The sequence below is a fragment of the Photobacterium alginatilyticum genome (genome assembly GCF_009910675.1).
Taxonomy (GTDB): Bacteria; Pseudomonadota; Gammaproteobacteria; order Enterobacterales; family Vibrionaceae; genus Photobacterium; species Photobacterium alginatilyticum.
Genome location: NZ_RSEJ01000027.1, coordinates 1 through 57,671 on the forward strand (window position 1 = coordinate 1; position 57,671 = coordinate 57,671).

General features: G+C 53.1%; 53 protein-coding genes (1 of these 53 running past the window's edge). 28 read left to right on the forward strand and 25 right to left on the reverse strand.

Features of this window, described 5'->3' with window-relative positions; genetic code table 11:
* The 9 genes from EIZ48_RS21505 to rpoC all read left to right on the forward strand — a co-directional run.
* Positions 1-747, forward strand: a 747-nt coding sequence (locus EIZ48_RS21505; protein ID WP_160656140.1) for an elongation factor Tu, incomplete at its 5' end; no start/stop codon positions are given.
* 216 nt (positions 748-963) lie between these two features.
* Entirely contained in the window at positions 964-1,341 is a 378-nt protein-coding gene (secE, locus tag EIZ48_RS21510) for a preprotein translocase subunit SecE (RefSeq protein WP_075763486.1), read from the forward strand.
* A gap of 11 nt (positions 1,342-1,352) precedes the next feature.
* Positions 1,353-1,898, forward strand: a complete 546-nt coding sequence (gene nusG, locus EIZ48_RS21515; protein ID WP_075763487.1) for a transcription termination/antitermination protein NusG — start codon at positions 1,353-1,355, stop codon at positions 1,896-1,898.
* Between the two features lie 125 nt (positions 1,899-2,023).
* Positions 2,024-2,452: a 50S ribosomal protein L11 gene (gene rplK / locus EIZ48_RS21520; protein WP_075763488.1), complete on the forward strand. Its 429-nt coding sequence runs from the start codon at positions 2,024-2,026 to the stop codon at positions 2,450-2,452.
* A gap of 4 nt (positions 2,453-2,456) precedes the next feature.
* Complete coding sequence (gene rplA, locus EIZ48_RS21525) at positions 2,457-3,161, forward strand: 50S ribosomal protein L1 (protein WP_160656143.1); 705 nt, start codon at positions 2,457-2,459, stop codon at positions 3,159-3,161.
* A 249-nt stretch (positions 3,162-3,410) separates the two neighbouring features.
* Complete coding sequence (rplJ, locus tag EIZ48_RS21530; protein WP_075763490.1) at positions 3,411-3,905, forward strand: 50S ribosomal protein L10; 495 nt, start codon at positions 3,411-3,413, stop codon at positions 3,903-3,905.
* A 60-nt stretch (positions 3,906-3,965) separates the two neighbouring features.
* Positions 3,966-4,334 (forward strand): 50S ribosomal protein L7/L12, encoded by a 369-nt coding sequence (rplL, locus tag EIZ48_RS21535; RefSeq protein ID WP_075763491.1) that lies wholly within the window; start codon positions 3,966-3,968, stop codon positions 4,332-4,334.
* A gap of 221 nt (positions 4,335-4,555) precedes the next feature.
* Positions 4,556-8,581, forward strand: a complete 4,026-nt coding sequence (gene rpoB, locus EIZ48_RS21540) for a DNA-directed RNA polymerase subunit beta (RefSeq protein WP_160656145.1) — start codon at positions 4,556-4,558, stop codon at positions 8,579-8,581.
* A gap of 101 nt (positions 8,582-8,682) precedes the next feature.
* Positions 8,683-12,900: a DNA-directed RNA polymerase subunit beta' gene (gene rpoC, locus EIZ48_RS21545; protein WP_160656148.1), complete on the forward strand. Its 4,218-nt coding sequence runs from the start codon at positions 8,683-8,685 to the stop codon at positions 12,898-12,900.
* A 306-nt stretch (positions 12,901-13,206) separates the two neighbouring features.
* On the opposite strand, the gene rsd is transcribed toward rpoC, so the two are convergent.
* Entirely contained in the window at positions 13,207-13,689 is a 483-nt protein-coding gene (rsd, locus tag EIZ48_RS21550) for a sigma D regulator (RefSeq protein ID WP_160656151.1), read from the reverse strand.
* Between the two features lie 159 nt (positions 13,690-13,848).
* On the opposite strand from rsd, the gene nudC reads away from it, so the two are divergent.
* A complete protein-coding gene (gene nudC / locus EIZ48_RS21555) occupies positions 13,849-14,616 on the forward strand; it encodes an NAD(+) diphosphatase (protein ID WP_160656154.1) in 768 nt (255 codons plus the stop codon).
* 229 nt (positions 14,617-14,845) lie between these two features.
* A complete protein-coding gene (hemE, locus tag EIZ48_RS21560) occupies positions 14,846-15,913 on the forward strand; it encodes a uroporphyrinogen decarboxylase (protein ID WP_160656156.1) in 1,068 nt (355 codons plus the stop codon).
* A gap of 236 nt (positions 15,914-16,149) precedes the next feature.
* On the opposite strand, the gene EIZ48_RS21565 is transcribed toward hemE, so the two are convergent.
* Positions 16,150-16,746: a uracil-DNA glycosylase family protein gene (locus EIZ48_RS21565; protein ID WP_160656158.1), complete on the reverse strand. Its 597-nt coding sequence runs from the start codon at positions 16,744-16,746 to the stop codon at positions 16,150-16,152.
* Between the two features lie 18 nt (positions 16,747-16,764).
* Positions 16,765-17,676 (reverse strand): D-2-hydroxyacid dehydrogenase, encoded by a 912-nt coding sequence (locus tag EIZ48_RS21570; protein ID WP_160656160.1) that lies wholly within the window; start codon positions 17,674-17,676, stop codon positions 16,765-16,767.
* Between the two features lie 137 nt (positions 17,677-17,813).
* On the opposite strand from EIZ48_RS21570, the gene EIZ48_RS21575 reads away from it, so the two are divergent.
* Positions 17,814-18,401: a YjaG family protein gene (locus EIZ48_RS21575; protein WP_160656162.1), complete on the forward strand. Its 588-nt coding sequence runs from the start codon at positions 17,814-17,816 to the stop codon at positions 18,399-18,401.
* 151 nt (positions 18,402-18,552) lie between these two features.
* Here EIZ48_RS21575 and EIZ48_RS21580 read toward each other — a convergent pair whose 3' ends face one another.
* Positions 18,553-19,608, reverse strand: coding sequence for a CNNM domain-containing protein (locus EIZ48_RS21580; RefSeq protein WP_160656165.1), 1,056 nt, complete (start codon positions 19,606-19,608; stop codon positions 18,553-18,555).
* A gap of 227 nt (positions 19,609-19,835) precedes the next feature.
* Between EIZ48_RS21580 and hupA the strand changes: the two genes are divergently transcribed.
* Both hupA and EIZ48_RS21590 read left to right on the forward strand, forming a co-directional pair.
* Positions 19,836-20,108, forward strand: coding sequence for a nucleoid-associated protein HU-alpha (gene hupA, locus EIZ48_RS21585; RefSeq protein ID WP_039458747.1), 273 nt, complete (start codon positions 19,836-19,838; stop codon positions 20,106-20,108).
* Positions 20,109-20,149: 41 nt separating this feature from the next.
* Positions 20,150-20,848, forward strand: coding sequence for a DUF1481 domain-containing protein (locus EIZ48_RS21590; protein ID WP_160656168.1), 699 nt, complete (start codon positions 20,150-20,152; stop codon positions 20,846-20,848).
* Positions 20,849-20,938: 90 nt separating this feature from the next.
* On the opposite strand, the gene purD is transcribed toward EIZ48_RS21590, so the two are convergent.
* Both purD and purH read right to left on the reverse strand, forming a co-directional pair.
* On the reverse strand, positions 20,939-22,228 hold the full coding sequence (purD, locus tag EIZ48_RS21595) for a phosphoribosylamine--glycine ligase (RefSeq protein ID WP_160656171.1): 1,290 nt from the start codon (positions 22,226-22,228) through the stop codon (positions 20,939-20,941).
* Between the two features lie 212 nt (positions 22,229-22,440).
* Complete coding sequence (purH, locus tag EIZ48_RS21600) at positions 22,441-24,048, reverse strand: bifunctional phosphoribosylaminoimidazolecarboxamide formyltransferase/IMP cyclohydrolase (protein ID WP_160656174.1); 1,608 nt, start codon at positions 24,046-24,048, stop codon at positions 22,441-22,443.
* 234 nt (positions 24,049-24,282) lie between these two features.
* On the opposite strand from purH, the gene zntR reads away from it, so the two are divergent.
* Complete coding sequence (zntR, locus tag EIZ48_RS21605) at positions 24,283-24,750, forward strand: Zn(2+)-responsive transcriptional regulator (RefSeq protein ID WP_160656177.1); 468 nt, start codon at positions 24,283-24,285, stop codon at positions 24,748-24,750.
* A gap of 80 nt (positions 24,751-24,830) precedes the next feature.
* Positions 24,831-25,112 carry a pyrimidine/purine nucleoside phosphorylase gene (gene ppnP / locus EIZ48_RS21610; protein ID WP_160656180.1) on the forward strand — a complete coding sequence of 94 codons (282 nt, stop codon included), beginning with the start codon at positions 24,831-24,833 and terminating at the stop codon, positions 25,110-25,112.
* A 60-nt stretch (positions 25,113-25,172) separates the two neighbouring features.
* Here ppnP and EIZ48_RS21615 read toward each other — a convergent pair whose 3' ends face one another.
* The 6 genes from EIZ48_RS21615 to EIZ48_RS21640 all read right to left on the reverse strand — a co-directional run bounded on the left by EIZ48_RS21615 (position 25,173) and on the right by EIZ48_RS21640 (position 30,066).
* Positions 25,173-25,682 (reverse strand): fasciclin domain-containing protein, encoded by a 510-nt coding sequence (locus EIZ48_RS21615; protein WP_160656183.1) that lies wholly within the window; start codon positions 25,680-25,682, stop codon positions 25,173-25,175.
* A gap of 151 nt (positions 25,683-25,833) precedes the next feature.
* A complete protein-coding gene (fis, locus tag EIZ48_RS21620; protein ID WP_005372656.1) occupies positions 25,834-26,130 on the reverse strand; it encodes a DNA-binding transcriptional regulator Fis in 297 nt (98 codons plus the stop codon).
* A 22-nt stretch (positions 26,131-26,152) separates the two neighbouring features.
* A complete protein-coding gene (gene dusB / locus EIZ48_RS21625; RefSeq protein ID WP_075768221.1) occupies positions 26,153-27,118 on the reverse strand; it encodes a tRNA dihydrouridine synthase DusB in 966 nt (321 codons plus the stop codon).
* Between the two features lie 163 nt (positions 27,119-27,281).
* Positions 27,282-28,166, reverse strand: coding sequence for a 50S ribosomal protein L11 methyltransferase (gene prmA / locus EIZ48_RS21630; RefSeq protein WP_160656186.1), 885 nt, complete (start codon positions 28,164-28,166; stop codon positions 27,282-27,284).
* A 165-nt stretch (positions 28,167-28,331) separates the two neighbouring features.
* Entirely contained in the window at positions 28,332-29,792 is a 1,461-nt protein-coding gene (gene panF, locus EIZ48_RS21635; RefSeq protein ID WP_160656189.1) for a sodium/pantothenate symporter, read from the reverse strand.
* Complete coding sequence (locus EIZ48_RS21640; protein ID WP_075768218.1) at positions 29,785-30,066, reverse strand: YhdT family protein; 282 nt, start codon at positions 30,064-30,066, stop codon at positions 29,785-29,787. The genes panF and EIZ48_RS21640 overlap by 8 nt, the downstream gene beginning before the upstream one ends.
* Before the next feature lie 93 nt (positions 30,067-30,159).
* Here EIZ48_RS21640 and EIZ48_RS29785 point away from each other — a divergent pair, with 93 nt between their 5' ends.
* Positions 30,160-30,282, forward strand: a complete 123-nt coding sequence (locus EIZ48_RS29785; protein ID WP_275690387.1) for a hypothetical protein — start codon at positions 30,160-30,162, stop codon at positions 30,280-30,282.
* Here the strand turns inward: EIZ48_RS29785 and accC are convergent.
* Genes accC through aroQ form a run of 3 tightly spaced genes read right to left on the reverse strand, consistent with a single transcriptional unit; the run spans position 30,274 to position 32,569 of the window.
* Positions 30,274-31,617 carry an acetyl-CoA carboxylase biotin carboxylase subunit gene (accC, locus tag EIZ48_RS21645; RefSeq protein WP_160656192.1) on the reverse strand — a complete coding sequence of 448 codons (1,344 nt, stop codon included), beginning with the start codon at positions 31,615-31,617 and terminating at the stop codon, positions 30,274-30,276. The genes EIZ48_RS29785 and accC overlap by 9 nt on opposite strands.
* 12 nt (positions 31,618-31,629) lie before the next feature.
* Positions 31,630-32,091, reverse strand: a complete 462-nt coding sequence (gene accB / locus EIZ48_RS21650) for an acetyl-CoA carboxylase biotin carboxyl carrier protein (RefSeq protein WP_160656195.1) — start codon at positions 32,089-32,091, stop codon at positions 31,630-31,632.
* A gap of 25 nt (positions 32,092-32,116) precedes the next feature.
* The gene (gene aroQ, locus EIZ48_RS21655) at positions 32,117-32,569 is read right to left on the reverse strand and encodes a type II 3-dehydroquinate dehydratase (RefSeq protein WP_160656198.1); all 453 of its coding nucleotides are present in this window, start codon (positions 32,567-32,569) and stop codon (positions 32,117-32,119) included.
* Positions 32,570-32,686: 117 nt separating this feature from the next.
* On the opposite strand from aroQ, the gene EIZ48_RS21660 reads away from it, so the two are divergent.
* Complete coding sequence (locus tag EIZ48_RS21660) at positions 32,687-32,938, forward strand: hypothetical protein (protein ID WP_160656201.1); 252 nt, start codon at positions 32,687-32,689, stop codon at positions 32,936-32,938.
* An 80-nt stretch (positions 32,939-33,018) separates the two neighbouring features.
* Here the strand turns inward: EIZ48_RS21660 and acs are convergent, their stop codons facing one another.
* The 3 genes from acs to EIZ48_RS21675 form a co-directional block, all read right to left on the reverse strand.
* Entirely contained in the window at positions 33,019-34,968 is a 1,950-nt protein-coding gene (acs, locus tag EIZ48_RS21665) for an acetate--CoA ligase (protein ID WP_160656204.1), read from the reverse strand.
* 203 nt (positions 34,969-35,171) lie between these two features.
* A complete protein-coding gene (locus EIZ48_RS21670; protein ID WP_160656207.1) occupies positions 35,172-35,795 on the reverse strand; it encodes a 3'-5' exonuclease in 624 nt (207 codons plus the stop codon).
* Positions 35,796-35,860: 65 nt separating this feature from the next.
* Complete coding sequence (locus EIZ48_RS21675; protein ID WP_160656209.1) at positions 35,861-37,663, reverse strand: DUF294 nucleotidyltransferase-like domain-containing protein; 1,803 nt, start codon at positions 37,661-37,663, stop codon at positions 35,861-35,863.
* Between the two features lie 214 nt (positions 37,664-37,877).
* On the opposite strand from EIZ48_RS21675, the gene EIZ48_RS21680 reads away from it, so the two are divergent.
* Together EIZ48_RS21680 and EIZ48_RS21685 are read left to right on the forward strand one after the other, a co-directional pair.
* A complete protein-coding gene (locus EIZ48_RS21680; protein WP_160656212.1) occupies positions 37,878-39,041 on the forward strand; it encodes a 3-phenylpropionate MFS transporter in 1,164 nt (387 codons plus the stop codon).
* 124 nt (positions 39,042-39,165) lie between these two features.
* Positions 39,166-42,615 carry a hybrid sensor histidine kinase/response regulator gene (locus EIZ48_RS21685; RefSeq protein WP_160656215.1) on the forward strand — a complete coding sequence of 1,150 codons (3,450 nt, stop codon included), beginning with the start codon at positions 39,166-39,168 and terminating at the stop codon, positions 42,613-42,615.
* Positions 42,616-42,697: 82 nt separating this feature from the next.
* On the opposite strand, the gene flhA is transcribed toward EIZ48_RS21685, so the two are convergent.
* From flhA to EIZ48_RS21720, 7 genes are read right to left on the reverse strand one after another with little or no spacing between them, the layout of a single operon-like run.
* Positions 42,698-44,800, reverse strand: a complete 2,103-nt coding sequence (flhA, locus tag EIZ48_RS21690; RefSeq protein WP_160656218.1) for a flagellar biosynthesis protein FlhA — start codon at positions 44,798-44,800, stop codon at positions 42,698-42,700.
* A 16-nt stretch (positions 44,801-44,816) separates the two neighbouring features.
* Complete coding sequence (flhB, locus tag EIZ48_RS21695; protein ID WP_160656221.1) at positions 44,817-45,944, reverse strand: flagellar biosynthesis protein FlhB; 1,128 nt, start codon at positions 45,942-45,944, stop codon at positions 44,817-44,819.
* Positions 45,944-46,720, reverse strand: a complete 777-nt coding sequence (gene fliR / locus EIZ48_RS21700) for a flagellar biosynthetic protein FliR (RefSeq protein WP_160656224.1) — start codon at positions 46,718-46,720, stop codon at positions 45,944-45,946. Before fliR ends, flhB begins: the two co-directional genes overlap by 1 nt.
* A 3-nt stretch (positions 46,721-46,723) precedes the next feature.
* The gene (locus EIZ48_RS21705) at positions 46,724-46,993 is read right to left on the reverse strand and encodes a flagellar biosynthetic protein FliQ (protein WP_160656228.1); all 270 of its coding nucleotides are present in this window, start codon (positions 46,991-46,993) and stop codon (positions 46,724-46,726) included.
* Positions 46,994-46,995: 2 nt separating this feature from the next.
* Complete coding sequence (gene fliP, locus EIZ48_RS21710) at positions 46,996-47,724, reverse strand: flagellar type III secretion system pore protein FliP (RefSeq protein ID WP_160656231.1); 729 nt, start codon at positions 47,722-47,724, stop codon at positions 46,996-46,998.
* Positions 47,724-48,080, reverse strand: coding sequence for a flagellar motor switch protein FliN (fliN, locus tag EIZ48_RS21715; RefSeq protein WP_160656234.1), 357 nt, complete (start codon positions 48,078-48,080; stop codon positions 47,724-47,726). The genes fliP and fliN overlap by 1 nt, the downstream gene beginning before the upstream one ends.
* A gap of 11 nt (positions 48,081-48,091) precedes the next feature.
* A complete protein-coding gene (locus EIZ48_RS21720) occupies positions 48,092-48,985 on the reverse strand; it encodes a flagellar motor switch protein FliM (protein ID WP_160656237.1) in 894 nt (297 codons plus the stop codon).
* 737 nt (positions 48,986-49,722) lie between these two features.
* On the opposite strand from EIZ48_RS21720, the gene EIZ48_RS21725 reads away from it, so the two are divergent.
* The 8 genes in view from EIZ48_RS21725 to EIZ48_RS21760 are tightly spaced (at most 23 nt apart) and all read left to right on the forward strand, a layout consistent with a single transcriptional unit that may run on beyond the window.
* Positions 49,723-50,730 (forward strand): OmpA family protein, encoded by a 1,008-nt coding sequence (locus EIZ48_RS21725; protein ID WP_338046939.1) that lies wholly within the window; start codon positions 49,723-49,725, stop codon positions 50,728-50,730.
* Positions 50,727-52,160 carry a sigma-54-dependent transcriptional regulator gene (locus tag EIZ48_RS21730; protein WP_240153055.1) on the forward strand — a complete coding sequence of 478 codons (1,434 nt, stop codon included), beginning with the start codon at positions 50,727-50,729 and terminating at the stop codon, positions 52,158-52,160. The genes EIZ48_RS21725 and EIZ48_RS21730 overlap by 4 nt, the downstream gene beginning before the upstream one ends.
* A 23-nt stretch (positions 52,161-52,183) precedes the next feature.
* Positions 52,184-52,528, forward strand: coding sequence for a flagellar hook-basal body complex protein FliE (fliE, locus tag EIZ48_RS21735; RefSeq protein WP_160656240.1), 345 nt, complete (start codon positions 52,184-52,186; stop codon positions 52,526-52,528).
* A gap of 13 nt (positions 52,529-52,541) precedes the next feature.
* A complete protein-coding gene (fliF, locus tag EIZ48_RS21740) occupies positions 52,542-54,239 on the forward strand; it encodes a flagellar basal-body MS-ring/collar protein FliF (RefSeq protein WP_160656243.1) in 1,698 nt (565 codons plus the stop codon).
* On the forward strand, positions 54,229-55,233 hold the full coding sequence (gene fliG / locus EIZ48_RS21745) for a flagellar motor switch protein FliG (protein ID WP_160656246.1): 1,005 nt from the start codon (positions 54,229-54,231) through the stop codon (positions 55,231-55,233). Before fliF ends, fliG begins: the two co-directional genes overlap by 11 nt.
* Positions 55,234-55,235: 2 nt before the next feature.
* A complete protein-coding gene (gene fliH / locus EIZ48_RS21750) occupies positions 55,236-55,937 on the forward strand; it encodes a flagellar assembly protein FliH (protein WP_160656248.1) in 702 nt (233 codons plus the stop codon).
* A complete protein-coding gene (gene fliI, locus EIZ48_RS21755; protein WP_160656251.1) occupies positions 55,930-57,270 on the forward strand; it encodes a flagellar protein export ATPase FliI in 1,341 nt (446 codons plus the stop codon). The genes fliH and fliI overlap by 8 nt, the downstream gene beginning before the upstream one ends.
* Before the next feature lie 3 nt (positions 57,271-57,273).
* Positions 57,274-57,671: the 5' portion of a flagellar FliJ family protein gene (locus tag EIZ48_RS21760; protein ID WP_160656253.1), read on the forward strand. It continues 34 nt past the right edge of the window; 398 of the gene's 432 nt are visible here — the first part of the coding sequence; the start codon lies at positions 57,274-57,276; the stop codon falls past the right edge of the window.

Here is a 57,671-nt window from a genome sequence, read left to right on the forward strand (position 1 = left end):
CTAGAGCTAGTAGAAATGGAAGTTCGTGAACTTCTATCTGAGTACGAATTCCCAGGTGACGACTGCCCAGTAATCATGGGTTCTGCTCTTGGCGCGCTAAACGGCGAGAAAGAGTGGGAAGACAAGATTGTTGAGCTAGCTGAAGCACTGGACAACTACATCCCAGAGCCAGAGCGTGCGATCGACCGTCCGTTCATCCTACCTATCGAAGATGTATTCTCAATCCAGGGCCGTGGTACTGTTGTAACTGGCCGTGTTGAGCAGGGTATCATCACTGTAGGTGACGAAGTAGAAATCATCGGTATCAAAGAGACCACTACAACGACTTGTACTGGTGTTGAGATGTTCCGTAAGCTTCTTGACGAAGGCCGTGCTGGTGAGAACGTTGGTGTTCTACTACGTGGTACTAAGCGTGACGAAGTTGAGCGTGGTCAGGTTCTTGCTAAGCCAGGTTCTATYACTCCGCACACTACTTTCGAGTCAGAAGTATACGTTCTGTCTAAAGACGAAGGYGGCCGWCACACGCCATTCTTCAAAGGCTACCGTCCACAGTTCTACTTCCGTACAACTGACGTAACTGGTACTATCGAGCTACCAGAAGGCGTTGAAATGGTAATGCCTGGTGACAACATTAAAATGGTTGTTACTCTAATCGCTCCTATCGCGATGGACGAAGGTCTACGCTTTGCGATCCGTGAAGGCGGTCGTACAGTAGGTGCTGGTGTTGTTGCTAAGATCGTTGAATAATATTTGACGACAAGGCACCAAAAAGGGCATCATTTGATGCCCTTTTTCTGCGTTCGATTTTTGGTCAGGTTGTTTTTTGGTCAGGAACGTAGAGTAAAAGTTTATTGAGATGAAGTTTTTTCTATGTAATTAAGGCGTTAGCGCTTTCCTTCATTTATGGCCTCGCACTTGCGGGGTTATTTTCGTCTATATTGAGACTAGTTACAGGTTGGTTGTATGAAAGCGAATGCCGAAAACCAAAGCAGCTCTAGCAGTATGGATGGCCTAAAATGGGTCGCTGTATTTGCTTTGCTAGCTGCCGCTGTGGTTGGTAATTACCTGTACAGTGATGTTTCTGTAGTGTTGCGCGCCTCGGCCGTTGTAGTTCTTGTAGCTGCAGCTGGTGGTCTTGCCGCACTTACAGCAAAAGGTAAAACCGCGATTACGTTTGCCCGCGAATCGCGCATGGAAGTCCGCAAGGTAGTATGGCCTACTCGTCAGGAAGCTACGCAGACAACCTTTATCGTTTTAGCTGTCACTGTCATTATGGCGTTAGCCTTGTGGGGTATCGACGGCATCATGGTCCGTCTAGTCCGCCTAGTTACCGGTGTGTGAGGTAAGAGTTCATGAGCGAAGCTCCAAAAAAACGATGGTATGTAGTACAGGCCTTTTCAGGTTTTGAAGGTCGTGTAGCGCAATCACTACGTGAGCATATCAAGATGCATAGCATGGAAGACTACTTTGATGAGGTACTTGTACCGACCGAGGAAGTAGTTGAGATGCGTGCAGGTCAGCGCCGTAAGAGTGAACGTAAGTTCTTTCCAGGCTATGTGCTTGTACAGATGGTGATGAACGATGAGACATGGCATCTGGTACGTAGTATCCCTCGTGTAATGGGGTTCATCGGCGGCACTTCAGACCGTCCAGCTCCTATCTCTGATAAAGAGGCGGATGCCATTCTTAACCGTCTTCAGCAGGCAAGTGAATCACCAGTTCACAAAACTGTCTTTGAGCCGGGTGAAGTTGTACGTGTTACCGACGGGCCTTTTGCAGACTTTAACGGCGTTGTAGAAGAAGTTGACTACGACAAGAGCCGCGTGAAGGTTTCTGTATCGATCTTCGGCCGTGCAACACCGGTTGAGCTTGAGTTCGGTCAGGTTGAAAAAAGCTGATCAATAATTAATCAGCTGTTATTGTCAGGGGCGTGAAATTGGACTATAATTTCGCGCCCTTTCGTTAGACGGGGAGTCTGTTCTTTTACGAATAGACGTTCGAACCCAAATTTAGGTATATAGCAATGGCTAAAAAAGTAGAAGCATACATCAAGCTGCAGGTTGCAGCTGGTGCAGCAAACCCTAGTCCACCGGTTGGTCCAGCTCTTGGTCAGCACGGTGTGAACATCATGGAATTCTGTAAAGCGTTCAACGCTAAGACTGACTCAATCGAGAAAGGTCTTCCAATTCCTGTTGTTATCACAGTATACAACGACCGTTCTTTCACGTTCGTTACTAAGACTCCACCTGCAGCAGTTCTTCTGAAGAAAGCAGCAGGCGTTAAGTCTGGTTCTGGCCGTCCTAACACTGAGAAAGTTGGTACTGTTACTGACGCTCAGGTTCAGGAAATCGCTGAAACTAAAGCGGCTGATATGACTGGTGCTGACATCGAAGCTATGAAGCGTTCGATTGCTGGTACTGCTCGTTCAATGGGCCTAGTGGTAGAGGGTTAAGACAATGGCAAAACTGACTAAACGCATGCGCGTTATCCGTGACAAAGTTGACGTAACTAAAGAGTACGAAATCAACGAAGCTGTTGCTCTTCTTAAAGAACTAGCTACTGCTAAATTTACTGAAAGTGTTGACGTTGCTGTTAACCTTGGCATCGATGCACGTAAATCTGACCAGAACGTTCGTGGCGCAACTGTGCTACCACACGGTACTGGTCGTGATATCCGTGTTGCTGTGTTCACTCAAGGTGCAAACGCAGAAGCTGCTAAAGAAGCAGGCGCTGACCTAGTAGGTATGGAAGAGCTTGCTGACCAGGTTAAGAAAGGCGTGATGGACTTTGACGTTGTTATCGCATCTCCAGATGCAATGCGCGTTGTAGGCCAGCTTGGTACTATTCTTGGTCCACGCGGTCTGATGCCAAACCCTAAAGTTGGTACTGTAACTCCTAACGTTGCTGAAGCAGTTAAGAATGCTAAAGCGGGTCAGGTTCGTTACCGTAACGACAAGAACGGCATCATCCACACTACTATCGGTAAAGTGGATTTTGACGCAGCAAACCTTAAAGAGAACCTAGAAGCACTTCTAGTTGCTCTGAAGAAAGCTAAGCCTTCTTCTGCTAAAGGTACTTTCATCAAGAAAGTTAGCATCTCCACCACTATGGGTGCAGGTGTAGCGCTAGACCAGAACTCTCTGGAAACTAACGCACAATAATTTGCAGAACTGCCAGGTTAGTGTATAATCTGGCGTTCACAAATTCATGGCTGAGGCTAATTGCTTGTAAATTAGCCTTCGTCCAAGACCGTAGGCGTTCTTAGGAACTTAATACTACCTACGTAGACGGTGCCAGAACATGATTGATGTAAATCTGTCTTGGATCTGCGCCGTAAAGACTCTCCTGTCATACTGGCAGTGAGTGGTGTAATGACTGGGGTAACCCAGCTAAATCCAGGAGCTAATCCAATGGCATTAAATCTTCAAGACAAAAAAGCAATTGTTGCTGAAGTCAACGAAGCTGCCAATGGTGCCCTGTCTGCAGTTGTTGCTGACTCTCGTGGCGTTGCAGTTGATGCGATGACTTCTCTACGTAAACAAGCTCGTGAAAACGGCGTTTACCTGAAAGTTGTTCGTAACACACTAGCACGCCGTGCAGTTGAAGGTACTGACTTCGAGTGTCTACAAGATACTTTTGTTGGTCCTACACTGATCGGTTTCTCTAATGAGCACCCAGGTGCTGCAGCGCGTCTTTTCAAAGACTTCGCTAAAGAGAACAAAGATTTCGAGATCAAAGCAGCCGCATTCGAAGGCGCTGTTGCTGACGCAGAAATTCTTGCGACACTACCAACTTACGACGAAGCGATTGCACGCCTAATGATGTGCATGAAAGAAGCTTCAGCTGGCAAGCTGGTACGTACTATCGCAGCTCTACGCGATCAGAAAGAAGAAGCAGCGGCTTAATTGCCCTGGTTTCTCACTGGTTGCTATTTAAACTAATTGTTGATTTCAAAGAGAATTGTTATGTCTATCACTAACGAGCAAATCCTAGACGCAGTTGCAGAAATGTCTGTAATGCAAGTTGTTGAGCTTATCGAAGCTATGGAAGAAAAATTCGGTGTTTCTGCTGCAGCTGCAGTAGTAGCAGGCGGCGCAGCAGGCGGTGAAGCTGCTGAAGAGCAAACTGAATTTGACGTAATCCTAACTTCTGCTGGTTCTCAGAAAGTTCAGGTTATCAAAGCAGTACGCGGCGCAACTGGCCTAGGTCTGAAAGAAGCTAAAGGTCTTGTAGACGGCGCTCCAGCACCTCTGAAAGAAGGTGTTGACAAAGCTGAAGCTGAAGCTCTTAAAGCTCAGCTAGAAGAAGCTGGTGCTTCTGTTGAAATTAAGTAATTATTACTTAATTTCTTAGCCTGAAAAGGCTAATGGCTGGTGGCTAATTGCCACCGGCCTTTTTGCGCTGTAGGGTAGTGGTGTTTTTCACATTGTTTTGCAACCACTAACTGTGCAAAAAACAGCTCTTTTTTGAAGCTGTTCCTACAATAAACAGTGTTATTAGTCACTGCTCCTCGTTTTGAGCAGTTTGGATCACTTATCAGCGATCTGAGGAACCTATGGTTTACTCTTATACCGAGAAAAAGCGTATCCGTAAGGATTTTGGTAAGCGTCCACAAGTGTTGGACATACCATACTTGCTGTCGATCCAGCTTGAGTCTTTTAAAAAGTTCATCGAGCAGGATCCGGAAGGGCACTACGGATTAGAAGCTGCCTTTCGTTCTGTTTTTCCGATTCAGAGCTATAACGGCAATTCCGAGCTGCAATACGTTAGCTATCGTCTCGGTGAGCCGGTCTTCGATGTTAAAGAATGTCAGATTCGTGGCGTAACATACTCTGCACCGTTGCGTGTAAAGCTACGTCTTGTCATGTATGACAAAGATGCGCCAGCTGGCACCGTAAAAGACATCAAAGAACAAGAAGTTTACATGGGCGAGATTCCGCTCATGACTGATAACGGTACATTCGTTATTAACGGTACCGAGAGGGTTATCGTATCCCAGCTGCACCGTAGCCCGGGTGTCTTCTTCGACAGCGATAAGGGTAAAACCCACTCCTCAGGTAAAGTGCTTTATAATGCACGCGTAATCCCATACCGTGGTTCATGGTTGGATTTCGAATTTGATCCTAAGGATAACGTATTCGTACGTATCGACCGTCGTCGTAAGCTTCCAGCTTCAATTATTCTTCGTGCGCTAGGTTACACAACTGAGCAAATCCTTGACATGTTCTTCGAAAAAGTAAACTTCGAAGTTCAAGGAAAGTCTCTGGTTATGGAACTTGTGCCTGACCGTCTGCGTGGCGAAACTGCAAGCTTCAACATCGAAGCGAACGGTAAGCTATATGTAGAGCAGGGCCGCCGAATCACAGCCCGTCACATTCGCCAGCTTGGCAAAGACGGTGTTGACCATATTGAAGTGCCTGTTGAATACATCGTGGGTAAAATCGCATCACGTGATTACGTGAACGAGGAAACCGGCGAGCTAATCGCAGCAGCTAACCAAGAACTAAGCCTAGAGACTCTGGCTCTGCTTTCACAAGCAGGTCACAAGTCACTGGAAGTTCTGTTCACCAATGATCTGGATTACGGTCCGTACATGTCTGACACTATCCGTGTCGACAGCACGACTGACCGCCTGAGTGCGCTAGTAGAAATCTACCGCATGATGCGTCCTGGTGAGCCGCCAACACGTGAAGCAGCAGAGCAGCTATTCGAAAGCCTGTTCTTCTCAGAAGATCGTTACGATCTATCTGCTGTTGGTCGTATGAAGTTCAACAGCTCTCTTCTACGTGACGAGACAACGGGTGCGGGTACCCTTGATCACTCTGACATCATTGACGTGATGCGCAAACTGATCGACATCCGTAACGGCCGTGGTGAAGTTGATGATATCGACCACCTTGGTAACCGTCGTATTCGTTCTGTTGGCGAAATGGCTGAAAACCAGTTCCGTGTTGGTCTAGTTCGTGTTGAGCGTGCAGTTAAGGAACGTCTAAGCCTAGGCGATCTTGATGCTGTGATGCCTCAGGATCTAATCAATGCGAAGCCAATTTCTGCGGCAGTGAAAGAGTTCTTTGGCTCTTCTCAGCTGTCTCAGTTTATGGACCAGAACAACCCACTGTCAGAAGTTACTCACAAACGTCGTATTTCGGCGCTTGGTCCAGGTGGTCTGACTCGTGAGCGTGCTGGCTTTGAAGTTCGAGATGTTCACGCGACCCACTACGGTCGTCTATGTCCTATCGAAACGCCAGAAGGTCCAAACATCGGTCTGATCAACTCACTGTCGGCATTCGCCCAGTGTAATGCTTACGGTTTCTTGGAAACTCCATACCGTAAAGTAATCGACGGCAAGGTAACCGAAGAAATCGACTTCCTGTCTGCGATTGAAGAAGGCCAGTATGTTATCGCTCAGGCGAACGCCGCGCTTAATGAAGACGGCTCTTTCGCTGACGAACTGATCACTGCACGTCAGAAAGGTGAATCAGGACTGCACCCACGCGACCATGTTCAGTACATGGACGTTGCAACCAACCAGGTTGTATCGGTGGCGGCATCTCTGATCCCGTTCCTAGAGCACGATGATGCGAACCGTGCCCTTATGGGTGCGAACATGCAGCGTCAGGCTGTTCCGACACTGCGCGCTGATAAGCCGCTAGTTGGTACAGGTATCGAGCGTAACGTAGCCGTTGACTCCGGTGTAACTGCCGTTGCCAAACGTGGCGGACAAGTACAGTCAGTAGATGCATCTCGTATCGTTATCAAAGTTAACGAAGACGAGCTGGTACCAGGCGAAGCGGGTATCGATATCTACAACCTGACTAAGTACACCCGTTCTAACCAGAACACATGTATCAACCAGCGTCCGACTGTGATGCCGGGTGAGCCTGTGGCTCGTGGCGATGTGCTTGCTGATGGTCCTTCAACCGACCTGGGTGAGCTAGCGCTTGGTCAGAACATGCGTATCGCGTTCATGCCTTGGAACGGTTACAACTTCGAGGATTCCATCCTAGTTTCTGAGCGTGTTGTACAGGAAGATCGCCTGACAACTATCCACATCCAAGAGCTATCTTGTGTGGCGCGTGATACTAAGCTGGGTGCTGAAGAAATCACTGCTGATATCCCTAACGTGGGTGAAGCGGCGCTTTCTAAGCTGGATGAATCAGGTATCGTTTACATTGGTGCTGAAGTGAAGGGTGGCGACATCCTGGTTGGTAAAGTGACGCCTAAGGGCGAAACTCAGCTAACACCTGAAGAGAAGCTACTACGTGCTATCTTCGGCGAAAAAGCATCTGATGTGAAAGACTCTTCACTACGTGTACCGAACTCTGTATCTGGTACGATCATCGACGTTCAGGTATTTACCCGCGATGGCGTAGAAAAAGACAAGCGTGCGCTTGAAATTGAAGAGATGCAGCTGAAAGAAGCGAAGAAAGATATCACGGAAGAATTCCAGATCCTTGAGGGTGGTCTTCTTGCACGTGTTCGTACGCTTCTGCTTTCTGCCGGTTACAGTGAAGACAAGATTGCTTCAATGGACCGCGAGAGACTGTTTGCACAGACACTTGATGACGAAGCACAGCAAAACCAGCTGGAGCAGCTTGCAGAGCAGTATGATGAACTGAAAGCTGAGTTCGATAAGAAGTTTGAAACCAAGCGTCGTAAGATCACACAGGGTGATGACCTAGCGCCGGGCGTACTTAAGATTGTTAAAGTATACCTAGCCGTTAAGCGTCGTATCCAGCCTGGTGATAAGATGGCGGGTCGTCACGGTAACAAGGGTGTAATCTCTAAGATCAACCCTGTTGAAGACATGCCGTACGATGAGAAAGGTCAGACAGTCGATATCGTACTGAACCCACTGGGTGTACCATCTCGTATGAACATCGGTCAGATCCTCGAGACTCACCTGGGTCTTGCAGCGAAAGGTATCGGTGACAAGATCAACGAGATGCTGAAGCAGCAGCAAGAACTTCACAAGTTCCGTGAGTTCCTGCAGAAGGTCTACGATCTGGGCGATACGCGCCAGAAAGTGGATATCGCTGCACTTTCTGACGACGAAGTACGTACGTTGATTAAGAACCTACGTAATGGTCTACCGATTGCAACGCCTGTATTTGATGGTGCGCCTGAAGCATCAATCAAAGAGCTGTTGAAACTGGGTGATCTGCCTGAGTCTGGTCAGCTGAAACTGTTTGACGGTCGTACCGGTGACATGTTTGAGCGTCCTGTAACCGTTGGTTACATGTACATGCTGAAACTGAACCACTTGGTTGATGACAAGATGCATGCCCGTTCTACCGGTTCTTATAGCCTTGTTACTCAGCAGCCGCTGGGTGGTAAAGCACAGTTCGGTGGTCAGCGTTTCGGTGAGATGGAAGTATGGGCGCTGGAAGCATACGGCGCAGCTTACACTCTACAGGAAATGCTAACTGTTAAGTCGGATGACGTTAACGGCCGTACGAAGATGTATAAGAACATCGTCGATGGCGACCATCGTATGGAACCTGGTATGCCGGAATCCTTCAACGTATTGTTGAAAGAAATCCGCTCGTTGGGTATCAACATCGAGCTGGAAGACGAATAAGCCTAGGCTAGTTACCTATACTTATTTAGTTACTCCGGTATAAATATGAAGGCGCCAGTAGACTGGCGCCTTTATGGGTCAACTCCTCACAGGAGCCGAATGTGAAAGACTTACTTAAGTTTCTGAAAGCACAACACAAGACTGAAGAATTTGATGCAATCAAAATCGGTCTTGCTTCACCTGACATGATCCGTTCATGGTCTTTCGGTGAAGTTAAAAAGCCAGAAACCATCAACTACCGTACTTTTAAGCCTGAGCGTGACGGTCTTTTCTGTGCACGTATCTTTGGCCCGGTAAAAGACTACGAGTGTCTTTGTGGCAAATACAAGCGCCTGAAGCACCGTGGTGTTATCTGTGAAAAATGTGGTGTTGAAGTTACTCAGACCAAAGTACGTCGTGAGCGTATGGGTCACATCGAGCTAGCTTCACCTGTAGCCCACATCTGGTTCCTTAAGTCACTGCCATCTCGTATCGGTCTGTTAATGGACATGCCGCTACGTGACATCGAGCGTGTACTTTACTTCGAATCTTACGTAGTGATCGAACCGGGTATGACCAACCTTGAGCGTAGCCAGCTGCTGTCTGAAGAACAGTACCTGGATGCACTTGAAGAGTGGGGCGACGAATTCGACGCGAAAATGGGTGCAGAAGCGGTTAAAGCATTGCTGGCCAACATGGACCTGAATGCCGAAATCGAGCTGATGCGCGAAGAGCTAGATGAAACTAACTCTGAAACCAAGCGTAAGAAACTAACCAAGCGTCTTAAGCTTGTAGAAGCATTCCTGCAGTCAGGTAACAACCCAGAGTGGATGATCCTGTCTGTACTGCCAGTTCTGCCGCCGGATCTACGTCCGCTGGTACCGCTGGACGGTGGTCGTTTCGCAACTTCGGATCTGAACGATCTGTACCGTCGCGTTATCAACCGTAACAACCGTCTGAAGCGCCTTCTAGACCTGGCTGCTCCTGATATCATCGTACGTAACGAAAAACGTATGCTTCAGGAGTCTGTTGATGCATTGCTAGATAACGGTCGCCGTGGCCGCGCTATCACAGGTTCAAACAAGCGTCCTCTGAAATCTTTGGCTGACATGATCAAAGGTAAGCAGGGTCGTTTCCGTCAGAACCTACTTGGTAAGCGTGTAGACTACTCAGGTCGTTCTGTTATCACCGTAGGTCCATACCTGCGTCTGCATCAGTGTGGTCTTCCTAAGAAGATGGCACTTGAGCTATTCAAGCCATTCATCTACGGCAAGCTAGAGACTCGTGGTCTGGCGACAACGATCAAAGCTGCCAAGAAGATGGTAGAACGCGAAGAAGCGGTTGTTTGGGATATCCTGGACGAAGTGATTCGCGAACACCCAGTAATGCTTAACCGTGCACCAACACTGCACCGTCTAGGTATTCAGGCATTCGAACCAGTACTTATCGAAGGTAAAGCGATCCAGCTTCACCCACTAGTGTGTGCGGCCTATAACGCCGACTTCGATGGTGACCAGATGGCGGTACACGTACCTCTGACTCTGGAAGCACAGCTTGAAGCACGTGCACTGATGATGTCTACCAACAACATCCTGTCGCCAGCGTCTGGTGATCCGATCATCGTACCTTCTCAGGACGTTGTATTGGGTCTTTACTACATGACGCGTGAGAAAATCAACGCGAAGGGTGAAGGCATGTACCTTGCTGGACCTGCCGAGGCAGAGAAAGCATACCGTACTAAGAGCGCAGAGCTTCATGCTCGCGTTAAAGTACGCATCACAGAGCATCGCTATGACGAGCAAGGCAACTTGGTTGCTGATACTAAGCTTGTTGATACGACTGTGGGCCGTGCAATGCTATGGACGATCGTACCAAAAGGTCTTCCATACAGCCTGGTGAACACTGAAGCTCTGGGTAAGAAACAAATTTCTAAACTGCTTAACACTTGTTACCGTGAACTGGGCATGAAAGATACTGTTATCTTCGCTGACCAGATCATGTACACAGGTTTTGCTTACGCGGCACTGTCTGGTGTTTCTGTTGGTATCGACGATATGGTTGTACCAGAAGCGAAATACACCAAGATCGCAGAAGCTGAAGCAGAAGTTGCTGAAATCCAGGAACAGTTCCAGTCTGGTCTTGTAACTGCCGGTGAACGATACAACAAAGTTATCGATATCTGGGCAACTGCCAACGAGCAGGTTGCTAAAGCGATGATGGATAACCTGTCTTTCGATACTGTTATTAACCGTGACGGTGAAGAAGAGCAGCAGAAATCGTTCAACAGCGTATACATGATGGCCGACTCAGGTGCTCGTGGTTCCGCAGCACAGATTCGTCAGCTAGCGGGTATGCGTGGTCTGATGGCTAAGCCGGATGGCTCAATCATCGAAACACCGATCACTGCGAACTTCCGTGAAGGTCTGAACGTACTACAGTACTTCATCTCTACTCACGGTGCTCGTAAGGGTCTTGCGGATACCGCACTTAAGACAGCGAACTCCGGTTACCTGACTCGTCGTCTGGTAGACGTTGCACAGGATGTAGTTATCACAGCAGACGATTGTGGTACGCATGCTGGTATCACCATGATGCCTCTGATTGAGGGTGGTGATGTTAAAGAGCAACTGGGTGATCGCGTTCTTGGTCGTGTTGTTGCTGAAGACGTTATCAAGCCGGGTACAGACGAAGTACTTGCTCCACGTAACACGCTACTTGATGAGAAGTGGTGTGAGATCCTGGAAGCAAACTCTGTTGACCAGGTGAAAGTACGTTCGGTAGTAACCTGTGAGAATGACTTCGGTTGTTGTAAGAACTGTTACGGTCGTGATCTGGCTCGTGGCCACTTGGTTAACCAGGGTGAGGCAGTGGGTGTTGTTGCTGCTCAGTCAATCGGTGAACCGGGTACACAGCTTACGATGCGTACGTTCCACATCGGTGGTGCGGCATCTGCGGCAGCTGCAGAAAACAGCATTCAGGTTAAGAACAATGGTTCGATGAAACTACATAATGCCAAGTTTGTTACTAACAACGAAGGCAAGCTAGTTATCACTTCTCGTGCGTCAGAAATGAGCGTTATCGATGAGTTCGGTCGTACCAAAGAAAACTACAAACTGCCATACGGCTCACACCTGAGCAAAGGTGATGCTGCGGAAGTTAAAGCTGGCGAAGTTATCGCTAACTGGGACCCGCACACAATGCCAATCATCACTGAAGTGGCTGGTCGTGCTCAGTTTGTTGACCTGATTGATGGCGTAACGGTTTCTCGTCAGACTGATGAGCTAACGGGTCTGTCTATGATCACTGTACTTGACGCTGCAGAGCGTACCGGTGCAGGTAAAGACATGCGTCCGACAGTTAAGCTAGTTGATGAGAACGGCAATGATGTAATGATCGCCGGCACAGAAATGCCAGCTCAGTACTTCCTGCCGGGCAAAGCAATCATCCAGCTTGAAGACGGTGCCATGGTTGGTATCGGTGATACGCTAGCACGTATCCCTCAGGCTTCTGGCGGTACGAAAGATATCACCGGTGGTCTGCCACGAGTTGCTGACCTGTTCGAAGCACGTAAGCCGAAAGAGCCAGCAATTCTTGCTGAAATCACGGGTACGGTTTCGTTCGGTAAAGAGACGAAAGGTAAGCGTCGTCTGATCATTACACCTGCCGAAGGCAATGCATACGAAGAAATGGTTCCTAAGTGGCGCCAGCTGAACGTATTCGAAGGTGAGAAGGTCGAGAAAGGTGATGTAATCGCCGATGGTCCAGAGGCTCCGCACGATATTCTACGTCTACGTGGTGTACACGCAGTTGCAGAATACATCGTGAACGAAGTTCAGGAAGTTTACCGTCTACAGGGCGTTAAGATTAACGATAAGCACATTGAAACTATCGTTCGTCAGATGCTTCGTAAGGTAACGATCACTGTTTCTGGTGACTCTGAGTTCCTACCGGGTGAGCAGCTAGAGTACTCTCGCGTAACTATCGCAAACCGTAAGCTTGAAGCTGAAGGTAAGCTACCGGCTACGTACGAGCGTGATCTGCTTGGTATCACCAAAGCGTCTCTGGCAACTGAGTCGTTTATCTCGGCAGCATCGTTCCAGGAAACGACTCGCGTACTAACAGAAGCTGCGGTTTCTGGTAAGCGTGATGAGCTACGTGGCCTGAAAGAGAACGTAATCGTTGGTCGTCTGATCCCTGCGGGTACTGGCTTCGCCTACCACCAGGAGCGTCAGCGTCAGCGTGATGCAGAGCTAGAGCCTGTAGCACCTCAGGTTGATGCAGAGCAAGCGTCTCAGGATCTTGCAGCACTGCTAAATGCTGGCCTGACTGACGAAAACTAATAGGTTTCGTCTCTTGAGCTAAGCAATAAAAAGGCACCCAATAGGGTGCCTTTTTGTTTATGGGGCTAAGTTGCTTGAGATAAGTTGATAAGAGCCGCTATGTTATTGATATAAAAATCCCCAGTGTCAGCGAACACTGGGGATAGCAAGAGTTTCAGGGCAAGTGAGCGTGCAGGTGACTAGGGCATAGACACTCATAAACACGCATAGGCCGAAGAGAGCAGTGGGCGAGACAGCGAGAATTAACCGGACTGAACAGGCATCGTTGCTGTACTGGTCATTTCTGCGCTCATGCCTAGTGGGGCTTTATGCCCCCGGCGGACACGCTAAGCTTTCGCTGATTAGCTCAATCAGGTTATCTTCTAATGCAAATCGGAGTTCGATCAATTCGCCGACAGAAGATAAATCGTTGTCAAAGTCGGGAATATCCCCCCCTTCATCAACAGCGCAGTAGCGATCGGTAAAATTCAGCAAAGGGTCAGTTGTCTGGGTGATTTGTGAATATAGCCGCGAGATATCTTCGGTAGGTGAATAGCCGGTTGCATTCCAGCGTTCCATCACCATGTCATAGATTTTGAAATGGCCTTCGGAGATATAGTCGACAAGCTGTTGGCTGAAAAGTTGGAGTTGTGAGGCGGTTGGAAGCTGGCGTGTATTGTGTTCAAACGGGGGGAGTCCCGCTAACTTGCAATAGTCGATCAGTAATTGCTGACGGGACATCAGCCAGTGATCGATGACATCGCTGGTGCCGCCCCACTGTTTCTGTACTTGCTCGAATTTACTTAACATGACCATGCCCTCATGATCGATCAGTACCGACACAAGGGCACTGATTTCGATACCTGTGAAACTCTTAAAAAAGAGAACCTTGTATGACGGATCAATAATCCGTTACTAGGTTTAGATTGCCAGTAAAAAGCAAACCCTGCAAGGATGGATGTGACATTGATGTTAAAAAAACAAGAATTAGCGTATTGGTGTATAGTTAAAAATCGTAAGTTATATTTGATTAATCATACACTTCCCCTGATGACTCCTGCCCAGGTAGGGGGAAATAGCGAACAGGCGCGCCATATTGGCGAGTATCACAAAAAGCCGGTTTATTGGCTGGAAGCTACTGAAAATTATAAAGAAGAGGATTTTTATTCTCAAAGGGAATTGTTGAACCACGACAATACTCTCTTCAATTTGGCAGGTAAAGCGACACAACTCTCTCACATGCTGCACACTCAGGCTTATTGTTCTGCCTGCGGTGCGCGTTGCGAGTTGGCATCAACGGAGTTGGCCATGGTGTGTCAGGGCTGTCAGGCGCATCATTATCCGCGCTTATCTCCCTGCGTGATCGTTGCGGTGCGTAACCGGGACAAAATCCTGCTGGCTCAGCATCCACGGCATAAGACCGGCATGTACACGGTGATTGCCGGGTTTGTCGAGGCCGGAGAAACGCTGGAGCAGTGTGTAGCCAGGGAGGTCGAAGAGGAAACAGGGATCACCGTCAAAAATATTCGTTACTTCGGCAGCCAGCCCTGGGCCTTTCCGTCAAACCTGATGATGGGCTTTCTGGCGGACTATGACAGCGGTGAGCTGAAGCCCGACTATGAAGAGCTGAGCGATGCTATCTGGGCGACGAGAGATCAACTGCCGGCACTGGCTCCGGAAGGAACGATTGCCAGGGCATTGATTAATCATTCTTTATCGTTGATGGCTGAACGGTAGGATAAAAAAACCCTCCTAAGTGGAGGGGTAAGGTGCAGTTATTTGCTCTCGACGAGCAAAGTCATTGTTATTATTGCTAGCGCGCAGATTTTGTACCATGGGAGCCCTGTGAGTCGCAAACCTAGTGAACAGATTGTTGCTGTAAACATGATCTGCTTAACAATTGGGCTCTTTTGTTGCTGTCATGGAGTGATACAATACGCCGCAGAATTAACCCATGGAGTCCAGAATGAGCGAATTAAAGAATGACCGCTACCTACGTGCGCTGTTGAAGCAACCGGTAGATTGCACACCGGTATGGATGATGCGTCAGGCAGGCCGCTATCTGCCAGAGTATCGTGCTACACGTAGTGTTGCTGGTGACTTCATGTCGCTATGTAAAAATGCCGAGCTGGCGAGTGAGGTAACCCTTCAGCCACTGCGCCGTTTTCCGCTGGATGCTGCAATTCTGTTCTCAGATATTCTGACTATCCCGGATGCGATGGGGCTGGGGCTGTACTTCGAAACGGGCGAAGGCCCTAAGTTCGAGCGTCCGATCACTTGCAAGGCCGATGTCGATAAAATTGGCTTACCGGATCCGGAAGGTGAGCTGCAGTACGTAATGAATGCCGTTCGTCAAATCCGTAAGGATCTTCAGGGCGAGGTGCCGCTCATTGGCTTCTCTGGCAGTCCGTGGACACTGGCCACCTATATGGTTGAAGGTGGAAGCTCTAAAGCCTTCACCAAGATCAAAAAGATGATGTATGCCGAGCCAGCGACACTGCACCTGTTGCTGGATAAGCTGGCTGACAGTGTTGTCGAGTATCTGAATGCCCAGATCAAAGCCGGTGCGCAGTCAGTGATGGTATTTGATACCTGGGGTGGTGTTCTGACGCCGCGCGACTACAACGAGTTCTCGCTGCGCTACATGCACAAGATCGTCGATGGCCTGATCCGTGAAAATGACGGCCGCCGTGTTCCTGTGACGCTGTTTACCAAGAACGGTGGCATGTGGCTGGAGCAGATCGCAGCAACGGGCTGTGATGCAGTAGGTCTAGACTGGACCATCAATATTGCTGATGCCAAACGTCGTGTCGGTGACAAAGTGGCCCTGCAGGGGAATATGGACCCGTCTGTCCTGTATGCTCAGCCAGAGCGCATCCGTCAGGAAGTGGCGACAATTCTGGAAGGCTATGGCGACGAGGGAACCGGTCACGTGTTTAACCTTGGCCACGGTATTCACCTGGATGTGCCGCCTGAAAATGCCGGTGTGTTTGTGGAAGCGGTACACGAGCTGTCCAAGCCATACCATAAATAATGCAGGTGCGAGTTCCTAGTGGCGAGTTTCTAGGAACAGCGTGAAGAAAAAACTAAGGGCCCATGCAGTTAACTGTGTGGGCTTTTCTTATTGGATCCTAGGAAAAGCAGGCCCTAGGTTCTGGGAAGAGCAATAGCCTGATGAACTGTTGAGGCTCGGTGACCTTGCTTGCCAGAACTTGCTTTTTCTCGCCACTCGCCACTCGCCACTCGGCTCTCTCTCCTCGATACTTGAATCTACCCCTTGGCAAGCCCGAGCTGCTGGTGGACGTAATCCCGGATGTACGGTACCACTTCTTCTTCAAACCATGGATTGCGCTTGAGCCACAGAGTATTGCGCGGGGAAGGGTGGGGCATCGGGATGAATTCCGGAGCCCACTGGCGCCATGCCTTTACCGTTTCGGTCAGTGTTTTGGGTTTGTCGGTCAGGTATCGCTGCTGGGCATATTGGCCGACCAATAACGTCATACCGACATTGGGTAGCAATGGCCAGACTTGCGGATGCCATTGCGGGGCACACTCAGGTCTTGGCGGGAGATCGCCAGACTTTCCTTTGCCCGGATAGCAGAGCCCCATCGGCATGATGGCGATTTGGGCCGGATCGTAAAAGGTGTCGCGGTCGAGCTCGAGCCATGCCCTTAGACGGTTGCCGCTCGGATCGTTCCACGGGATCCCGGTCTCATGGACGCGCGTTCCCGGCGCCTGGCCGACAATCATAAGCTTCGCTGTCGTGGCTGCCTGGATGACCGGACGTGGTCCGAGGGGAAGGTGATCCTTGCAGATCTCGCACTGGCGGATTTGATCCAGCAGGTTATCAAGTTGTTGAACTGCCATAACGGTTGCCTGTAGTGACTAGTAGCCACGTTTAAAGTCAACTTGGTACATCATCGGCTGATGTTGGATATACCGTCGATAGTTTGCCTCAAATATCTCGAACACCTGCTCAGGAAAGCTCTCTGCGGCAATGTGGGGAGTTATCGTAACGTTAGGGTGTCGCCAGAAAGCGTGGCTCTCGTCGAGCGGCTCCTGCTTGAATACATCAAGGTAGGCATGGGTTACACAGCCTTGCGCGATGGCGTTCAGCAATCCCTGCTCGCATACCGCATTACCTCGCCCTACGTTAAACAGTAGTGTACTTCTGCAATGGCTCAAGGTCTTGGCATTGAGGAGATTATTGGTGTCAGCCGTCGCGGGAAGGGTCGAGACGAGAATATCTGCCAGCGCCAGCCCTTCAGTCAGCCGGGAGAGTGGATAGACGTGATCGAAGCTTGTTTCTTGCGAGCGACCTGAACGATTGATACCGATAATTTCAAGACCAAGGGCCTTGGCAACCCGGGCCAGGTGTGAGCCGATAGATCCGGTGCCCAGAATGACCAGGGCTCTTTGGGTCAGTGAAGAATATGGAAGCGGCCGCCATTGGTGCCGGGATTGTTGCTGGCGGTACTGGCTGAGATGGCGGGTATGATCCAGGGAATATCCCATGACATACTCGGCAATCAGCTGGCCGAAGTGGCCCCGGATATTGGTTAGGGTGTAGTCCTGCCGGATGTCCGGCCGGGTCAGCGCATCAATGCCGGCAAAGGTAGACTGTAGCCATATCAGTGCCGGGTAATCGTCGAGCTTGTCGGCAATGCGGGGGGGATCGGCCAAAATGACAGTGGCGTGTGCAGGGTCTTCGGTTAATTCGAGATCCGGTAGCTGAGCCCGGGCGAGCAACTGTCGGTAAGCCTTTTCCTGCCGTGCCACAATCAATAACTTGTTCATTCCTTTATCCTTGTTTGCTGACAATATCTACCTATCGCTTTGCAGTGGGTGATATGCCTATATTGGTGTCGCTTGATGTTGAAGTGGTCAGGCTATACAAGTACACTTCGGGGCAAATCACAATCGCAGATTATCCCATGCTAAAGAATCCTGTTCAGCTTCGCCTAGAAAAATTAGAACCATGGCAACACATCACCTTTATGGTCTCCCTGTGTGAGCGCATGTACCCCAACTATGCACTGTTCTGCCAAGAAACTGAATTTGCCGATGAGCAGAAATATCGCTCAATTCTTGACAGTATCTGGGAAATTCTGACGGTCAAAACGGCGAAGATTAATTTTGAAAAGCAGCTGGAGAAGCTAGAAGAGCTGGTTCCTAGTGCCGATGAGCATGATCTTTACGCGGTTAATCCTGCAATTGATGCCTGTGTCGCGTTGGCAGATCTGCTTCATGCGATGTTGGATCGTGACTTGATGCTGGAAACCCTGACGAAGCTGAGTTCGCTGTCAGCGGAAACGGTGGCAGATTTGGAATTTGCCCAGAGCGGTATCGAGATCACCAACGAGAACCAGAAAGAGAATGAAGCGGTCTGCGCTGAGTGGGATATGCAGTGGGCGATCTTCCGTGCGCTGAAGGAAGCCGAGCGTCGCGACATTGAGTTGATTAAAGACTTGCGCCAAGAATTACGTGATGAGCCTGTCAGCAATATCGGCATTGAGCTGTAAGCAGAACGTCCATGATTAGAAAGAGGAGCCAGCAGGCTCCTTTTTTGTATTGCTTTAAAGTGCAGATAACCAAAAGGGGCCATCGGCCCCTTTTTCAACTTATGGTGTTTAGCCCTTGTGTTTGACGTTATGGGCTGATGGTTCAGCGCGATCACTCGTCATCTTTGCTTTCAATTACCCCGTGGGTCTTTTTCCAGGCCTCCCAGCGCTGGTACGCCAGCTGCTGCATGTCGGTGTTCTTGTCGGCCTCATCGACAATCTCCTCGCCGACGAGGTGCTCAAAAATATCTTCCATGGTCACAATGCCCTGTACGGTCCCGTATTCATCGACGACCAGAACCAGCTGCGAGCGCTCTTTCATTAGCTGCTCGAAGGCTTTTGGCACACTGGCGTTGTTCATGATCACCGGGATTGGGCGCATCAGGGTACCCAGCTCGCGATGGCCGCGGCCAGCCTGGCTTTCGGCAAACAGCTCAAGGCGATGAGCGAAGCCGATAATATTGTCTTTTTGCTCACTGAAGACCAGCGGACGGGAGAACGGGCTGTCCTTGTGCTCGGACAGGAATTCGTTGATCGGCTGTTCGGCATCGACCCTGAACAGCACCGGGCGCGGGGTCATGATCTTGGTCACGCTGACATCACGGAACTGGAGCAGGTTGGTCATGATCTTAGACTCGCCTTCCGCCAGCTCGCCCGATTCCTTGGCCAGCATCGCCATGGCAGACAGCTCATCACGCAGCTTGGGCGCTTCATGGCCGCGGGAAAGGCGACGGGTTATTTGCTCCGACACCCAGACAAACGGAGTCAGCGCCCATACCATCCAGCGGAGCATGCTGGCAGAGGCCGGTGCCAGCTGTCGCCAATAGGTTGCCCCGATGGTTTTTGGAATGATTTCTGAAAAAAGCAGGATACCGATAGTCAGAACGCCGGAAAACACGCCCAGCCACTGGCTGCCGAACACGACCGCTGCCTGGGCTCCGGCGGTTGCTGCCCCGATGGTGTGAGCAATGGTATTTAAGGTCAGGATCGAGGCGAGCGGGCGATCGATATTGTCTTTCAGGGCAGCAAGTCGAGGAGCTGCCGGGTGGTTCTGCTGGCGCAGAGTACCGATATAACTTGGCGAAATACTAAGGAGCACGGCTTCGAGCACCGAGCAAATAAACGAAACACCTATCGCAATTGCGATGTAAATCGTAAGGAGTAGCATGCTTACCTTGTCAGCTAATAAGGGAATTACGCCTATATTAATTGGTGCTCTAGGGAATAAATACAACTATTTCATTTTTCGGATTGGTAACATTTTGTGAACTTGCGCTCAGTTTATGGTTAAAGAGCCCGCACCTAACCACATGATAGCCGACAAACCTTTGCCACACGGGCTTCTTTTGAATTAGAGTTGATGCGTCTGAAGAAAAACCTTAGAAGGGAAACCTAATGAACAAGACCCAACTTATTGACCTGATCGCTGAAAAAGCAGATCTTTCTAAAGCTCAAGCGAAAGTAGCACTAGAGTCAACTCTAGACGGTATTACTGACGCGCTTAAGGAAGGTGACCAGGTTCAACTAATTGGCTTTGGTACATTTAAAGTAAACCACCGCGCAGCACGCACTGGCCGCAACCCGCAAACTGGTCAGGAAATCCAGATTGCAGCTGCGAACGTTCCTGCATTCGTAGCGGGTAAAGCACTGAAAGACTCAGTGAAATAATCTATACTCCGCCAGGTGATTCACCTGGCGGAGCTATTGTTATGAAACGTCTTCTTCCTTTTTTTCTTATCTCGCTCCTGGCTGGATGTGAAACTACCGCTGTTCCCGAAAATACCATCACCCCTATTCTGACCCATACTGGCGGCCAGATGATGGGCGATGCGACGTCACTGTACTGGTACACCTCGCAGCAAAACCGTCCGGTGAAGCTGGCCGAAGTGGTGACAGCCGGAGACTACGGCCAATACCAATCTGATTATCGCTGGCGTGACGGCAAGTTACGCGAGATCAAGCGTGAGGGAACTCGGTTGTACGAGAATGCCCTTAAGCCCTTTACCCTTCATGTTCGCTATGACACCCAGGGAAGCGCGGTCTTTCAGCGCTACTCCGTAGACGGGGCTGTGCTGCCATTGTCTGACTCTCAGCTCTACCAGCTAACCCAGCAGGCCAAGAATGCCATCCGTGTTGTCAGAGAGCAGCGCAAAGACGGTCTGTCGCTGATACAGGGGTACTGGCAGGGGAATCGTCTGACACGATGTGGAACGGACAAGCCGATGGCGATGAGCTTTGACCCGGCCTTGCCAGAGTTTACCGCCCGGCAGCTTAGCCAGCAGGGACAGAACCGCTTCATCGCGGTATCCGGCAAGGTGCGTCGCGAGAGTATCGAGGCAAGCCAACTGCTGATGCTGACTGGTGATGGCAAGCAATGTATCGCTCCTCCTGTCTTGCTCGGCAATTAAGCCCTGACTCTTGTTTGTTCTCCTACGGGAGGCGAAACAAAAAACGCGCTGAGTCAGCGCGTTTTTTATTTATGGGTATCGAAGGGGGCGTTATGCCTGTTGCTCGCGCTCTATCGCACGGTAACCGATGTCATTGCGATGAAACATACCATTCCAGCTTACCTGTTTGGTTAACGCATAGGCACGTTGCTGGGCTTCTGAGACCGTATTACCAAGGGCCGTGGCACAAAGCACTCGGCCGCCGTTGGTCACCAGCTCACCTTCTGGGTTATTCGCCGTGCCAGCATGGAATATTTTCTGACCGTCAGCTTGTTCTGCAGGCAGGGTGATCACGTCACCCTTGTCATAGTCAGCCGGGTAGCCACCGGCAGCCAGTACCACGCCGATTGAAGCGCGCGGGTCCCACTTAGATTCAGCCTGATCAAGCTTCTCCTCAATCGCCATGAGGCAAAGGTCGACCAGATCCGACTCCATACGCATCATGATTGGCTGGGTTTCCGGATCGCCGAAGCGACAGTTGTACTCGATGACCTTCGGGGTACCGTCAGCGGCAATCATCAGGCCGGCATAAAGGAAACCGGTATACGGGTGGCCTTCTGCATCCATACCACGTACCGTCGGATAGATAACCTCTTCCAGAATACGCTCATGAATCTCAGGCGTGACGACAGGGGCTGGTGAGTAGGCACCCATGCCCCCGGTATTCGGGCCTGTATCTTTATCACCCACACGCTTGTGATCCTGGCTGGTGGCCATTGGCAGCACGCTTGCTCCATCGACCATCACGATGAAGCTGGCTTCTTCGCCTTCCAGGAACTCTTCGATCACCACACGGCTGCCGGCTTCACCGAAGACGTTACCTGCCAGCATGTCTTTAATCGCGTCTTCCGCCTCTTCAAGGGTCATCGCGACAATGACGCCTTTACCCGCGGCTAAACCATCGGCTTTCACCACGATAGGCGCACCTTGCTCACGTACATAAGCCAGGGCAGGTTCGATGTCGGTGAAATTAGCGTATGAACCTGTTGGGATCTTATGGCGAGCCAGAAAGTCCTTGGTAAATGCTTTGGATCCTTCAAGCTGGGCGGCAGCCTGTGTCGGCCCGAAGATTGGCAGGCCGGCCTCGCGGAAAGCATCGACAACGCCGATGACCAGTGGTGCTTCAGGGCCAACGATGGTCAGCTCGATGGCTTTCTCCTTGGCAAATGCAACCAGGGCGGCAATATCCTCAACGCCGATGGCAACGTTTTCCAGCTTTGGCTCCAGTGCCGTACCGGCATTGCCCGGTGCCACATATACAGTGTCAACATTTGGATTTTGCGCTGCTTTCCAGCCTAGCGCGTGTTCGCGGCCGCCAGAACCAATAATCAATACATTCATAATTTTACCTTTGATAGCGTTGCCATATGACCAACTTCTGTGTCACGCATGCTCACTTATGTCCATAAGCTCCGCGTGCGTTCCTTGAATTAGGCCATCTGGCTTTGCTCTAAAATTAAAATTCTTTTTGATGAGTTACAGCAGCGATGCTGCAACATGACATGTTCTTTAAATCGAATAAGGCTCCGGGTTTCCCCAGAGCCTGTGTTTGATTAGTGGCGGAAGTGGCGCATGCCGGTAAAGATCATCGCCATGCCGTGCTCGTCGGCGGCGTCAATGACTTCCTGATCGCGCATCGAGCCGCCCGGTTGGATAACACACTTGATACCGGCTTCGGCGGCGGCATCAATACCGTCGCGGAACGGGAAGAAGGCATCGGATGCCATCACGCTGCCTGCCACTTCCAGGTTCTCGTCGGCGGCTTTGATACCGGCAATTTTCGCCGAATACACGCGGCTCATCTGGCCGGCACCGACGCCGATAGTCATATTGCCCTTGGCATAGACAATGGCGTTCGACTTAACGTACTTGGCAACCTTCCAGCAGAACAGGGCATCACGTAGCTCTTCGTCGCTTGGCTGGCGCTTGGAGACTACTTTCAGGTCGTCCTGGCTAACCATTCCCTGGTCACGGTCCTGAACCAGCAGGCCGCCGTTAACGCGCTTGACGTCAAAGCCTGTCGTCTTGGTTGACCATTCGCCACACTCTAGCAGGCGAACGTTTTTCTTCGCCGCAACAACGTCGATAGCAGCTTCAGATACCGACGGGGCGATGATCACTTCCACGAACTGGCGCTCGACAATCGCCTGTGCGGTTTCGGCATCCAGCTCATGGTTGAAGGCAATGATGCCGCCAAAGGCTGATGTCGGGTCCGTCTGGTAAGCACGGTTGTAGGCTTCAAGAATGTTGCCGCCCAGTGCGACGCCACAAGGGTTGGCGTGTTTGACGATGACACAGGCTGGCTGGTCGAATTCTTTCACACACTCAAGCGCAGCATCGGTATCAGCGATGTTGTTGTAGGACAGGGCTTTGCCCTGGATTTGGCGCGCTGTAGACACAGAGGCTTCTTCCGGGTTGGCTTCTACATAGAAAGCTGCGGCCTGGTGACTGTTCTCACCGTAGCGTATGTCCTGCTTCTTCTCGAACTGCTGATTGAAGGTACGTGGGAATTTACTTTTGTTTTCAGGAGAAGGTTCGTCACCTTCCTTGTTGTCGCCGTAAGACGGCACCATAGTACCGAAATAGTTGGCGATCATGCCGTCATAGGCGGCGGTGTGTTCAAAAGCGGCGATAGCTAAATCAAAGCGGGTAGCATGGGCCAAAGAGCCGCTGTTGGCTTCCAGTTCGGCCAGAACGCGGTCATAGTCATGGGCGTTTACCACTATCGTCACGTCTTTGTGGTTTTTCGCCGCCGAGCGAACCATCGTCGGACCGCCGATATCAATATTTTCAACCGCGTCTTCCAGCGTACAGCCAGCCTTGGCAACTGTCTGGGCAAATGGATACAGGTTCACCACCACCATATCGATCGGGTCGATACCGTGTTGAGCCATGATCTCATCGTCCTGGCCGCGGCGGCCCAATACGCCACCGTGTACTTTCGGGTGAAGTGTCTTGACCCGGCCGTCCATCATTTCCGGGAAGCCGGTATAATCTGATACTTCGGTGACCTTGATACCTTGCTTGGCAAGCAGGCGAGCTGTACCGCCAGTAGAAAGGATGTCAACACCACGGTTGGCAAGAGCTTGTGCGAACTCAACAATACCAGTTTTGTCAGATACGCTGATCAGCGCACGGCGAATAGGACGAGCGTTTTCCATTGCTACCATCTCTTTTATACACGGGGAATATTTGCCAAAATCCAACACAAGGATGGTGCTGGATTTTGGTAAATACCCTCATTAGAATCGAAGAGTGCCAGCTCTCGGGTAAGGGCTGTGATTTTTGTCGCTGGCGCATATATTACATGAAATCCGACGTTGCGCAAACGTTTGCGTGGTGTGTTTTACGATGTTTACCGCAGGTGTTGGTATTTATAGAGAAATGGGTTGGATATGTATTTGATAGGACAGCTGGCAAAGCTGTGTGACGTCAGTAGCGACACATTAAGGTTTTATGAGAAAAATGGCCTGCTCAAGCCTGCGGGCCGCAGCGACAGCGGATATCGCCTCTATAGCGAGGCTGATTTGTCACGGGTGAAGTTTATTATGCGCTCCAAGGCCATTGGCCTGAGCCTGGATGAAATTCGGGAATTGCTGGATATTCGGCTCGAAGCCTGCCAGCACAGCTGTGCCGAGGTCAAAGCTATTACCCAGGCGAAACTGGATGAAGTCGACAAGAAAATGGCGGAGCTTAAGCGCATTCGGTTAGCCCTGAAGAAAATCAATGATGCCTGCTGCGGCCATGTCGATGACAATGCCAGTCACTGTTCTATTCTGGAGGCGCTGGGAGATCATGATGACGAGCCGGACAAATCTGATCCAAGTATTCAGTGCTGCTCAGGGCGCTGCAAAGGGGAGTGACCTATCCGTTTGTCGTAGTTGGGAAAGCGGTCAAATTGTGATAGCTTCGAATTATCACGTCGTTTTTGATAGGGAATGTCATGTTAAATGTAAATGAATACTTTGATGGTCAGGTCAAGTCGATTGGCTTTGAAACCCAGGGCGATCACACCAGTGTCGGGGTCATGGTACCGGGCGAATATACTTTCGGGACGGCTGCGCCGGAGCGTATGACGGTTGTCAAAGGCGCGCTAACAGTGAAGCTGCCGGGGCATATCGAGTGGGAAACCTATAATGCCGGTGATGACTTCGAGGTGCCGGGTGATTCGTCCTTCCAGGTCAAAGTCACGGACACGACGGCCTACCTGTGCGACTACTTATAAGTTGTTATACCTGTTATTGAGATAAAAAAGCTTCGCCTCGGCGAAGCTTTTTTGATGGGGCTATTGTTTCGGGATTAGCACCGTGTCGATAATGTGGATAATGCCGTTGCTGGCCTCTATACCACCAGCAATAACCTTGGCCCCGTTGACTGTCACGCTATCCTCGCCATTCTCGATGGTCACCGTTCCCCCTTGCAGGGTCTTGGGGAGTTTCAGCATGCCGACTTCTTTGGAGGAAATGGCACCGGGCAGGACGTGATACTTGAGCAGGGCCTGAAGCTGTTCTTTGTTTTCAGGCTTGAGCAGCTCGGCCAGCGCTCCTTCCGGCAGCTTGTTGAAGGCATCGTCAGTCGGTGCCAGAACGGTAAACGGTCCTTTCCCTTCCAGCGTGCCGCTCAGGCCCGATGCCCGTATTGCCATCACCAGGGTTTGAAAGTCACTGTTGGTGGCAGCGACCTCGACCAGGTTGATCTTGGGTTTCTCGTGATGTGTGGCAACGGCCAAGCCTGATAGGGTGAGCAGGAATAAAGCACTCAGTGAGTAGGAAAGAAAGCGTTGTACTGTCTTCATTGGTTAACCCTCGTTGTTATTGCTTGGTTGTTATCAGAGCTTTATACGTACAAAGAGGGAGTATGGTTCAATGAGGGAGGCGTGTTGTCTTAAAAACAGAAAAGGCCTGACACGTGGTCAGGCCTTTGGCAGTTCAGGGTGTGAACCTAAATTAGTTCATGCCGTATTTTTTCAGCTTCTTGCGAAGTGTACCGCGGTTGATACCCATCATAGTAGCTGCGCGAGTCTGGTTACCGCGGGTGTACTGCATGATGGTGTCTAGTAGCGGCTGTTCAACTTCAGCAAGTACTAGCTCGTACAGATCATCGACTTCCTGACCGTTTAACTGAGCAAGGTAGTTTTTAAGCGACGCTTTGACAGAGTCACGTAGTGGCTTCTGTGTGATTTGGTCCTGTGAAGTTACAGTTGTCACTGTTAATGCTTCGGAAGTCAGATTTTGTTCGAACATATTCTGTAAGCTCTTCTAGTATTTATGCAACGTTTTCGAAGTAGCCTTGCAGCGCATCGAGTTGCTGTTGGGCATCTTCGATAGCGTTGAAGGTCCGGCGAAAATCACCAGCAGGGGCATGTTCCTTCAGGTACCAAGACACGTGTTTACGTGCGATGCGTAAGCCTAAATACTCCCCGTAGAAACGGTGAAGTTCCTGAACATGACCCAGCATAATGCCACCCACTTCATCCATGGACGGAGCAGGCAGGTGTTCGCCAGTTGTTAAGTAATGGTGGATTTCCTGGAAAATCCACGGCCGTCCCTGTGCAGGTCGGCCAATCATCAAAGCATCGGCACCGGTATAATCCAGTACGAAACGCGCCTTTTCCGGAGAGTCGATATCACCGTTAGCGATCACCGGGATAGACACTGCTTTTTTCGCTGCTTTGATGTAGTCGTATTCTGCCTCGCCTTTGTACATGCAAGCCTTGGTGCGGCCGTGAAGGGCCAGCGCCTGAATGCCACACTGCTCGGCAAGCTGTGCGATAGAGACACAGTTACGGTTATCAAGATCCCAGCCCGTACGCGTTTTCAGCGTCACAGGTACGTCAACGGCATCCACCACGGTCCGAAGAATCTCTTCGATCAGATCGGGATATTGCAGCAGTGCCGAACCGGCAAGCCGCTTGTTGACCTTTTTGGCCGGACAGCCCATGTTGATATCGATGATTTGCGCACCGTTCTCAACACTGAATTGTGCCGCTTCTGCCATTAGCTTCGGATCGGCACCGGCAATCTGAACCGAGCGGATGCCCGATTCGCCTTCGTGAACCATCCGGTTCTGGGACTTAGACGTTTTCCATAAATCTGGATTTGAAGACATCATCTCGCTTACAGCCATCCCTGCCCCGTAGCGCAGGCATAGTTCACGAAATGGCCGATCGGTCACACCCGCCATTGGCGCGACTATCAGCTGGTTTTTAAGTTGATAAGGACCGATCTTCAAACGTCTGTTCCTGACTGTGCCAGTAAGGGCGCGCATTTTACGCATTTTTTCCCTTTCTGAAAAGGCCAATAATTGAGCATTTAGTTTTTGATTTGCAAAACTGCATGTTTTTCAATCGATTGGCTATTTATTGCACAGTAAATTTGTCTTGAGTATTCGTCGGTTAGGCCTTGCGACCTGCAATACGGCACCATTCCTCGCGGGCGGTGATCGGGTCCAGGTTCAGCTCGTCGCTGTAGTAGGAAGCAACATCCTCAGCCTGGCTTTCCAGTACGCCCGAGATGGCAAGATCGCCACCAGTTTTCACCAGGCTCTTAATCACAGGCGACAGCTCGCGTAGCGGGCCGGCCAGGATGTTGGCAACGACGACATCGGCCTGGATGCCTTCCGGCTGATCTTTCGGCAGGTACAGCTCCAGCTGGTCGGAAACGCCGTTGCGCTCTGCGTTGTCACGCGAGGCAAGAATAGCCTGCGGGTCAATATCGATACCGATCACTTTGGCCGCGCCCAGCTTGATAGCGGCAATGGCCAAGATACCCGAGCCACAGCCGAAGTCGATGACAGTTTTGCCTGTGAGATCCTGGCCGTCGAGCCACTCCAGACACAGGGAGGTGGTCGGATGGGTACCGGTACCAAAGGCCAGGCCCGGATCCAGCAAGACATTCACCGCATCCGGCTCCGGGGCTTCACGCCAGCTCGGGCAGATCCACAGGCGACGGCCGAAACGCATTGGGTGGAAGTTTTCCATCCACTCACGCTCCCAGTCCTTGTCTTCCAGCTGTTCAACTTTATAGGCGAAGTCTTCGGCAATCAGCGGGCTGTTGTTCAGCATGCTGAGCACGAAATCCATGTCAGCTTCTGCATCATACAAACCAATCACATCGGTATCACCCCAGAGGCGGGTTTCACCGGGTAGCGGCTCGAATACCGGTGTGTCTTGCGCATCGAGGAATGTCACGGACAGGGCGCCAGTTTCTTCCATCAGCATATCGCCAATAGCTTCAGCATTCTCAGCTGTTGCGTTCAGTTTAATTTGAATCCAAGGCATGGGTTAATTCGCTTTAATGTTTGGCTACGGTTCAAGGACGCGGAGTCTAGCATAAAATTTAGTCAGCCCGCATCTACTTCGTCGGTCTGCGGCTACGTGTCCGGCGGGGTTGGGCAGGGAAAAGATAGCACCAAATGGTGCTATCTTGCGGGTAAAGCGTAAGGTTTAGAGCTGATGTTGCGGGCTAGGTGCCGAAACGGGTTTGGCCAGGCTGCCGAGCACAAAGGTGACCAGGCTAAGGGCCAGCGTCGGGACGATAGCGTGCATCCCACCCAGATCCGGCTTGACCAGCGACAGACCGATGTAGCAGCCAAGGCCGGTCACCATAGAGGCGAATGCTCCGGTGGCAGAGGCTTTTTTCCAGTACAGCCCGAGAACCAGTGGCCACAGGAACACGGCCTGCATACCGCCGAAGGCCAGCAGGTTGAGCCAGATAATCATGTCCGGCGGGTTGGTGGCGGCGACAAAGACCAGGGCCGAGAAAATACCGGTTACCCATAGCGACAGTTTCGGCAGGCGGGACTCGGCTTCCGGCCCCTCGGCGGCTTTGGGGTTGATGTAGTTGAGGTACAGATCCTTGAGCAGCGTTGCCGAGGCCTGGATCAGCTGCGAGTCGATGGTCGACATAATCGCGGCCATCGGCCCGGCCAGAAAGACCCCGGCGATGACAGGAGGCAGCACGGTCACCATCAGAGTCGGCATGATCTGATCCGGGGTGGCAATATCGGGCACGATGGCGCGGCCAAGCGCGCCGGCGAGGTGCATGCCCAGCATCAGGAACGCGACCATCGCCGTGCTGATCACCATGCCCTTGTGCAGCGAGCTGCTGTCTTTGTACGACATACAGCGCACCGCGGCGTGCGGCAGGCCGATCACCCCGAAACAGACCAGAACCCAGAAACTGAGCATAAAGGGCTGGGAGAGAAAATTATCCGGCCCAAACGGCGTGACCAGCTCGGGATCGATATGATGCAGCTCGGTCACCAGCTCGCCGATGCTGCCACCGGCATGCACAATGCCGACCAGCAGAGCGATGGTACCGATGATCATCATGACGCCCTGAACGGTGTCAGTCATTACCACGGCACGAAAGCCGCCGATAGTGGTATACAGGCCGACCGTTACGGCAAACAGCATCAGGCCGTGGGAATAAGACAGCCCGGTGACGGTTTGCAGCAGGCGGGCACCGCCGACAAACTGCACCACCATGGTGCCAAAGAAGGCCAGCAGCAGGGCCAGCGAGGCGAAGATAACGACGCCCCGGTTTTTGTAGCGGGCATACAGAATGTCATTGAGGGTCAGGGCATTGTGGCGGCGGGCCTCGATAGCAAATTTTTTGCCGAGTACCCCCAGTGTGAGCCAGGCGGCAGGCAGCTGGATCATGGCCAGCAAGACCCAGCCCAGTCCCATCTTGTAGGCGGCACCCGGGCCACCGATAAAGGAGCTGGCGCTGGCATAGGTGGCTGCCAGTGTCATGGCCAGTACGAAGCCGCCCATGCTGCGGTTGCCGACCAGATATTCATTGAGGAAGCCCTTGCCGCGCTTGTGGTGTCGGCGGGTAAACAGGGCCAGGCCGAATACGGCTGCCAAATAGAGGATAAGTGGAACTAGTAGCTGACTATTCATCCGGGGTGTCCTTGTCGAAATCCAGAGACATATCCCGGTAGACGTATTTCACCATTAGGCCACATAGCAGGGTAAAGATCACCGGGCCGATAATGCAGGCCAGCAGGAACCAGAGCGGAAAGCCCCAGTACAGCTGCGGTAAGGTCTCGTGTACGTTGCTTGGTGCGAACGCGTAGGCCGAGCAGTACCACCAGAGGAAGTAGGCCAGAGCGAGGCCGATTGCCCATTTGGCTTCCTTATGGGCCTGGCGGTAGCGAGCAGAGAGCGTCTTCATGCCGAAGTCTCCAGTCAATTAGCAACACTACTCAGAGAAGAGGTTGATAATACTGAGAGTGAGCATTGTTCATACAAATAAAGGTGGGGTATTGTGGCAAAAGAAAAGCAGCAGTGCCAGAAAGCAGATCAAATTGGTGCTGGTGGGAATGAAGCGGGCATAAAAAAGGCTGCCAGTCTGGCAGCCCTTGTATCATACAGTGAGCAATTACTGTAGACCGAGTTTCTTCTCGAGATAGTGGATGTTGGCGCCACCATGCTGGAAGTTTTCGTCTGCCATGATGTCCTGCTGCAGAGGAATGTTGGTCTTGATACCGTCGATGATTACTTCACCCAGCGCGTTGCGCATGCGCGAGATCGCCACGTCACGGTTTTCGCCGAAGGCAATTAGCTTGCCAATCATTGAATCGTAGTGTGGTGGTACCGAGTAGCCGGTGTAGATGTGAGATTCCCAACGGATCCCCATACCGCCCGGTGCGTGGAAACGCTCAATCTTGCCCGGACAAGGCAGGAAGCGCTCCGGATCTTCGGCGTTGATACGACATTCAACAGCGTGGCCACGAACCTGGATGTCGCTCTGGCTGAACGACAGCGGCTGGCCGGCAGCAATACGCAGCTGCTCTTTGATCAGGTCGACACCGGTAACCATCTCGGTCACTGGGTGCTCTACCTGGATACGGGTGTTCATTTCGATGAAGTAGAACTCGCCGTTCTCGTACAGGAACTCGAAGGTGCCCGCGCCGCGGTACTCGATCTCGATACATGCACGTGTACAGCGCTCACCGATGTACTTGCGCATCTCTTCGGTGATACCCGGTGCCGGCGCTTCTTCCACCACTTTCTGGTGGCGACGCTGCATTGAACAGTCACGCTCGCCCAGGTGGATAGCATTGCCCTGACCGTCGGCTAGAACCTGGACCTCGATGTGACGAGGGTTTTCCAGGTACTTCTCCATGTAGACCATGTCATTGCCGAAACACGCTTTGGCTTCGGCACGGGTCATGGCAATCGCCTCGGACAGCTCGGCCTCGGTGCGTACAACACGCATACCACGACCGCCGCCGCCACCGGATGCCTTGATGATCACCGGGTAGCCGATACGCTTGGCAAATGACTTGTTCTTGATTTCGTCATCATCCAGCGGGCCGTCAGAACCAGGAACACAAGGAACACCGGCTTTTTTCATTGCGTTGATCGCAGAAACCTTGTCACCCATCATGCGGATGGTTTCCGCTTTCGGGCCAACAAAAATAAAGCCGGAACGCTCAACCTGCTCGGCAAAGTCAGCATTCTCGGACAGGAAGCCGTAACCCGGGTGGATAGCAACCGCGCCGGTGATTTCTGCCGCACTGATAATGCGCGGAATGTTCAGGTAGCTGTCAGTCCCTCTGGCAGGACCGATACAGACGGACTCGTCAGCCAGAAGAACGTGCTTGAGATCGCGGTCAGCCGTTGAGTGAACCGCGACGGTTTTGATCCCTAGCTCTTTACACGCACGCAATATACGTAACGCAATTTCGCCTCGGTTGGCGATAACTAATTTATCTAACATAGGGCGCCCCGGTTACTCGATGATAACTAGTGGCTGATCAAACTCGATTGCATCGCCGTCTTCAGCAAGAATCGCAACCACAGTACCCGCCTGATCAGCTTCGATTTGGTTCATCATCTTCATCGCTTCAACGATACATAGCGTATCGCCAACATTGACGCTCTGGCCGACTTCAACAAATGCTTTTGCTTCAGGGCTAGGGGCACGGTAGAAAGTACCTACCATTGGAGAAAGAACCTGGTGGCCTTTAGGTGCAGCTGGTGCTGCAGGCGCTTCGGCTACTGCAGGAGCGGCTGCCGGTGCGGCAACAGGCGCAGCTGGTGCTGCGGCAACAACTTGAGTTGGTGCGGCAACAGTGGCTACCGGAGAGTTACGGCTGATGCGTACAGACTCTTCGCCTTCAGAAATCTCAAGCTCGGAGATACCAGACTCTTCTACCAGTTCGATTAGCTTTTTGATCTTACGAATATCCATTTATCTTTCTCTTTATGTTGTTCATTTAGCTGTCTGAATGCAGGCGTCGTACGGCTGCATTCAGGGCGAATTCATATCCATCCGGGCCGAGACCGCAAATTACCCCGACTGCCTTATCGGACAGGTAGGAGTGGTGGCGGAACGGCTCTCGGGCATGGACGTTAGACAGATGCACTTCAATAAACGGGATCTGGACCCCGAGCAGGGCATCGCGGATCGCTACGCTGGTGTGCGTGAAAGCGGCCGGGTTGATAATGATAAAGTCCACCGTGCCGTGGGCATTATGGATAGCATCAATCAACTCATGCTCGGCGTTAGATTGAATGTGCTCTAGCTCTACGCCCAGTTCGGTTGCTTTGGCAGTTAAACTCGTAACGATTTGAGCCAGTGTCTGCTGGCCGTAGTGGCCGGGCTCTCTGAGACCTAATAAGTTCAGGTTAGGTCCATTGATAAGTAAAATTCGTTGAACGGTCGACATCTTGACGTTATATCACTTGTTTTTTGAGGTTTTACTCTAACAACGTGCAGGTAACTGCAACCTTGCTTCCCGTGTATCTCAATTCTGCTGCCAAAACATGCTTGGTGAGCAATTATAGTGAATTCAACGCAAATCGCAGCAAAATACTGGTCTAATCACCACAATTTTATGTGGACACGTGTACGCTGTATTCTTGAGATTGTTGAATTAGACGGCAGTTTATACGCAGAGTTCAGCCCGGCGCATCGAAGTTGTGGCGGAGTCCACGCTTTTGGTTGCGGACTTGTTTCATATATCACATTCCTGAAGGCCGACATGGAGAGTGATAGGGGCTGGATGCCGGGTAGTGTAGCTGGACTGACAGTATAAGCTAGCCAACTGGCTGGAAATTTTGACATTTGACGAGAAAACCGCCCGAAGGCGGTTTGATCGTGTTGCCGAGGAAAAGGCTAGAGGACTTTTTGTTTCTCGGCGATAAGTTTGTCTACCACGCTCGGGTCAGCCAGGGTCGAGGTATCCCCCAGGGTGCCGGTGTCGCCGGTGGCGATCTTGCGCAGAATACGTCGCATGATCTTGCCGGAGCGGGTTTTCGGCAGGGCATCGGTCCAGTGGAGGAAGTCCGGTGTGGCTATCGGGCCGATTTCCTTGCGTACCCATTCCTTCACCTCTTTATGCAGTTCGGCACTCGGTACCTCGCCGTTATTGAGGGTGATGTAGGCATAAATGGCCTGGCCCTTGATGTCATGCGGTACGCCGACGATGGCGGCTTCGGCAATCTTGTCGAAGGCCACCAGGGCTGATTCGATTTCTGCGGTGCCCATCCGGTGGCCGGAGATATTCAGCACATCATCGACACGCCCTGTGATCCAGTAGTAACCGTCTTCGTCACGACGGGCACCGTCACCGGTGAAGTACATTCCCTGGAAGGTGGAGAAATAGGTCTGCTCGAAGCGGTCATGGTCGCCCCATAGCGTGCGCATCTGGCCCGGCCACGAATCAATCATCACCAGGTTGCCTTCGGTTGCCCCCTCAAGGATGTTGCCCATGTTGTCGACGATGGCGGGTTGGACACCGAAGAAAGGCCGGGTTGCCGATCCCGGTTTCAGCTCGGTCGCTCCCGGTAGCGGGGTAATGAGGATCCCGCCGGTTTCGGTTTGCCACCAGGTATCGACAATCGGACAGCGTCTGTCGCCGATGGTGCGGTGATACCATTCCCAGGCTTCCGGGTTGATCGGCTCACCGACCGATCCCATGATACGCAGCGATGAACGGTGGGTGCCTTCAATCGCCTGGTCACCTTTGGCCATCAGGGCACGGATGGCTGTCGGCGCGGTATAGAGGATGTTGACGTTGTGCTTGTCGACCACTTCGCTCATACGGCTGGTGGACGGGTAGTTCGGCACGCCTTCAAATAGCAGGGTGGTGGCGCCGTTCGCCAGCGGCCCGTATACCAGGTAGCTGTGACCGGTGATCCAGCCGACATCTGCCGTACACCAGTAGACTTCGCCTTCCTGGTAGTCAAAAACATACTTGAAGGTCATGGTGGCGTAGACCAGATAGCCGCCGGTAGTATGCAGCACGCCTTTCGGTTTGCCGGTCGAGCCTGAGGTATAGAGGATGAACAGCGGATCCTCGGCATTCATTTCTTCCGGTTCGCAGTGCGCCGAGGCAACGCTTGTCGCGTCGTGCCACCAGACATCGCGGGTGTCATTCCACTCGACTTCGCCGCCGGTACGCTTGAGTACCAGTACTTTTTCAACGGTGGTCACGTCGTCATTGGCCAGCGCGTCATCGACATTTTTCTTCAGCGGCACGGCACGGCCGCCACGGACACCCTCGTCGGCCGTCACGACGACCTTGGCATTGGAATCAATAATACGCCCGGCCAGAGCCTCCGGCGAGAAACCGCCAAAGACGATAGTGTGGACGGCACCGATACGGGTACAGGCCAGCATGGCAATAGCGGCTTCGGCTACCATCGGCATGTAGAGGCAGACAACGTCGCCCTTGCGCACGCCCTGGCTCTTCAGGGCATTGGAAAACTTACAGACTTCCTCGTACAACTCGTTGTAGGTCAGGGTGGCATCGTCAGACGGGTCATCGCCTTCCCAGATAATTGCAGCTTGGTCACCGCGGGTTGCCAGATGGCGGTCGAGGCAGTTGGCGGACACGTTCAGGGTTCCGTCTTCAAACCATTTGACACTGACGTGCCCGGTGTCAAAGGAGGTGTTCTTGACCTGGGAAAAAGGCTTAATCCAGTCAACAATCTGGCCGTGTTCACGCCAGAAGCCAGCCGGGTTGATCACCGACTGCTGATACATTTCACGGTATTGCTCGTCAGTCACATGGGCGTTAGCAGCAATATCCTTGTGTACTGGATATATATGAACCTCACTCATCCTATTCTCCTTGTGTTCCGTCAATGTCCGTACCGGACCGGATTATTTTTTTCATTTTGTGATTACTAACTTCTGACAGATCGCAGCTAGCCACAATTAGACTTTAGGATGAGAATTGGGAAATTATTGTGGCAAGGTATAAGTTACATAACGTTTGCATTAAAAACCTTGCACCGCGCAAGGTGTTGGCGGGCGTTCTGGGCTCAGGCGGAACGCAGGGTCGGGATGTCGCCATGCTTGAGTCGGACATAAATCAAGGCGGCAGTAATGGCATCCTGCAGCGCATCGTGACGGTCAGTGACCGGCAGATCCAGGTGGCGGCTAATGGCTTCCAGGCTGAGATCGTAATAGGCATTGGGCAGCAGCCGTTCGAGCCTTTCATGATAGAGGTGGCTGACTTCGACCATTTTGTTGGGCAGGGAGAAGTCGAACAGGCGCTGATAGTAGCGGTCGAGGATCGTTTTATCATAGCGGATATGGTAGCCGACCAGCGGCCGGTTGCCGATGAACTCCAGCAGCGTAACGAGTGCCTGGCGCTCGTCGAGCCCTTCCTGAAGGTCCTGATGGCGGATCCGGTGGATGGCAATTGAGTCGGCATCGAGGCTGACTGGCGCGCGCAGGGTCAGGTGAATCGACTGGCTGGTGAGGATCCGGTTGGCCTTGATCCGGGTGGCCGCGATGGTGACCAGCTCGGCACTGTGGGGATCCAGGCTGGTGGTCTCGCAGTCCAGCGAGACCAGTTCATCACCTTGATAATTATCGAACAATGCCTGATAGGGACTGGCCTTGAGTTTATGTTGGTACCACCAGCGTCGTAAAATATTCATACTGTGTTCGAGTGCCGCGGCGTTAGTTTCTAGGCCATAGAGTCTAGCGTCTTGGCGCTCGCTCCTTAGTCTCTGATCTGATAGTGATAGCCCAGCCACTCTTTGAATTTCTTGACCACGTGAAGGCTGTGGCGAAGCAGATCGCGCTCGGCGCGGCTGAGATGGCTGATATTGAGGTGTTGCTGCAGCCCGTTGGCCTGATGGTCGAGCTGCTGCCTGAGGCGAAGCTTGATAAATAGCTTTAGCGCCTCGCTCAGGTTCGAGGCGGTGGAGGGCTCCAGTACCTTGTGTTGTTCCAGCTGGCTCAGGCGCAGGAAGGTATTGTTGTCTTTGATGTTGTGCTCCAGTGCCAGGGCCCGAATACCGTGAACAATCGGGAAAATACCGCCGCGCTTGATATCCAGCCCTTCCTTTCCAGCCTTCAGTTTGCCAAATAGCGTTAGCGGAACGCTGAACTTCAGTGCCGGGCGGGTGAAGGTCGCCAGCAGCAGCTCCTGGTCCGCCAGCTGCCGGTGGAGGTGGGTTTGCAGGGGCTCGAGCAGGGCACGGTTGCCAGCAACCGCGTGGCTGTCGGCCAATATAGCCAGGTCCATCATGGTAGCTTCGGTGCCGGCCTTGGCAAGCTCACTGATAGTATGTAACCACTCACTTTGATGCCTGACCCACTTGGGGTTGTTGACCATCACCTTGCCGGGACAGAGCGGGTAGCCGAGCTGGTGCAGGGTATGGGTTAGTTGCTCCATGACCTGCGGGCACTCCGGCCAGTCGACGCCGTCCTGGATGATCAGTGCATTGTCCTGATCGGTTTTCAGCACTTGCTCACCGCGACCCTCCGAGCCCATGACCATAAAACAGCAGCGGTCATGCATATGCTCCGGCACTACCAGCCTGAACGCTTTCTCGATGATTTGCTCGTTGACCGTGGCGATAAGCTCCATCACAAACAGGGTGTGGATCCCGTTGTTAAACAGGGTTTCGACCAACCGGTGCTGGCTGCCGGCTGCCATGGCCAGTTCCTCGATGGTTTCTGCCCGGGCAATGCGCAGGGTCAGGACATGCGAGTGGGTCGAGAACAGGCTGAGCACCTGGGTGAGATCCAGCATACCGGCCACCTGATTGCCATCAAGCACCTGGACCCGTTTCACCTTGTTGCGGGTCATGGCCAGCATGGCATTGAACAGGAAGTCGCCTTTATTGACGCTGATAACCGGTGTGGTTGCTATCTGGCTGACCGGTGTTGTGGCTGGCAGGTTGTCCAGCATCACGGCATGAAGCAGGTTGGTCCGGGTCACGATACCGTATTGCGGCAGTGGGTTGAGTTCGACCAGGGCGGCATCCATGCCCTTGCTGCGCATTTGCTCCGTCACCGATTTGAGATCGGTATCGCAGGGCACAATCATGCAGGGCTGGATGTTGTCGTCACTGACCTTGGTAAGGATAAACTCGGCCAGGTTTTGCTGTTTCTGGGCTTCATCCAGCAACTGCTGGCGCCGGGCCAGGTTGCCGTTGAAGTAGGCCGCAAACTGATCGCAGGAACGGTAAAGATCGACAAAAATGGACCTGGGAAGCAAATAGCACAGGGTATCTTCCAGTGCCGTGTAGCGGTGGCGGCTGTGATGTTCGAGCTGCGAGCGAACATCAAACATATCGTCACCGGTATAGTGGGCGAAGATTTCCTTGCCGTCTGCCGATGTTTCTTCCACGCTGCCCTTGATGATGATGTAAAGCTGGGAGCATGGCTCCTCGGCATCAATGATGATGTCCCCGGCCCGGTAATAGGCAACATCCAGGGCCTCTGTCAGCAGGCTTTGCTGCTCGTTGCTGAGGCGGTCAAAGGGGGGCAGTGAGGTATCAAACTTATCAGGCATGGCAACCATCCGACTAATTGGGTGCAGCGCACACAGGAAAATGGGTTTGGCATTGATGCAATCAGTGTCGCCCAGGATAGGAGATGGCTCCAGACGACTTTAGTCTAGAGTGGGAAAAGAGGAAGTAAAATTGTCTGATAATTTCATTGGGAGACGGTAGCGAATTCGGCATAATGGCCGACCGTTATACTTCTCTCTGCATATAGGACTTGGCATGTTTCGTAGTAGCCCCTATGGATGGACCTCGCAATACCTGCTTGGTTTTTTCTTTAATTATGGTGTGTACCTCCCTTTTTGGGCGTTGTGGCTTGCGCATTTGGAGGTGAGCGCCTCGAATATAGGGCTGTTGCTGGGGTTGGGTTTTGGCGTACGTTGTCTGGCCAACCTGGTGATCACCCCGCGGATCCATAAGGCAGAGCATTTGATCCCGGCACTTCGCTGGCTGGCGCTGGCTGCTTTGATAAGCTGCGTCGTGTATATCTATTGCGGTGGTAGTTTGTGGGCACTCACTATAGTCACAATTATCTATAACATGCTGGTTGGGCCGATTGTGCCGCTGTCTGATGCACTGGCTAACCACTATGCCAAAGACGGCCATTTAGACTATGGTCGTACCCGGCTATGGGGCTCCATCGCCTTTATCGCCGGCTCAACGGTCGTGGGCCTGCTGGCGGCGGAATATAGCCCTGATGTGATCCCTTGGGTCGCCGCAGCGGGTCTGGTGGCGGCATTGGTGCTATCGATGCGTCAGCCGACAGTGTTGCCGGTTTCGGAAGACGGCCATGATCAGGCTCGTCCTGCCTTGATGGCGCTGATGCGTGATAGCCAGGTTGTCCGTTTTCTTGGCGCGGTTGCCCTGCTGCAGGGCAGTCATGCGGCCTATTACAGTTTCAGTGCGATTTACTGGAAAGAAGTCGGCTACAGCGAAGCGGTCATAGGTTACCTCTGGAGTTTCAGTGTGGTTGCCGAAGTCGCTGTCTTTGCCCTGAGCAAGCGCATATTTGCCGGCTGGAGTATCTCGGCCATGTTCCGTCTTGCGGCATTGGGCGTGTTGTTGCGCTGGGGGGTGATTGCCAGCATGACCGATCTGCCGGTCTTGGTGATGGCGCAGGCGCTGCACGGTGTGACCTTTGCGGCCTGTCATCTGGCAACGATTCGCTATATTCAGCAAGCCAAGAGCAACCAGATGGTGGCGTTGCAGGCCCTGTATAATGCCCTGCCGATGGGGGCCTTCATGGCTATGATGACGGCATTGAGTGGTTGGCTGTACGGGATCTGGGGCGCGGACTTGTTCTGGCTGATGGCCGTGATGGGGGCACCGGTACTGCTGATGAAGATAGAAACCCAGCCACGGTCGCGTTATGTAACCAATAGCTAGCTGAAAGTTATTGATTTTGGCCGGGAAAGGGACGTTTCGGCCAAAGCTGTGATCGTCTTGATTGAGTCAATGGGTGTGAATTCGTTACCATGGGCTTACATCTTTTTTACAATCAGGACGTATCATGGCACAAGGATGGATTGTCGTGCCAGTCTCGCTGGCATATCTCGGGCTGCTCTTTTTTATCGCCTGGTATGGTGATAAAAGGCCGCAATGGCTGGCAGGCTGGCGGGCATGGATTTATAGCCTTTCAATTGCGGTCTACTGTACCTCTTGGACCTTCTATGGCACGGTCGGACAGGCCAGCCAGGATATCTGGTCATTCTTGCCTATCTACCTTGCGCCGATTGTGGTTTTCACCCTTGGCTGGCGCATTCTTGCCCGGCTGATCTTAATCGCCAAGCGCGAGCATATTACCTCCATTGCCGACTTTATCGCTGCCCGTTACGGAAAATCCCAGGGCCTGGCCGTTCTGGTGACGATTATTGCGGTGATCGGGATTTTGCCGTATATCGCCTTGCAGCTGCGCGGTATTACCATGGGGCTGGAGCAAATTGCGCCGGATCTGGGCCAGCAGAGCGGGGTTGATGATGCCGACATTGCCTGGATGGTAACGCTGGCACTGGCGGTGTTTACCGTTCTGTTCGGCACCCGGCACATCGATACCACCGAGCACCATCGCGGGATGATGATGGCCGTGGCGTTCGAGTCGATCGTCAAGCTGGTGGCTTTTCTGGTGGTGGGGGTTTTTGCCGTCGGGTTATTGTTCGAGCTGCCCGATCTGCAGGCAGTAAGACAGGAATATCTGCAGCCGAGCACACCAAATATCGGTAGCCTGCTGATCCATACCATCCTTACCATGGCGGCGATAATTTGTTTGCCGCGCCAGTTCCATACCATTGTGGTGGAGAACAGCCGGGCGCAGGACCTGCACATGGCTCGGTGGGTTTTTCCGATTTATCTGCTGCTGATGGGGCTGTTTGTGGTGCCGCTGGCGTTGGCCGGCCAGTCGCTGCTGCCGCACATTTCTGCCGATACCTATGTCATCAACCTGCCGCTGCAGCAGGGAGTAGAGAGTATTGCGCTGCTGGCGTTTTTGGGCGGGACATCGGCGGCGACAGGCATGGTCATCGTCTCGACCATTGCCCTGGCCATCATGGTCTCCAACGACTTGGTTCTTCCGCTGCTGTTGCGGCGACTGCGGGTATCCGGCCGTAATTTCAACGCCTTCTCCGGCATGCTGCTCAATATTCGGCGCGCATTGATCCTGCTGCTGCTCATGGCCGCCTGGGGATTCCATCAGGTTCTGGATGAAATTCAGTCACTGTCCGGTATCGGGCTATTGTCTTTTGCGGCCATTGCCCAGTTTGCACCGGCTTTGCTGGGGGGAATTTACTGGCGTGAGGGCAACCGTAACGGTGTGTATGCGGGTTTGCTGGGAGGCTCGGCGGTATGGGTGATCACCATGATGGGCCAGACCAATATGCTGGCCGGTGATGCCGAAACCAACTTACTGCTGTGGTTGCTTACTCCGCCGCAATGGCCGGTGCTGCACCAGCTATCAGCCGTTGACTGGGGCATGTTGCTCAGTGTTGTTGTGAACATTTCTTTGTATTTTTCGGTATCGATGCTGACCCGGACATCGCTGACCGAGCGAATGCAGGCAGCCACTTTTGTCGGCGCGCCGTTGCCTGAGTCGGATAATGGCAGCCTGTACCAGGCCCGGGTAACCGTGGCCGAGCTTGAGATGCTGGCTGCCCGCTTTGTCGGGCGCAAGCGGGTGCGACATGCCTTCAGGCAGTTCGCCGATCAGCACCAGGCTGATTTGCTGCCCCAGCAGCAGGCAACGGCACCGTTGATCCGCCATACCGAGCGGGTGCTGGCCGGGGTGTTCGGGGCCTCCTCGGCGCGTCTGGTTCTGACCTCTGCCCTTCAGGGGCGCAATATGCAGCTGGAAGAGGTGGCAACCATTGTTGATGAAGCCTCCGAGCTGTTTGATTTCAGCCGTGGTTTGCTGCAGGGAGCGATTGAGCACATCAGCCAGGGAATAACGGTAGTGGACAAGCAGTTAAGGCTGGTGGCCTGGAACCAGCGCTATCTGGAAATGTTTACTTTTCCGCCGGGGTTGATCCAGGTCGGTCGTCCCATTGCGGATGTGATTCGCCACAACGCCCAGCTGGGACTTTGCGGCCCCGGCGATCCGGAGGCGCATGTCGCCAAGCGTGTCGAACACCTCAAGCGGGGCACCGCCCATACCTCATCACGGATCAGGCCGGATGGCCAGGTTATCGAGGTGCAGGGCAATCCGATGCCCGGTGGCGGGTTTGTGATGAGCTTTACCGATATCACCGCGTTCCGGCAAGCGGAGCTGGCGTTGAAAGAGGCCAACGAAAACCTTGAAGAACGGGTCAGGCTGCGTACCCAAGAGCTGGAGCAGCTGAACCGCCAGTTGGTTTCTGCCACGCAGCAGGCTGAACAGCAGGCCCATTCGAAAGGGCGCTTTCTGGCCGCGGTCAGCCACGACCTTATGCAACCGCTGAATGCCGCGCGGTTGTTTTCGTCGTCTCTGACAGAAGTGGCCAAAGAAGAGGAAACCACCAAGCTTGCCCACCATATCGAGAGTGCGCTGGGAGCGGCGGAGGACTTAATCGGTGATCTGCTGGATGTCTCGCGGCTGGAAGCGGGCAAGCTGCAGGTCAATGTGCATCCGTTTCCGGTCCGTGATGTGTTCAGTACGCTCAGTGCAGAGTTTGGCGCCCTGGCGCAGCAGCAGGGGATCCGCTTTGAGGTGGTCAACAGCAATGCGGTGATTGTTTCCGATCCTAAGTTGCTGCGCCGGGCGTTGCAGAACTTTCTGACCAATGCCTTCCGCTATAACCCGAACGGCAAGGTGGTGCTGGGGGCGCGCAGGAAGCAAGGGCAATTGACGATCGAGGTCTGGGACAACGGTCCGGGGATCCCCCAAGAGAAGCAAGCCCATATTTTTGATGAGTTTACCCGTATCGAGCGGAGCGGAGTCGACCATGGCCTCGGCCTCGGTCTGGCGATTGCACGCGGGATCAGCCGGGTTCTTGACCATCAGCTGTCATTGCGATCCTGGCCCGGCCAGGGAACGGTCTTCGGGCTCGATGTCCGCCGTGGCGAGCTTGCCCGCCGGGTGGAAAAGACGGCCCCTGTCGAGGAGAAAACCGCACCGCTGGCGGGTATCAAAGTGCTTTGTGTCGACAATGAGCCGGACATTCTGCTGGGGATGGAAACCTTGCTGGCCCGCTGGGGATGCGATGTTCGACTGGCCGAGACCGTGGCGGGTGCCATGCAGCAGATTGATGATGCCTGGCAGCCAGACTTCGTACTGAGTGACTACCACCTGGCCAACGAGCAAACGGGCTTGCAGGTGCTGCAGCAGTGCAACCTGCGACTGGGCAAAACGTTCCGTGGCGCGGTTATCAGTGCCGACCGGACGGCAGAAACCCAGCAGGTGATCCGCGGCCATGGTTTCAGTTTTATTAGCAAACCGGTGAAACCGCTGAAGCTGCGGGCGCTGTTAAACCAGCATGTACGGGAAGTAGGGTAATGGGGACTTGAAGGGATCACGCCAGCGGGTGCTGGCGTGTTTCTTGTCTCTGAATAACGAGCCATCGAGCGGGGCAAATGGGCTAGCCCATATTGCCAACCACCGACACGTTCTTATCATCCGGAATTTCATTGAAAGACAATACATGCAGGCCACGGGCGCATACCCGGGCATAGCGTGCAAGCAGCGGACGTAGTTGCGGCAGGACCAGCAGGATCGGGCTGTGGCCGTGAAGCCGCATATTGTCCAGGACTTCAGGCAGGCTGCGTTGGAGCTTTTCAATGACAGTCGGCTCCAGGGCAAAGCCGTCAAGCTGAACGTGTCCGCCTGACTGCGCTTGACTGAGCGCGCCCAGCAGGATGTTCTCCAGCTCGCCGGACAGGGTGACAGCCGGGACATCGGCGCGCATGCCGATCAGGCTGCCGAGTACCACCCGGCGCAAGACGCAGCGGACATCGGCAGCCAGCAGGATCGGGTCCTGCGACAGTTCTGCCGATTCGACCAGCGAGTTGGCAATCGTCACGATATCGGCCAGCGATACGCCGTCGATTGTCAGCTGGCGAAATACCCGTAGTAGCTGCTGCGGGTTGAGTTTCTGCTGCAAGTCATCAGCCAGCTTGCTGTTCAGGCTGGCCAGCCGCTCTATGACTCCCGAGACTTCTTCCGGGCTCAGGATATCGTCGATATGGTCGTTGATCACCTTGCTGACATGGGTCGAGATGATGGTGGCGTGGTCGACAACGGTATAACCGAGATTGACGGCCTTGTCTTTTTCGGTCGGCATAATCCACAGCGCTTCCATCCCGTAGGCCGGATCCTTGGTGATGATGCCGTCGACATTGCCGTAAACCTGCCCCGGATTAATCGCCAGCAGACGATCGGCCTCAAGCTCGGCCTCGACGATAGTCGCGCCCCGGACGGCAATCTTGTATTGGCTGGCCTCGAGCGCCAGATCATCTTTGACATGGATTTGCGGGATCACAAACCCGCGCTGTTCGGTCAGGGTCTTGCGGATCCCTATCAGCCGGCTGAGCAGCTCTGCACCCTGGCGGCGGTCGATCAGGTTGACCAGCCGGAAACCGACATTCAGGCTCAGTGCATGAACCAGAGGAATATCGCCGGCAGCCAGCTCCTTGTTCTCGGGTTGGTCATGCTGTTCGACAATCTCCTCGGCTCGGGCCAGGTCCTCGTCATTGACTTCTGTGCTGTCAATATTGCGCATCCGCCAGCCGGCAAGGCCGATCACAGCGGCAAAACACAGGAAGGCCAGATGCGGCATGCCCGGGATCAGGCCGAGTATCAGCATAATGCCGGACACAACAAACATAATGACCGGTGACGCCAGCATCTGTTTGCCGATTTGCTTTGACAGGTCGTTGCTGTCGGCAACCCGGGTCACAATAATCGCGGCGGCCGTCGCCAGTAGCAGTGACGGGATCTGGGCAACCAGACCATCACCGATAGTCAGCAGGGCATAGGTTTCAAAGGCTTCGGAAAACGACAGGCCGTATTGGAATACCCCGATGCTGATCCCGCCGATGATGTTGATGAACAGGATCAGCATCCCGGCAACCGCATCACCGCGGACAAATTTTGAGGCACCGTCCATCGAACCGTAGAAGTCGGCTTCCTGGGCGACGTCCTCGCGGCGGCGTTTGGCCTGGTTGTGATCGATAATACCGGCATTCAAATCGGCATCGATGGCCATCTGCTTACCCGGCATGGCATCAAGGGTAAAGCGGGCACTCACTTCCGAGATACGCTCGCCACCTTTGGTAACAACCACGAAGTTAATGATCATCAGGATCACGAACACCACCATACCGACGACGTAGTTGCCGCCGATCACTACATCACCAAATGCCTGAATGACCTTACCGGCCGATTCGCCCCCTTCATGGCCGTTGAGCAGCACCACCCGGGTCGAGGCGACATTCAGCATCAGGCGGAGCAGGGTTGCCACCAGCAGGATGCTCGGGAATACCGAGAAATCAAGCGGCCGTTTGCTATAGACACTGACCAGCATTACCAGCAGGGCCAGAACGATGTTGAAGGTAAACAGCATATCCAGCACGAACGGCGGGATAGGCAGGATCACCATTGCCAGTATCGTCATCAGGAGCAGCGGGATCCCCAGTTGCCCTTTGGCTAGTAGCTGTATTAACGGGGTGAGTTTTTGTTTCATTTCAGCTCAGATCCGGTTAGCGACGCAATTCCTTGGGAATTGAGACTTGTGGGAATTCAGGTTTATGGGACTGGCGTCCCTGTTTGTATTGCTCCATCTGGAACACAAAGGTCAGTACATGGGCAACGGCAACGTACAACGGGGCAGGGATTTCCTGCCATTCGTTGGTGGAGTAATAAACGGCTCGTGTCAGGGCCGGTATTTCGACAATCGGGCGTTCGTGCTGGCGCGCGACCTGCTGCATCTGCAGGGCTACCTGATCAACTCCTTTGGCGAGGACAAAGGGAGCACCTGCCTTGTCCAGATCGTATTTCAGGGCAATGGCGTAGTGGGTCGGGTTGGTGATCACCACGTCGGCCTGCGGGACGGTTTTCATCATCTGGCGCTGGGACATCTGGCGCTGCAGCTGGCGGATTTTCGCCTTGATCTCAGGTTTACCCTCGCTGTTCTTGTGTTCTTCCTTGACCTCTTGCTTGGTCATCTTGAGCTGTTTGGTGTACTCCCAGCCAGCATACGGCATTTCCAGAACGGCAATCAGCAACAGGGCGAGGCCAAAGCTGAACAGGCCCTGCCACAGTAAGTCGACGGTTTGCAGAATTGCTTCGGTGAGCGGCAGGCGCTGGAGCATGGCTATCTGGGTCAGGTTGTTGCTCAGCATCAGGTACAGGGTGGCACTGATCAAGGTGACTTTAAGAATACTTTTGATCAGCTCGGCCAGCGACTTGGTCGAAAACATACGCTTGATCCCCGATATCGGGTTGAGCTTGGAAAGCTTCGGCTGGGCAGCCTTGCCCGAGACGTTCCAGCCACCTCGAACGATATTGGCAAGTATGGTGATAAGCACCAGCAGCCCGAGCATCGGCGCGACGGCCAGCAGCATGGATTTGAGACTGATACCGAGATGCTTGAGCATGTACTCGGGCTCGAAGGCGGCACTTTTCGGCAGCTTCATATTCAGGGTGGTGATCACCTGAAACATTTCAGCCAGTGCGCCCGAGAAGGCATTGAGCAGCAGGGCGGCTCCGAGCGTCATCAGTGCGGTGACCAGCTCTTTCGAACGCGGAAGGTTACCTTCCTCTCTGGCTTTTCGCAGTTTCTGTTCACTGGGCTGTTCCGTTTTGTCCTGGCTGCTGTTGTCACTCATTAGCGACTGGCCTCCAGATCAGCCATCATCTGCAGTGTTTCGCTGCAAAGACGGGTAAAGTTCTCCGGAATACCGGACGTGGTGATAAGCAGGCACATCATGCCGAGCAGCATGGTCATCGGGAAACCCAGTGCAAAAACGTTGAGCTGCGGCGCGGCGCGGTTCATCATGCCGAAGGCACCGTTCACCAGTAGCATCGCGCATACCGCGGGCAGTGCCAGCAAGAAGGCGGCGGCAATCATCCAGCCCAGGCGCATGATCACGCTATACAGCGCATCCTGGCTCGGCATCTCGCCCACCGGCCAGACGTCAAAGCTTTGCACCACTACATCAAGGGCGACCAAATGGCCATCGAGGGCGAGAAACAGCAGCAGGGTGTAAAACTGGTAGTACTTACCAAGGGTCGGAATACTGACGCCGTTTACCGGATCGTTGCTCATGGCCATACCGAGGCCCATTTGCATTGACAGGATTTGCCCCATGGTGGTGAATACTGCAAACAGCAGCTCGAGCATCAGTCCCATGATGCCGCCGATCACCATTTGCTGGGCACCGAACAGCAGGGCATCGAGCGAGAAGGGGTCGATGCCGGGCATTGACGGCATTAGCGGTGCCGCCAGCATACTGAGCATCAGCGCCAGCCCGATCCGGATTTGGGTCGGGATTGCCGTGCCGCCAAAAATCGGCATCACCAGCATCGCGGCGCTTAGGCGAAAAAAAGGCCACCAGATCTGTCCTAGCCAGGCGGTCAGCTGGGCTGCTGAGATATCGAGCATGGGTTAGCCGATCAGGTGCGGAATATCGAGGAACAGACGATTGAACAAGTCCCCCAGGGTCCGCAGCAGCCAAGGGCCGGCAAAGCCCAGCATGGCAAACGTCATCAGCAGGCGAGGCAAAAAGCTCAGTGTCTGTTCGTTAATCTGGGTCGCGGCCTGAAAGATACTCACGACCAGCCCGACCAGCAGGCTGGGGACAATCATGACACAGACCATACTGACGATGATCAGCAGCGCTTCACCAAAAAACGAGGCGATAAATTCAGTACCCATATCTATCCAAAGCTCGCACTGAGTGTGCCGACGGTCATCGACCAGCCGTCGACCATAACGAAAACCATCAATTTGAACGGCAGCGAAATAATTAGCGGCGACAGCATCATCATCCCCATCGCCATCAGTACGCTGGCTACAACGATATCGATGATCAGAAACGGAATGAACAGCATGAATCCGATTTGGAAGGCCGTCTTCAGTTCACTGAGAATGAAGGCGGGCATCACAATCAGAAAATCCAGCTCATCCATATTCTGCGGTGCCGGTTCATTGGCAATACGCAAAATCTGCTCAAGATCGGTCTCGCGGGTCTGCTGCAACATAAACTGGCGCAGGGGTTTTTCTGCGGTACTGAAGGCATCGACCATGGTCAGCTCGCCGCTCTGGTAGGGAATCACGGCATTGTCGTAGATGTCATAGAGCACCGGACGCATGATAAACAGAGACAGTGTCAGGGCGATACCGACCAGAACCCGGTTCGGCGGGCTTTGCTGCAAGCCCATCGCCTGGCGCAAAATGCCCAGTACGATGATGATCCGGGTAAAGCTGGTCACCATCAACAGCATGGCCGGCAGAAAGGCCAGTGCCGTCATTAACAGGAAGATTTGCAGCTTGACGCTGTATTCTTCCGGGCCGTCCGGGCCGTTGATAGTCAGCAGCGACAGATCCTGTGCCAGCGACGGAAAGCTAAGCAGCAGGAGCGCCAGCAGTAGCCCGAACTTACGCATTATTTGGTTAGCCCTTTTAGCATGTCGTTGTCGTCGACAATATTGACCAGGCGCAGGCCGTATTTGTTGTTGACGATCACCACTTCTGCGTGGCCTAGCAGGGTACCGTTGACTTTGACATCCATGGCCTCGCCGCTGAGCTTGTCCAGCTCGATGACGGTGCCGAGCGAAACATTCATCAAATCGCCAACCATCAGTTCGGTGCTGGCGACTTCCAGCGTCAGGTTGACCGGGATATTGCGGATAAACGACATATCCTTGGCAGCTGATGCTGTGCCGGGTATCGGCTCCTGGCCCAGGCTACCCAAGTCCAGTTCATCAAGGTCAATATTCAGGTCATTGGTTTGTTCAGACATGCTCGTTCCTGTTACTGTTTAATAACATCTTGAACTTGAAGTACAAGACTGGCGTTGTTTTCTGCAATTCGGGCGGTAAAGAGCGGTGTTTTGCCCGCCCGGACCGTTACCTCGCCCGGGAGCTCGACAGGGATAACATCGCCCTGTTTCAGATCCATAACATCCCCCAGTGACAGGCGACGCTCGCACAGGGTGGTCATCAGACGCATCGGTGCCTGGCACAGCTTGGCCTGAATGCGGGCCTGGAGCTCGGGGTCGGTTTCCACATCTGTCGGCTTGCACTGCTGCTCCCGGAGAAAGTCCAGGCCGGCAAAAGGCAGGGCAATGTCAAACCAGCCCTGGTGACCGCAGACATCAATGGTAAAGCGGCACACCTGGTAGAGCTGGTTGTTTTGAATTGGATTGCCGAGACGCAGCGTATTTTTCTCGGTCAGCTGGCTGTTCCAGCTGGTAATGCTGTGCCAGCCGTTGGCAAACTGTTCCAGTGCCAGGTTGAAAAAACGTTCAACCAGGCGTAACTCGGTATCACTCATGTCACTGTGGCGTCTGACATTGTTGCCGCTACCGCCAAAAAACAGATCGACCATAAAAAACAGCAGATCCCCGTCGATAGAGACGGCACCGTGCAAATCGTGCGGGCTCACGGTGAACTCGCGATACAGGCTGGGTTTCTGTAGTTGCTGTAGGTAATCCTGCAGTTTCAGCGTATCTTGCTGCTCAAAGCGAAATTCAACCGGGTGGCGCAACAGGTGATGGAATGACTGGCGAGCCGAACGTTCGAACTGTTTGCAGACATTATCAATAATGGCTTGTAATGCACCTATGCGGTGTTCAGGGCTTGCGAGATCAAAAGCACGAACTTCAACCTGGTCAAGTTCTGAGATTATTTTGCTCTTTTTCGTCATAACCTTAGGCAACCAATGGGTTTCATTAAACGTAACAGTACGTTGAATATGCTTATTAAAACAATAAAGCGTCGCTTGAATATAAAAAACGTTGTCATTTATCTTAATAAATAATAAACGCTGTTTCTTTTTGTTTGATTTTATTTCAAATCAACATTTAACCTTTAGTCGCACTTTAATTAAACGCTGTTTATTAGAATGCTGGAATCAGGGTCACAAGAATTAATATTAATACTTATGTTCGATTATTAAAGTTTATTAACAAAAGGGTGAATAGCCCCCTTGCTGTATATAATTTGAGCGCCAATTAAAAGCATATTTCTGATCTTATTTTTTTTGAGCTCTCAATCGTGTTGTTTTTAATCAATAATCGGGGCTTGCCTGTTCTCTTATTGACTGCAATGTTAATTAACATGTCAATTTCAATCGCGGGAGACTACCGTTTGAGCAATAGGTTTGTCAAACGAATATAACAGTTATCAACTATGTCAAAAAAACATCGCCCTATTTTTGGGGTATTCATTATATTGACAGTTGACATATTATTCTTAATGTTTTCTTATTCACGCAAAAAATATATTAAAGTAATTGCTCTTAAGTGTTAAAGTGATTATCAATCTATTGCATTTGGATTCTGTGATTTCATCCATACCCAGTTGCTTTTGATGGTGTCTCTCTGCTCTTACATTATTTCATGCGTGCCATTTACCACTGAGTAGCATTTTGTTGCACTGGGTGTGAGTGGTTTAGTGCTTGGTTGGGTGTTCGATTTTGCCTTTAAGGTGATGAGATTCCTCTTGAATGAGGAGGTTTTCACCTGTTTGTATTGTCATGTATTTACCGCGGATATGTTATTTCTAGGCTCTTTGATGGTTAGACAAAGCAGTTTTATTCTATTGTTACTATTGGCATCTTTCTCGGTTTATAGTCAGGAAAATGTAAAAGTATCTGCATTGGACAATAGCCGATGGGCTTTCTCCGGTGATAATACTTTGTGCTCAATTGAGCATGAAATAAAAGGCTTTGGAATAGCTAAGTTAATAGCCGAAGCCGGAGAAGAATTGCGCCTTGAGCTTAAGTCTAATGAGATAACAAACCTAACAGTACTGCACTCTGTGTATGAGATCTCTCCGGTCTGGAAATCAAACAATGCCAAGTTTATTGATTCTCTTGGGGATGCTAATAACTCTAATGCCACAGGTGAAATTATTGTTAATAAAGCCGGTGCGATTTTTGAACGTCTGAAAAGTGGCTCTTGGATAAAAGTGATTATTAATGCTGGTCGTCAATTAAATGACGAGATTGTTTTATCCAATATTAATTTTGAGGCCCCTGCCGAAGCGTTTGTGGCCTGTCGCAACAGCTTAATACCCGTCAACTATCAGCAGATAAGAAATAATGTCTTTTATTTCGACTCAGGCTCATCGGATGTGTCAAAAAACAGTCATCGGACACTGATGGGGATCGCTGAGTTTGTCAGTGCGACGCAGTCGATTAGCAAGATTCTGGTTGATGGCTACTCAGATAGCCAGGGTCGTACAGGTGTGAAGTTGCGCATGTCCAGAGAGCGTGCCGAAGAGGTGGCTTCTCTGCTCATTGAGTATGGTATCCCTCGCTCTATGCTTCAAATTCGCTCCCACGGTGACCGTTATCCTGTCGAGGATAACGCTGAGGCGGCAGGGCGGCAAAAGAATCGCCGGGTAAGCGTCCGTTTAATTAAGAAATCAGTGGTAGGCCGATCATGAAAAAGAACTGGCAAGTTTTGATGTTCCACCCTTACCACCCTGTCCAGGAACAGGTACTGGTAGAGGGGGAGGCTGTTGGGTATCAGTTGACCCAGACCTCCAGCATGGCTGACTGCCTGCACCTATTGTCGCTACAGCAATGGGACCTGCTGCTGCTACCGACCTGCCTGGTGGACGGCACCGAGGCGGCCGACCTGATGAAGCTGGTTCAGCCGCGATACCAGGGGGCTATCGTGGTGCTCTCGGAGCTGCAGCATGCCGCGCAGGTCACACGTGCCTTGCAGCAGGGCGCGACAGACTACTTGCTGATCCCGTTTGGACACATGCACCTTGGGCAGCTTGTCCAGCGCCTGGTTCAGCCACAGCAGAAGAAGCTGCCGATTGTGGCCGAGTCACACCAGAGCAAGCAGATGTTCCAGCTGGCCCAGCGGGTGGCACAGACAGATGCCTCCGTGCTGATCAACGGTGAGAGCGGAACCGGCAAAGAGGTACTGGCGCGTTTTATTCATGAATCTTCTCCCCGTTCGGCTGGCCCGTTTGTGGCAATCAACTGCGCCGCGATCCCGGAGACTATGATCGAATCCATTTTGTTTGGTCATACCAAGGGGGCGTTTACCGGTGCGACGTCAGCCCAGCCCGGCAAGCTGGAGGTGGCCAATGGCGGTACCCTGCTGCTGGATGAAATCGGCGAGTTGCCGCTGACGCTGCAGACCAAGCTGCTGCGGGTGTTGCAGGAGCGCGAAGTGGAGCGCCTGGGCAGCCACCAGAAGATTAAGCTTGATATTCGGGTGCTGGCAGCCACCAATCGTGATCTTGAACAAGCTGTTGCCGAAGGACGTTTCCGTGCTGATCTCTACTATCGGCTGAATGTGTTTCCTTTGCACTGCGCCACGCTGAAAGAGCGCAAGGATGACATCGTACCGCTGGCTAGCTATCTGATGATGCGCTATATGCCGAATGCCCAGACGACCATTGAATTTACCCCTGAAGCCCAGGATGCCCTGCGCCATTATGATTGGCCGGGCAATGTCCGCGAACTTGAGAACGTGATTCAGCGGGCGTTGGTGATGAGCCGGGGCTGTCTGATCCGGGCTGAAGACTTAATGCTGCCGACTCAGCTGGCAAACAAAGAGTCGGCGTTATCGCCTTCGCCAGAGACATGTTCCGCTTTGGTCAGCCCGCGCAAGCCAAGCGAGAGGCTGTCGAAGCCGAGCCTGCAGAAAAGCCGCAAGCTGGCCGAGTTCGACACCATTATCGAAACGTTGCGCCGCTTTAACGGCCACCGGAGCAAAACGGCCGAAGAGCTGGGTGTCTCGACCCGTGCCCTGCGGTACAAGATTCAGACGATGCGCGAGCAGGGACTGGATATCGACCAGATCCTAACCGGGCAAAATTCAGATTTTACTGTCGCCAATACTAACTATTCCTAACCGACTCTACACGAGAGCCTGACATGCAAGACAAAGTAATGAGCATGGAATTGCCATTGAGCCAGATGAGTGAGGTTCGAGCACAGATGAATGTGCTGGAGACGACTCAGATTGCACCTAACCCATTAACGGCTAACCAAGTGAACTCGGTTAGTTTTACCGAGGTGATCTCCCAGACCCTCAACAATGTTGATCAGCAAGGCAAAGAGGCCTCGGCGCTGATGACGGCAGTGGATACCGGCAAGAGTGACGATCTGGTCGGGGCGATGGTGGCAAGCCAGAAGGCTAGCCTGTCGTTCGCCGCTCTGGTGCAAGTGCGTAACAAGCTCCTGACCGCCTATGACGATGTCATGAAGATGCCTGTGTGATGGGAAAAACTAAGTGAGTGAATTAATTAAACAGAGGCTGGCCAATATGGCCGGCCCTTCTAGTATGGGCCGGGTGTTATCCGGTGCCCGTCTTGTCGCATTGCTTGGGGTGATTGCCGCATTGGTTACCGTGGTGGTGGTGATTGGCCTCTGGCAGGGTGGCAGTCAGTACCGTCCGCTGTATGGTGAGCACGAACAGTTCGATCGCACGCAGGTGCTGTCGGTGCTTGAGCAGAGCGGGATGGACTTTTATATCGAGCCCCAGCAAGGCAATGTCATGGTAGAGCGCAATAGCCTGGGCAAGGCTCGCCTGGCCCTGGCGGCGGCGGGTGTCGAGGCGCAACTGCCGACCGGGCTTGAGATCCTGTCGCAGGACTCCAGCCTGGGGACCAGCCAGTTTATCGAGAATGCCCGCTACCGGCACGGCCTGGAAGGGGAACTGGCCCGCAGCATCATGACGCTGGAAGCCGTGAGCAACGTGCGGGTGCATTTGGCCATTCCTAAGCAAACCTTGTTTGTCCGCCGTGAGAAGGAGCAGTCATCGGCCTCTGTCGTGTTGTCACTGTGTCCCGGTCAGAACCTGGGCGCCGAGCAGGTGACGGCGATTGTCAACCTGGTGGCTGGCAGTGTACCGGATCTGACTGCAGATCGCGTCAATGTGATTGACCAGCAAGGTAACCTGCTGTCGGCGGCGATCGGCGATCGTGATCAGCACGGCAGAAGCAGCAGCCGCTACCTGGAGTATGTCCAGCAGCTCGAGCGCAGCCACATTGAGCGTGCCTCGCGCATGCTTCGCCCGTTGGTAGGAATGAATAACTTCCAGGTCGAGGTAGCTGCAGACATCAACTTCGACCGTACCGAGGCGACCGAAGAAAGCTATTCGCCTGAGGGAACGTTACGAAATGAATTCAGTACCTATGACCGACGCCTGTCCAAGCCGGCCGAAGGGGTGCCCGGCGCCCTGAGCAACCGGCCGCCGGAAGAAGGCGAGGAAGAGGGAGATAACAAAGGGGGCAATGAACGCAGCGAGTCTTCGCGTGATTATGCTCTGGACCGCACCCTGAAGCATACCCTCTACCAGCAGGGACAGCTCAAGCGCCTGAGTGTTTCGGTGTTGCTTAACGGCCAGCCGGATACCTTCAGTGCCCAGCAGCTGACCGACATCAAACAGATGCTGGCAGATTCCATCGGGATCGACGAGGCACGGGGTGACAAATTTACCGTTCTTGTTTATCCGTTTACCCAGGCTGAAGCCAATTTGCTGGGTGACGAACCGGCCTGGTGGACCCAGCTGGTGTGGCTGGATTACCTCCGCTATATCCTGTCGGCAGTGGTTGCCCTGGTGATCCTGCTGGTGGTGGTTCGCCCTGCGATCCGCCAGCTGGCCGGCGGGACGAAATCCACCGACGTCATGGTGCCGGAGCAGGCACTTTCACCAGCTAATGAAGCGCCGGTTGCGGCTACGCCGGTAACCTCTGTCGAGGCGCTTGGTACTGAGCAGGAAGCCGTCTCATCGGTCATGCCGGTATCGGCTGACAATGCCGGAGCCGGACTCAGCTCTGTGGTGGCAAGCAGCGACTTGCCTGAGCTGCCGAGCCCTGAAACCGGGCTGGAAGCACAGTCTTCTTACTTGCAGATGCTCTCCGAGAAAGAGCCCGAGCGCGTTGCCCATGTCGTTAAACAATGGATCACACCGAAAGATGACAACTGAGAATAACCCTGGCATTGAACAAGCCGCGATTCTGTTGCTGAGTATGGGTGAAGAAGCGGCGGCGAACGTATTGAAACAGCTTGACCGCGAGCAGGTTCGCCAGCTCTCGATTGCGATGGCCGGGATCCCGGCGGTCAAAAAGGATCAGGCGGAAAAAGTCTTTCAGCGTTTCTTTAATGACTTCAAGAGCGAGTCGGGGATCTCTGGGGCTTCTCGCAGCTATCTGGAGCGAACCCTGAACAAGGCGCTGGGGCTGTCTTTGTCGCAGCCGTTGCTGGATTCAATCTACGGCGACTCGCTCAAGCACAACCTGCAGCGTCTGCAGTGGCTCGAGCCGGCCAAGCTGGCCGAGCTGATCTCCGGTGAGCATCCGCAGATGCAGGCGGTATTTCTGGCGTACCTGGAGCCCGAGGTGGCTACCCAGTTACTGGCGCGCCTGCCGGCCGAAGGGTTGGATGATCTGCTGTACCGTCTGGCCAACCTGACTGAAATTCACCCTGACATGATTGACGAGGTGCATGTTCTGCTGGAGAAGTTCCTGGCCCAGGTCGGCCAGCAGAACAGTACGTTGGTTGACGGTACCGAGAAAGCCAGCGAAATCATTAACCGTCTGAAAGGCGAGCAGAGCCAGAAGGTGATGACCGGCCTTAAGGCCTTGGATCCGGTACTGGTCGCGACACTGGAAAGCAAGATGTACAACTTCGATATTCTGGTACGCCAGAGTGAAGATACCCTGGAGCGCCTGGTGGAGGAAGTCGATCAGGAGCTGCTGGCAACAGCGCTCAAGGGCTGCGATCAAGTATTGCTGGACAAGATTTTCGCCACTATGCCAAAGCGTGCTGCTCAGTACCTTCGTGAAGCAATGGAAGGCAAGGGGCGCGTTCGTCTAAGTGCCGTGGAAGAAGCGCGCGAGCAGTTGATCGCGACTCTGCGCCAGCTGGCCGATGAGGGCGAAATCGAGCTGCAGCTCTTTAGCGAACCGGTAGTGGAGTGATGATGAAGAAGCAGGCAGTAACCGTTCTTCACCCCCAGCCGGGGCAGTATCGGAACTATCATTTTCCGCCGCTGGTCCAGCCGGAGGAGGACTTGTTCGGTGACGAACCCACGGGCTCGTACCAGGACGAATTTAACAACGGGTTTCAGGACGGCCAGCAAAAGGGCCACGAGCAGGGGTACCAGGAAGGGCTGGCCCAGGGCCAGCAGTTCGGTCAGCAGCAGGGGCTGGAGCAAGGCCGTCAGCAGGGGATCCGCGAAGGCGTTGCCCAGGTGCAGCAGCAGATGGGCGGCACAGTGGCCTCGGTTGATCACCTGATGCAGCAGATCCAGCAGGTGTTTCACCAGCACGTGCGCCAGCAAAGCGAGATGATCTGTGACTTGGTACAGAAGGTTGCCCGTCAGGTGATCCGCGCCGAGCTGACGCTCAAGCCGAGCCAGATGGTGAACCTGATTGAGGAGACCCTGGCGCAGATGCCCGAGCAGAAGCCGGAGCTGGTTACCTACCTCAACCCGCAGGACTGCCAGCGGTTGCTGGAACTGGTGCCTGAGCAGGTCAGCGGCTGGAACCTCAAGCCGGATGACTCGCTGGCAATCGGTAGCTGCCGTATCGTGACCAGTGATTCGGAATCGTTCGCCGATAGCGAAGAGCGCCTTGAGGCCTGCATGGAATCAATTCGGGATAGTTTGCTGACCGATGCGTGATTTATTCCAGGAGCTGAATGCACGTTTATCCTCGGCGGTCGAGCAGGTTCCTGACGTCCCGGTGGCCCGTACCTACGGGAGACTGACCCGCATGGCCGGGTTGACGCTGGAAGCGGTAGGCTGCCGGTTGAGTACCGGCCAGCGCTGTATGATTGAAACCGATCTCGGCACCCTGGTCGAGGCCGAGGTGGTTGGCTTCGACCGCAACGCATCGGTACTGATGCCGATCCGTCATACGACCGGACTGCGTCCGGGCAGCCGGGTACTGCCGCTGCAGGGCGACAGTAAAATCAATGTTGGCTATAGCATGCTGGGCCGGGTACTTAACGGACTCGGTGAGCCGTTGGATAGCCGCGGCGCTATTACAGCCGAGCAACGAATTAACCTCCACGGTGATACCATCAACCCCTTGCAGCGCCTGCCGATTTCGACCCAGCTGGATGTCGGCGTCAGGGTGATTAACGGCATGCTGAGTGTGGGCAAAGGGCAACGAATGGGCCTGTTTGCCGGTAGTGGTGTCGGTAAGAGTGTGCTGCTTGGGATGATGACCCGCAATACCACCGCGGAAATTACCGTGGTGGGGTTGATTGGCGAACGTGGCCGTGAGGTGCGTGAGTTTATCGAGCACTCGTTGGGCCCCGAGGGGATGAAGAATGCGGTGGTGATCGCCTCGCCGGCGGATGATCCGCCGCTGATGCGTTTGCGGGCCTCGATGCTGTGCCATCGTATCGCAGAGTTCTTTCGTGATCAGGGCCATGATGTCCTGTTACTGATGGACTCGCTGACCCGTTATGCGCAGGCGCAGCGTGAAATTGCGCTTGCAGTGGGCGAGCCTCCGGCGACCAAGGGCTATCCGCCGTCGGTATTTAGCCTGCTGCCGCAGTTGGTCGAGCGTGCCGGTAACGGTGCGACGGAGCACGGGTCGATCACGGCTTTCTACACCGTGTTGTCGGAAGGGGATGATCAGCAGGATCCGATTGCCGATGCCGCGCGTGCTATTCTCGATGGCCATATTGTCCTTAACCGTGAACTGGCCGAGCAGGGACATTACCCGGCGATTGATATCGAGCAGTCAATCAGCCGTGCCATGCCTCAGGTGGTGGCACCGGAGCAGCTGAAAAAAGCCCAGCAGGTGAAGCAGCTTTATGCCCGCTACCGTCAGGTACAGGATCTGATTTCCCTCGGCGGCTATCAGCCGGGACAAGACCAGAACCTGGACATGGCTGTGCATTATTACCCGGAAATTTGTGGTTTTCTTCAGCAGGGGATGCAGGAGCAGGTACCCCTTGCCGACAGTCAGCAGCAGTTGATGCAGCTGGTGGGAGGGCAGTAAAGCGTGCACAAGCGAGTGAAGGTGGTTCAGGGCTGGCGGGATCAGCAGCAGAAGAAATTTGATGAGCTGCAGCAGCAGTATACCGCACTTAACCAGCAGGCACAGGCTCACCAGCAGCGACTGGAGTTACTGGAGAGTTTGTCCGGACAGTATGCAGTGGCCAGCGGTAGCGAGGCCTCGGCTCTGATGCTCAAGGGGATCGGTCGTTTTCGTCATCAGCTGGATAATCTAACTAACCTGCAGCGTCAGGAGCTGGCGCTGTCGCAGGTGGAGCTGCGCAGTATGAATAGCCGTTTGGTCGAGCAGCACTGTCAGGTCAAGATGGGCGATAAGATCATTGATAAGCGGCTGGCCCAGATCCAGCGCAAGCAGGAGCGGCAGGAGCAGAAAGTGATGGACGA

Bases quoted from the DNA above. Each gene is read 5' to 3' on its own strand.
- secE (WP_075763486.1), top strand. From the start codon at position 964: ATGAAAGCGAATGCCGAAAACCAAAGCAGCTCTAGCAGTATGGATGGC.
- nusG (WP_075763487.1), top strand. From the start codon at position 1,353: ATGAGCGAAGCTCCAAAAAAACGATGGTATGTAGTACAGGCCTTTTCA.
- rplK (WP_075763488.1), top strand. From the start codon at position 2,024: ATGGCTAAAAAAGTAGAAGCATACATCAAGCTGCAGGTTGCAGCTGGT.
- rplA (WP_160656143.1), top strand. From the start codon at position 2,457: ATGGCAAAACTGACTAAACGCATGCGCGTTATCCGTGACAAAGTTGAC.
- rplJ (WP_075763490.1), top strand. From the start codon at position 3,411: ATGGCATTAAATCTTCAAGACAAAAAAGCAATTGTTGCTGAAGTCAAC.
- rplL (WP_075763491.1), top strand. From the start codon at position 3,966: ATGTCTATCACTAACGAGCAAATCCTAGACGCAGTTGCAGAAATGTCT.
- rpoB (WP_160656145.1), top strand. From the start codon at position 4,556: ATGGTTTACTCTTATACCGAGAAAAAGCGTATCCGTAAGGATTTTGGT.
- rsd (WP_160656151.1), bottom strand. From the start codon at position 13,689: ATGTTAAGTAAATTCGAGCAAGTACAGAAACAGTGGGGCGGCACCAGC.
- nudC (WP_160656154.1), top strand. From the start codon at position 13,849: ATGTTAAAAAAACAAGAATTAGCGTATTGGTGTATAGTTAAAAATCGT.
- hemE (WP_160656156.1), top strand. From the start codon at position 14,846: ATGAGCGAATTAAAGAATGACCGCTACCTACGTGCGCTGTTGAAGCAA.
- EIZ48_RS21565 (WP_160656158.1), bottom strand. From the start codon at position 16,746: ATGGCAGTTCAACAACTTGATAACCTGCTGGATCAAATCCGCCAGTGC.
- EIZ48_RS21570 (WP_160656160.1), bottom strand. From the start codon at position 17,676: ATGAACAAGTTATTGATTGTGGCACGGCAGGAAAAGGCTTACCGACAG.
- EIZ48_RS21575 (WP_160656162.1), top strand. From the start codon at position 17,814: ATGCTAAAGAATCCTGTTCAGCTTCGCCTAGAAAAATTAGAACCATGG.
- EIZ48_RS21580 (WP_160656165.1), bottom strand. From the start codon at position 19,608: ATGCTACTCCTTACGATTTACATCGCAATTGCGATAGGTGTTTCGTTT.
- hupA (WP_039458747.1), top strand. From the start codon at position 19,836: ATGAACAAGACCCAACTTATTGACCTGATCGCTGAAAAAGCAGATCTT.
- EIZ48_RS21590 (WP_160656168.1), top strand. From the start codon at position 20,150: ATGAAACGTCTTCTTCCTTTTTTTCTTATCTCGCTCCTGGCTGGATGT.
- purD (WP_160656171.1), bottom strand. From the start codon at position 22,228: ATGAATGTATTGATTATTGGTTCTGGCGGCCGCGAACACGCGCTAGGC.
- purH (WP_160656174.1), bottom strand. From the start codon at position 24,048: ATGGAAAACGCTCGTCCTATTCGCCGTGCGCTGATCAGCGTATCTGAC.
- zntR (WP_160656177.1), top strand. From the start codon at position 24,283: ATGTATTTGATAGGACAGCTGGCAAAGCTGTGTGACGTCAGTAGCGAC.
- ppnP (WP_160656180.1), top strand. From the start codon at position 24,831: ATGTTAAATGTAAATGAATACTTTGATGGTCAGGTCAAGTCGATTGGC.
- EIZ48_RS21615 (WP_160656183.1), bottom strand. From the start codon at position 25,682: ATGAAGACAGTACAACGCTTTCTTTCCTACTCACTGAGTGCTTTATTC.
- fis (WP_005372656.1), bottom strand. From the start codon at position 26,130: ATGTTCGAACAAAATCTGACTTCCGAAGCATTAACAGTGACAACTGTA.
- prmA (WP_160656186.1), bottom strand. From the start codon at position 28,166: ATGCCTTGGATTCAAATTAAACTGAACGCAACAGCTGAGAATGCTGAA.
- panF (WP_160656189.1), bottom strand. From the start codon at position 29,792: ATGAATAGTCAGCTACTAGTTCCACTTATCCTCTATTTGGCAGCCGTA.
- EIZ48_RS21640 (WP_075768218.1), bottom strand. From the start codon at position 30,066: ATGAAGACGCTCTCTGCTCGCTACCGCCAGGCCCATAAGGAAGCCAAA.
- accC (WP_160656192.1), bottom strand. From the start codon at position 31,617: ATGTTAGATAAATTAGTTATCGCCAACCGAGGCGAAATTGCGTTACGT.
- accB (WP_160656195.1), bottom strand. From the start codon at position 32,091: ATGGATATTCGTAAGATCAAAAAGCTAATCGAACTGGTAGAAGAGTCT.
- aroQ (WP_160656198.1), bottom strand. From the start codon at position 32,569: ATGTCGACCGTTCAACGAATTTTACTTATCAATGGACCTAACCTGAAC.
- acs (WP_160656204.1), bottom strand. From the start codon at position 34,968: ATGAGTGAGGTTCATATATATCCAGTACACAAGGATATTGCTGCTAAC.
- EIZ48_RS21670 (WP_160656207.1), bottom strand. From the start codon at position 35,795: ATGAATATTTTACGACGCTGGTGGTACCAACATAAACTCAAGGCCAGT.
- EIZ48_RS21675 (WP_160656209.1), bottom strand. From the start codon at position 37,663: ATGCCTGATAAGTTTGATACCTCACTGCCCCCCTTTGACCGCCTCAGC.
- EIZ48_RS21680 (WP_160656212.1), top strand. From the start codon at position 37,878: ATGTTTCGTAGTAGCCCCTATGGATGGACCTCGCAATACCTGCTTGGT.
- EIZ48_RS21685 (WP_160656215.1), top strand. From the start codon at position 39,166: ATGGCACAAGGATGGATTGTCGTGCCAGTCTCGCTGGCATATCTCGGG.
- flhA (WP_160656218.1), bottom strand. From the start codon at position 44,800: ATGAAACAAAAACTCACCCCGTTAATACAGCTACTAGCCAAAGGGCAA.
- flhB (WP_160656221.1), bottom strand. From the start codon at position 45,944: ATGAGTGACAACAGCAGCCAGGACAAAACGGAACAGCCCAGTGAACAG.
- fliR (WP_160656224.1), bottom strand. From the start codon at position 46,720: ATGCTCGATATCTCAGCAGCCCAGCTGACCGCCTGGCTAGGACAGATC.
- EIZ48_RS21705 (WP_160656228.1), bottom strand. From the start codon at position 46,993: ATGGGTACTGAATTTATCGCCTCGTTTTTTGGTGAAGCGCTGCTGATC.
- fliP (WP_160656231.1), bottom strand. From the start codon at position 47,724: ATGCGTAAGTTCGGGCTACTGCTGGCGCTCCTGCTGCTTAGCTTTCCG.
- fliN (WP_160656234.1), bottom strand. From the start codon at position 48,080: ATGTCTGAACAAACCAATGACCTGAATATTGACCTTGATGAACTGGAC.
- EIZ48_RS21720 (WP_160656237.1), bottom strand. From the start codon at position 48,985: ATGACGAAAAAGAGCAAAATAATCTCAGAACTTGACCAGGTTGAAGTT.
- EIZ48_RS21730 (WP_240153055.1), top strand. From the start codon at position 50,727: ATGAAAAAGAACTGGCAAGTTTTGATGTTCCACCCTTACCACCCTGTC.
- fliE (WP_160656240.1), top strand. From the start codon at position 52,184: ATGCAAGACAAAGTAATGAGCATGGAATTGCCATTGAGCCAGATGAGT.
- fliG (WP_160656246.1), top strand. From the start codon at position 54,229: ATGACAACTGAGAATAACCCTGGCATTGAACAAGCCGCGATTCTGTTG.
- fliH (WP_160656248.1), top strand. From the start codon at position 55,236: ATGAAGAAGCAGGCAGTAACCGTTCTTCACCCCCAGCCGGGGCAGTAT.
- fliI (WP_160656251.1), top strand. From the start codon at position 55,930: ATGCGTGATTTATTCCAGGAGCTGAATGCACGTTTATCCTCGGCGGTC.